At 68.2% G+C, this 55,628-nt stretch carries 55 protein-coding genes (2 of these 55 running past the window's edge); 23 read left to right on the top strand and 32 right to left on the bottom strand.

What is annotated here, in order from left to right:
* From ABIE41_RS18460 to ABIE41_RS18450, 3 genes are all read right to left on the bottom strand, one after another.
* A protein-coding gene (locus ABIE41_RS18460; protein ID WP_192641723.1) for a branched-chain amino acid ABC transporter ATP-binding protein/permease crosses the window boundary here: on the bottom strand, nt 1–2,010 show its 5' portion. The gene continues 516 nt to the left of window position 1, outside the view; the window shows 2,010 of its 2,526 coding nt (coding positions 1–2,010); its start codon is at nt 2,008–2,010; its stop codon lies beyond the left edge, outside the window.
* A gap of 7 nt (nt 2,011–2,017) precedes the next feature.
* On the bottom strand, nt 2,018–2,893 hold the full coding sequence (locus tag ABIE41_RS18455; protein ID WP_192641722.1) for a branched-chain amino acid ABC transporter permease: 876 nt from the start codon (nt 2,891–2,893) through the stop codon (nt 2,018–2,020).
* Nucleotides 2,894–3,048: 155 nt separating this feature from the next.
* Complete coding sequence (locus ABIE41_RS18450) at nt 3,049–4,311, bottom strand: ABC transporter substrate-binding protein (protein ID WP_192641721.1); 1,263 nt, start codon at nt 4,309–4,311, stop codon at nt 3,049–3,051.
* A 107-nt stretch (nt 4,312–4,418) separates the two neighbouring features.
* Between ABIE41_RS18450 and ABIE41_RS18445 the strand changes: the two genes are divergently transcribed.
* Both ABIE41_RS18445 and ABIE41_RS18440 read left to right on the top strand, forming a co-directional pair.
* Nucleotides 4,419–5,174 carry a GntR family transcriptional regulator gene (locus ABIE41_RS18445; RefSeq protein ID WP_192641720.1) on the top strand — a complete coding sequence of 252 codons (756 nt, stop codon included), beginning with the start codon at nt 4,419–4,421 and terminating at the stop codon, nt 5,172–5,174.
* 14 nt (nt 5,175–5,188) lie between these two features.
* Complete coding sequence (locus tag ABIE41_RS18440) at nt 5,189–5,965, top strand: SDR family oxidoreductase (RefSeq protein WP_192641719.1); 777 nt, start codon at nt 5,189–5,191, stop codon at nt 5,963–5,965.
* A gap of 59 nt (nt 5,966–6,024) precedes the next feature.
* Here ABIE41_RS18440 and ABIE41_RS18435 read toward each other — a convergent pair whose 3' ends face one another.
* From ABIE41_RS18435 to ABIE41_RS18380, 12 genes are all read right to left on the bottom strand, one after another.
* Nucleotides 6,025–7,899 (bottom strand): dipeptide ABC transporter ATP-binding protein, encoded by a 1,875-nt coding sequence (locus tag ABIE41_RS18435; protein WP_192641718.1) that lies wholly within the window; start codon nt 7,897–7,899, stop codon nt 6,025–6,027.
* Nucleotides 7,899–8,768, bottom strand: coding sequence for an ABC transporter permease (locus ABIE41_RS18430; protein ID WP_210320831.1), 870 nt, complete (start codon nt 8,766–8,768; stop codon nt 7,899–7,901). Before ABIE41_RS18430 ends, ABIE41_RS18435 begins: the two co-directional genes overlap by 1 nt.
* Nucleotides 8,758–9,714, bottom strand: coding sequence for an ABC transporter permease (locus ABIE41_RS18425; RefSeq protein WP_192641717.1), 957 nt, complete (start codon nt 9,712–9,714; stop codon nt 8,758–8,760). The genes ABIE41_RS18430 and ABIE41_RS18425 overlap by 11 nt, the downstream gene beginning before the upstream one ends.
* Nucleotides 9,715–9,790: 76 nt before the next feature.
* Nucleotides 9,791–11,293: an ABC transporter substrate-binding protein gene (locus ABIE41_RS18420; protein ID WP_192641716.1), complete on the bottom strand. Its 1,503-nt coding sequence runs from the start codon at nt 11,291–11,293 to the stop codon at nt 9,791–9,793.
* Between the two features lie 23 nt (nt 11,294–11,316).
* Complete coding sequence (locus ABIE41_RS18415) at nt 11,317–11,985, bottom strand: DUF1028 domain-containing protein (RefSeq protein WP_192641715.1); 669 nt, start codon at nt 11,983–11,985, stop codon at nt 11,317–11,319.
* Nucleotides 11,982–13,217, bottom strand: coding sequence for a RidA family protein (locus ABIE41_RS18410; protein WP_192641714.1), 1,236 nt, complete (start codon nt 13,215–13,217; stop codon nt 11,982–11,984). The genes ABIE41_RS18415 and ABIE41_RS18410 overlap by 4 nt, the downstream gene beginning before the upstream one ends.
* Nucleotides 13,218–13,426: 209 nt before the next feature.
* Nucleotides 13,427–14,707: a Zn-dependent hydrolase gene (locus ABIE41_RS18405; protein ID WP_354192750.1), complete on the bottom strand. Its 1,281-nt coding sequence runs from the start codon at nt 14,705–14,707 to the stop codon at nt 13,427–13,429.
* Complete coding sequence (locus ABIE41_RS18400) at nt 14,704–15,663, bottom strand: agmatinase (protein ID WP_192641713.1); 960 nt, start codon at nt 15,661–15,663, stop codon at nt 14,704–14,706. The genes ABIE41_RS18405 and ABIE41_RS18400 overlap by 4 nt, the downstream gene beginning before the upstream one ends.
* A gap of 155 nt (nt 15,664–15,818) precedes the next feature.
* Complete coding sequence (locus ABIE41_RS18395) at nt 15,819–16,712, bottom strand: LysR family transcriptional regulator (RefSeq protein WP_192641712.1); 894 nt, start codon at nt 16,710–16,712, stop codon at nt 15,819–15,821.
* An 86-nt stretch (nt 16,713–16,798) separates the two neighbouring features.
* Nucleotides 16,799–18,193 (bottom strand): amidohydrolase family protein, encoded by a 1,395-nt coding sequence (locus tag ABIE41_RS18390; RefSeq protein ID WP_192641711.1) that lies wholly within the window; start codon nt 18,191–18,193, stop codon nt 16,799–16,801.
* Nucleotides 18,190–19,092 (bottom strand): polysaccharide deacetylase family protein, encoded by a 903-nt coding sequence (locus ABIE41_RS18385; RefSeq protein WP_192641710.1) that lies wholly within the window; start codon nt 19,090–19,092, stop codon nt 18,190–18,192. The genes ABIE41_RS18390 and ABIE41_RS18385 overlap by 4 nt, the downstream gene beginning before the upstream one ends.
* 157 nt (nt 19,093–19,249) lie before the next feature.
* The gene (locus ABIE41_RS18380) at nt 19,250–20,281 is read right to left on the bottom strand and encodes an LLM class flavin-dependent oxidoreductase (RefSeq protein WP_192641709.1); all 1,032 of its coding nucleotides are present in this window, start codon (nt 20,279–20,281) and stop codon (nt 19,250–19,252) included.
* 246 nt (nt 20,282–20,527) lie between these two features.
* On the opposite strand from ABIE41_RS18380, the gene ABIE41_RS18375 reads away from it, so the two are divergent.
* From ABIE41_RS18375 to ABIE41_RS18345, 7 genes are all read left to right on the top strand, one after another.
* The gene (locus ABIE41_RS18375) at nt 20,528–21,637 is read left to right on the top strand and encodes an ABC transporter ATP-binding protein (RefSeq protein ID WP_192641708.1); all 1,110 of its coding nucleotides are present in this window, start codon (nt 20,528–20,530) and stop codon (nt 21,635–21,637) included.
* 16 nt (nt 21,638–21,653) lie between these two features.
* The gene (locus tag ABIE41_RS18370; RefSeq protein WP_192641707.1) at nt 21,654–22,682 is read left to right on the top strand and encodes an extracellular solute-binding protein; all 1,029 of its coding nucleotides are present in this window, start codon (nt 21,654–21,656) and stop codon (nt 22,680–22,682) included.
* 19 nt (nt 22,683–22,701) lie between these two features.
* Complete coding sequence (locus ABIE41_RS18365) at nt 22,702–23,565, top strand: ABC transporter permease (protein WP_192641706.1); 864 nt, start codon at nt 22,702–22,704, stop codon at nt 23,563–23,565.
* 10 nt (nt 23,566–23,575) lie between these two features.
* Nucleotides 23,576–24,394: an ABC transporter permease gene (locus ABIE41_RS18360; protein ID WP_192641705.1), complete on the top strand. Its 819-nt coding sequence runs from the start codon at nt 23,576–23,578 to the stop codon at nt 24,392–24,394.
* Between the two features lie 133 nt (nt 24,395–24,527).
* Complete coding sequence (locus ABIE41_RS18355; protein WP_192641704.1) at nt 24,528–25,436, top strand: allantoinase PuuE; 909 nt, start codon at nt 24,528–24,530, stop codon at nt 25,434–25,436.
* 114 nt (nt 25,437–25,550) lie between these two features.
* Nucleotides 25,551–26,402, top strand: a complete 852-nt coding sequence (locus tag ABIE41_RS18350; RefSeq protein WP_192641703.1) for an NHL repeat-containing protein — start codon at nt 25,551–25,553, stop codon at nt 26,400–26,402.
* Nucleotides 26,403–26,564: 162 nt separating this feature from the next.
* Nucleotides 26,565–28,103: an amidohydrolase family protein gene (locus ABIE41_RS18345; RefSeq protein ID WP_192641702.1), complete on the top strand. Its 1,539-nt coding sequence runs from the start codon at nt 26,565–26,567 to the stop codon at nt 28,101–28,103.
* A 169-nt stretch (nt 28,104–28,272) separates the two neighbouring features.
* On the opposite strand, the gene ABIE41_RS18340 is transcribed toward ABIE41_RS18345, so the two are convergent.
* The 7 genes from ABIE41_RS18340 to ABIE41_RS18310 all read right to left on the bottom strand — a co-directional run bounded on the left by ABIE41_RS18340 (nt 28,273) and on the right by ABIE41_RS18310 (nt 34,688).
* Nucleotides 28,273–28,929, bottom strand: a complete 657-nt coding sequence (locus ABIE41_RS18340; RefSeq protein ID WP_192641701.1) for an aspartate/glutamate racemase family protein — start codon at nt 28,927–28,929, stop codon at nt 28,273–28,275.
* Entirely contained in the window at nt 28,929–29,837 is a 909-nt protein-coding gene (locus ABIE41_RS18335; RefSeq protein WP_192641700.1) for a polysaccharide deacetylase family protein, read from the bottom strand. Before ABIE41_RS18335 ends, ABIE41_RS18340 begins: the two co-directional genes overlap by 1 nt.
* Before the next feature lie 193 nt (nt 29,838–30,030).
* On the bottom strand, nt 30,031–30,924 hold the full coding sequence (locus ABIE41_RS18330; RefSeq protein WP_354192741.1) for a polysaccharide deacetylase family protein: 894 nt from the start codon (nt 30,922–30,924) through the stop codon (nt 30,031–30,033).
* An 11-nt stretch (nt 30,925–30,935) separates the two neighbouring features.
* Nucleotides 30,936–31,736 (bottom strand): ABC transporter permease, encoded by an 801-nt coding sequence (locus tag ABIE41_RS18325; RefSeq protein WP_192641698.1) that lies wholly within the window; start codon nt 31,734–31,736, stop codon nt 30,936–30,938.
* Complete coding sequence (locus ABIE41_RS18320; protein WP_192641697.1) at nt 31,733–32,569, bottom strand: ABC transporter permease; 837 nt, start codon at nt 32,567–32,569, stop codon at nt 31,733–31,735. The genes ABIE41_RS18325 and ABIE41_RS18320 overlap by 4 nt, the downstream gene beginning before the upstream one ends.
* Entirely contained in the window at nt 32,566–33,636 is a 1,071-nt protein-coding gene (locus tag ABIE41_RS18315; protein WP_192641696.1) for an ABC transporter ATP-binding protein, read from the bottom strand. Before ABIE41_RS18315 ends, ABIE41_RS18320 begins: the two co-directional genes overlap by 4 nt.
* Nucleotides 33,637–33,638: 2 nt before the next feature.
* Nucleotides 33,639–34,688 (bottom strand): ABC transporter substrate-binding protein, encoded by a 1,050-nt coding sequence (locus ABIE41_RS18310; RefSeq protein WP_354192737.1) that lies wholly within the window; start codon nt 34,686–34,688, stop codon nt 33,639–33,641.
* A gap of 302 nt (nt 34,689–34,990) precedes the next feature.
* On the opposite strand from ABIE41_RS18310, the gene ABIE41_RS18305 reads away from it, so the two are divergent.
* The 5 genes from ABIE41_RS18305 (at nt 34,991) to ABIE41_RS18285 (ending at nt 38,941) form a co-directional block, all read left to right on the top strand.
* A complete protein-coding gene (locus ABIE41_RS18305; protein ID WP_192641695.1) occupies nt 34,991–35,737 on the top strand; it encodes a GntR family transcriptional regulator in 747 nt (248 codons plus the stop codon).
* Between the two features lie 117 nt (nt 35,738–35,854).
* Entirely contained in the window at nt 35,855–36,562 is a 708-nt protein-coding gene (locus ABIE41_RS18300; RefSeq protein WP_192641694.1) for a glutathione S-transferase N-terminal domain-containing protein, read from the top strand.
* A gap of 11 nt (nt 36,563–36,573) precedes the next feature.
* Nucleotides 36,574–36,927, top strand: coding sequence for an ArsC family reductase (locus tag ABIE41_RS18295; protein WP_192641693.1), 354 nt, complete (start codon nt 36,574–36,576; stop codon nt 36,925–36,927).
* Nucleotides 36,928–36,986: 59 nt separating this feature from the next.
* Nucleotides 36,987–38,159: a tRNA guanosine(34) transglycosylase Tgt gene (gene tgt / locus ABIE41_RS18290; RefSeq protein WP_192642864.1), complete on the top strand. Its 1,173-nt coding sequence runs from the start codon at nt 36,987–36,989 to the stop codon at nt 38,157–38,159.
* Nucleotides 38,156–38,941 (top strand): hypothetical protein, encoded by a 786-nt coding sequence (locus ABIE41_RS18285; RefSeq protein WP_354192733.1) that lies wholly within the window; start codon nt 38,156–38,158, stop codon nt 38,939–38,941. Before tgt ends, ABIE41_RS18285 begins: the two co-directional genes overlap by 4 nt.
* Here ABIE41_RS18285 and ABIE41_RS18280 read toward each other — a convergent pair.
* The gene (locus ABIE41_RS18280) at nt 38,921–39,853 is read right to left on the bottom strand and encodes a DMT family transporter (RefSeq protein ID WP_192641692.1); all 933 of its coding nucleotides are present in this window, start codon (nt 39,851–39,853) and stop codon (nt 38,921–38,923) included. The two genes, ABIE41_RS18285 and ABIE41_RS18280, sit on opposite strands and share 21 nt — an antisense overlap.
* Nucleotides 39,854–40,052: 199 nt before the next feature.
* On the opposite strand from ABIE41_RS18280, the gene ABIE41_RS18275 reads away from it, so the two are divergent.
* Complete coding sequence (locus tag ABIE41_RS18275; RefSeq protein ID WP_192641691.1) at nt 40,053–40,745, top strand: hypothetical protein; 693 nt, start codon at nt 40,053–40,055, stop codon at nt 40,743–40,745.
* 4 nt (nt 40,746–40,749) lie between these two features.
* Here ABIE41_RS18275 and eno read toward each other — a convergent pair whose 3' ends face one another.
* Complete coding sequence (gene eno / locus ABIE41_RS18270; protein WP_192641690.1) at nt 40,750–42,033, bottom strand: phosphopyruvate hydratase; 1,284 nt, start codon at nt 42,031–42,033, stop codon at nt 40,750–40,752.
* Nucleotides 42,034–42,219: 186 nt separating this feature from the next.
* On the opposite strand from eno, the gene ABIE41_RS18265 reads away from it, so the two are divergent.
* Nucleotides 42,220–42,345 carry a hypothetical protein gene (locus ABIE41_RS18265; RefSeq protein ID WP_354192729.1) on the top strand — a complete coding sequence of 42 codons (126 nt, stop codon included), beginning with the start codon at nt 42,220–42,222 and terminating at the stop codon, nt 42,343–42,345.
* 84 nt (nt 42,346–42,429) lie between these two features.
* Complete coding sequence (gene queF / locus ABIE41_RS18260) at nt 42,430–42,885, top strand: preQ(1) synthase (RefSeq protein ID WP_192641689.1); 456 nt, start codon at nt 42,430–42,432, stop codon at nt 42,883–42,885.
* Nucleotides 42,886–42,916: 31 nt separating this feature from the next.
* Here queF and ABIE41_RS18255 read toward each other — a convergent pair whose 3' ends face one another.
* The 3 genes from ABIE41_RS18255 to kdsA all read right to left on the bottom strand — a co-directional run bounded on the left by ABIE41_RS18255 (nt 42,917) and on the right by kdsA (nt 46,671).
* Nucleotides 42,917–44,428, bottom strand: coding sequence for a vWA domain-containing protein (locus ABIE41_RS18255; RefSeq protein WP_192641688.1), 1,512 nt, complete (start codon nt 44,426–44,428; stop codon nt 42,917–42,919).
* Nucleotides 44,429–44,591: 163 nt separating this feature from the next.
* On the bottom strand, nt 44,592–45,806 hold the full coding sequence (locus ABIE41_RS18250; protein WP_192641687.1) for an MFS transporter: 1,215 nt from the start codon (nt 45,804–45,806) through the stop codon (nt 44,592–44,594).
* The gene (kdsA, locus tag ABIE41_RS18245) at nt 45,799–46,671 is read right to left on the bottom strand and encodes a 3-deoxy-8-phosphooctulonate synthase (RefSeq protein WP_192641686.1); all 873 of its coding nucleotides are present in this window, start codon (nt 46,669–46,671) and stop codon (nt 45,799–45,801) included. The genes ABIE41_RS18250 and kdsA overlap by 8 nt, the downstream gene beginning before the upstream one ends.
* 278 nt (nt 46,672–46,949) lie before the next feature.
* Between kdsA and clpS the strand changes: the two genes are divergently transcribed.
* The 5 genes from clpS to ABIE41_RS18220 all read left to right on the top strand — a co-directional run bounded on the left by clpS (nt 46,950) and on the right by ABIE41_RS18220 (nt 51,422).
* Nucleotides 46,950–47,291, top strand: coding sequence for an ATP-dependent Clp protease adapter ClpS (gene clpS / locus ABIE41_RS18240; protein ID WP_066716606.1), 342 nt, complete (start codon nt 46,950–46,952; stop codon nt 47,289–47,291).
* 48 nt (nt 47,292–47,339) lie between these two features.
* Nucleotides 47,340–49,892 carry an ATP-dependent Clp protease ATP-binding subunit ClpA gene (gene clpA, locus ABIE41_RS18235; protein ID WP_192641685.1) on the top strand — a complete coding sequence of 851 codons (2,553 nt, stop codon included), beginning with the start codon at nt 47,340–47,342 and terminating at the stop codon, nt 49,890–49,892.
* Between the two features lie 4 nt (nt 49,893–49,896).
* Complete coding sequence (locus tag ABIE41_RS18230; protein WP_192641684.1) at nt 49,897–50,175, top strand: hypothetical protein; 279 nt, start codon at nt 49,897–49,899, stop codon at nt 50,173–50,175.
* 153 nt (nt 50,176–50,328) lie between these two features.
* Nucleotides 50,329–51,051: an AzlC family ABC transporter permease gene (locus tag ABIE41_RS18225; protein WP_192641683.1), complete on the top strand. Its 723-nt coding sequence runs from the start codon at nt 50,329–50,331 to the stop codon at nt 51,049–51,051.
* Complete coding sequence (locus tag ABIE41_RS18220; RefSeq protein ID WP_192641682.1) at nt 51,048–51,422, top strand: AzlD domain-containing protein; 375 nt, start codon at nt 51,048–51,050, stop codon at nt 51,420–51,422. Before ABIE41_RS18225 ends, ABIE41_RS18220 begins: the two co-directional genes overlap by 4 nt.
* A 9-nt stretch (nt 51,423–51,431) precedes the next feature.
* Here the strand turns inward: ABIE41_RS18220 and ABIE41_RS18215 are convergent, their stop codons facing one another.
* The 5 genes from ABIE41_RS18215 to ABIE41_RS18195 form a co-directional block, all read right to left on the bottom strand.
* Nucleotides 51,432–51,860: an HIT family protein gene (locus ABIE41_RS18215; RefSeq protein ID WP_192641681.1), complete on the bottom strand. Its 429-nt coding sequence runs from the start codon at nt 51,858–51,860 to the stop codon at nt 51,432–51,434.
* Nucleotides 51,861–51,921: 61 nt separating this feature from the next.
* A complete protein-coding gene (locus tag ABIE41_RS18210) occupies nt 51,922–52,731 on the bottom strand; it encodes a 2'-5' RNA ligase family protein (RefSeq protein WP_192641680.1) in 810 nt (269 codons plus the stop codon).
* Entirely contained in the window at nt 52,724–53,935 is a 1,212-nt protein-coding gene (locus ABIE41_RS18205; protein ID WP_192641679.1) for a GNAT family N-acetyltransferase, read from the bottom strand. Before ABIE41_RS18205 ends, ABIE41_RS18210 begins: the two co-directional genes overlap by 8 nt.
* Nucleotides 53,932–54,711, bottom strand: a complete 780-nt coding sequence (locus tag ABIE41_RS18200; protein ID WP_192641678.1) for a glycerophosphodiester phosphodiesterase family protein — start codon at nt 54,709–54,711, stop codon at nt 53,932–53,934. Before ABIE41_RS18200 ends, ABIE41_RS18205 begins: the two co-directional genes overlap by 4 nt.
* On the bottom strand, nt 54,711–55,184 hold the full coding sequence (locus tag ABIE41_RS18195) for a RidA family protein (RefSeq protein WP_192641677.1): 474 nt from the start codon (nt 55,182–55,184) through the stop codon (nt 54,711–54,713). Before ABIE41_RS18195 ends, ABIE41_RS18200 begins: the two co-directional genes overlap by 1 nt.
* A 247-nt stretch (nt 55,185–55,431) precedes the next feature.
* Here ABIE41_RS18195 and ABIE41_RS18190 point away from each other — a divergent pair, with 247 nt between their 5' ends.
* Nucleotides 55,432–55,628: the start of a cell envelope integrity EipB family protein gene (locus tag ABIE41_RS18190; RefSeq protein ID WP_354192721.1), read on the top strand. The gene runs 640 nt beyond the window's last position; only the first 197 of its 837 coding nucleotides appear in the window; it begins with the start codon at nt 55,432–55,434; its stop codon lies off the right edge, out of view.

The raw sequence follows: 55,628 nt of genomic DNA, 5'->3' as shown, positions 1-55,628 counted from the left end.
GCCCGCCAGCGTGATCGTGCCGCTCGCGGGCGGGGCGATGCCGGTGATGGTCTTCAGCAAGGTCGACTTGCCGGCGCCGTTGCGGCCGAGCAGCGCGACGATCTCGTTCTCATGCACGTCGAGCGAGACCTGCCGCAGGATGTGGCTCTTGCCGTAGAAGGTGTCGACCTTGTCGAGGCCGAGCAGGACGCCCGATCGCGCTGCGCTCTGGCGCGGCTTCTCGGCCAGCGCATGCGCGCCTGAGCCGATATAGATCTCCTGCACGCGCGGCGAGGAGCGCGCATCCTCGACCGTGCCGTCGACCAGCACCGAGCCCTCGTTCATCACGGTGACATGGTCGGCGATGGCGAAGACGCGATCGATGTCGTGCTCGACCAAGAGCACCGGCAGGTCGGTCGAGATCGACTTGATCAGATTGCCGACGCGCTCGCGCTCAGCCGCCGCCAGGCCCGCCAGCGGCTCGTCGAGCAGCAGCACGCGCGGCTTCGTGGCGAGCGCCAGACTCATGTCGAGCAGGCGCTGGCCGCCATAGCTCAGCGATCCGGCCTCCGCCGTCTCGATGCCGCGCAGGCCCATCGTGTCGATCACGGTGGTCGTCTGGGCGTTGACCTCGTCGAGCGCGCCGGCCGGCCGCCAGAAGCCGAAGCGAGCGCTGGCGCGGGCCTGAACGGCGAGCCGCACATTCTCCTCGACCGACAGCGTCGGGAACAGGTTGGTGATCTGGAAGGCGCGCCCGATGCCGGCCTGCGTGATCGCCTCGGGCGACATCCCGCCGATCGAGCGCTCGCGCAGCTTCACCTCGCCGCGATCGGGCGGAAACAAGCCGGAGATCAGGTTGAAGGCCGTGGTCTTGCCGGCGCCGTTGGGGCCGATCAGCGCATGCAGCCGCCGGTCGGCCATGGTGATGTCGACGCCTTCGACCGCCTTGATGCCGCCGAAGCTCTTGGCGAGCCCCCGCGCGGTCAGGATCGGCCCGTCGATCGGATCGCTGGGTTTCATGAAGGCCGGCAGCGTCACCGAGCCGGCCTTGCGCTCCGACATCGCCGCATCGCCCACGACCGACTTGCGGAAGGGCCGCAGGAGGCGCTCGCCAAAGCCGACGATGCCGGTCGGCGAGAACACGATGAAGCCGACAAAGAGCAGGCCGAACCAGAACAGCCAATTCGGCGTGATGCTGGAGAGGTAGTCGCGGAAGATCACGAAGAACAGCGCGCCGAGCGCCGGCCCCAGGAAGGAGCGCATGCCGCCGATCACGACCATCGCCAGCAATTCGCCGGAGAAAGCGACCGAGATCGGCTCGGCCGAGGTCATGCGGTTGTTGAACAGCAGGAGCGAGCCGGCCAGCCCGGTCAGCGCCGCCGACAGCGTGAACGCGATCAGCTTGTAGCGGTCGGTGGCATAGCCGAGGAAACGAGCCCGCTGCTCGTTCTCGCGGATCGCCACCAGCACGGTGCCGACGGGCGAGCGATGGAAGCGCCAGAGCCCATAGACCACCGCCATGCCGATCAGCGCGACGAGGATGTAAAAGCGCGAGGCATCCTCGAAGTCGATGCCGAGGAAGAGCGGCCGCTTGATGCCGCCGAGCCCGTCCTCGCCGCCGGTCACCGCCGTCCAGCGGAAGGCGACCGAATAGGTCATCGCCGCCAGCGCCAGCGTCAGCAGGGAGAAATAGACGCCCTTGCGCCGCAGAATCAGCGCCCCGAAGGCAAAGGCGATCAGCCCGACGAAGACGACGGACAGAAGAATGGGCAGGGCAAACTGCCCCGGCAGCCAGTTGCGCTGGATCAGTCCGGCGGCATAGGCGGCGAGCCCGAACCAGGCGCCATGGCCGAAGGAGACCAGGCCTGTGGTGCCGACGAGGATGTTCAGTGCCATGCAGGCGATGGCGAAGACGACGATCTCGGTCGCCGACGTCGTGCCGAGCCCAATGACCTGCATCAGGAAGGGCAAAGCGAGGAGGCCGGCGGCGGCGATGAAGAGCGGCGCGTGATCGCGCTGGAGGGGAGTCATCGCGGCCTCACTCGAAACGCTGGATGCGTTCGCCGAACAGGCCGCGGGGCCGGAACAGCAGGACGAGCAGCATCATCAGGTAGATCACGGCGGTGGACCATTGCGTGTAGCCCAGCCCGATCGTGATGCCCTTCACCAGCCCGACCATCAGCGCGGCCACCACCACGCCCCAGAACGAGCCCAGGCCGCCGATGACGACGACGACGAAGGCCGGCGTGATGATCTCCTGCCCCATGGCGGGATGGATCGAATAGATCGGCGCCAGCAGCACGCCGGCCAGCCCAGCCAGCCCGATGCCGATCCCGGCGACCGCGACCATGTAGGGCTGCAGCGAGATGCCAAGCGCGCCGACCATGTCGGGATTCTGCACGCCGGCACGCACGACGCGGCCAAACGCGGTGCGCTGCAGCAGGAACCAGAGGCCCAGCACGCAGCCGGCCGCGATCAGGAGGAGCATCGCCCGGTAGCGCGAGTAGATGAAGTCGCCGATGAAGATCTGACCGCGCAGCGCCGGCGGGATCGAGAAGGACAGCGGGGGCGCGCCGAAGATCATGCGCAGCGACTGCTCGGCCACCATGGCGAGCCCGAAGGTCAGCAGCAGCGAGAGGATCGGGTCGGATCGATAGAAGCGCTGGAACAGCCCGCGCTCGACGACGATGCCGATCAGCGCCACCAGCACGGGCGAGGCGACCATGGCGCCGCCGAAGCCGATATGCGGCGCGAGCACGATCGTGAGATAGGCGCCGATCGCATAGAAGGCGCCATGCGCCAGATTGACGATGCCGCCCAGCGAAAAGATCAGCGACAAGCCGAGCGCGATCAGGAGGTAATAGACCCCGTCGAGCAGCCCGTTCAGCACCTGCTGGATGAAGAGGGTGAGCAAGGATTGGCCTTTATCGGAAAGCGCGCTGCAGGGAAGGGCCTTCAGCGTGGCGCGTCATGGTCGGGCCTGACCCGACCATCTGGGAAACCAGAAGTCTCCCGTCATGAGATTCCCGGGTCGGCGCTGCGCGCCGCCCGAGAATGACGAACGAGCCCTCAGCTCATCTTGCAGACGGCCTCGTCGCCGCTGGTGGCGATGACCTCCATGTCCTCGTTGGGGCCGGGCACGGCCGGGGACGAGGTGAAGAGATCCCACGGGTTCTTGACCTGCGCGGCCGGCAGCGCCGTGATCGTGTACATCTCGCTGATGAGCTGATGGTCAGAGGCGCGGAAGTAGCCCGGCCGGCCCTTGAGCACGTCGAACTTCGCGCCCTTCTCCCAATGCTCCAGGATCTTGGCCGTCTCGGTCGATTTCAGCTCGTTCATCGACTGCGCCATGATCTTCACGGCCATGTAGTCGCCCCAGGCCTGGTTCTCCGGCGGCTTGCCGTACTTCTTGGTGAAGGCGGCGACAAAGGCCTTGGTGCCGGGGGTGTCGATCAGGTGGTGCCAGACGCAGGGCCAGATGCCGGCGAAATTGTCCTTGCCGGCGGCCCAGGCCAGAGCCGTATCGAAGCCGAAGCCGGCGACCGGGAAGGTCAGGCCGAACTCCGAATACTGCTTCAGGAAGTTGGTGATCTGGTTGCCGGCGAGGTTCGAGATCACGAGGTCGGGCTTGGCGGCGCGGATTTCGAGCAGCAGCGCGGAGAAGTCGGTCGCGTCGGTCGGCACCAGCTTGTCGGCGGCGAACTGGCCGCCATTGGCCTCCATGAAGCGCTTGGCGACCTTGAGCAGGTCATGGCCGAAGGCGTAGTCGGCGGTGAGCGAGAACCACTTCTTACCCTTCACCAGCCCCTGCGCCATCAGCGAGCGGCCGCAGCTTTTCACATACATCGAGTTCTGGTGCTCGACATGGAACATGTAGCGGTTGCAGCTCTCGCCGCGCAGCGCGTCGGAGTTGCCGCCGGTGTTGACGAAGAGCGTCTTGTTGCGCGCCGCGACCTGCGAGATCGTCAGGCAGGAGGCCGAGGAGATCTCGCCGAGAATGCAGGTGACCTTGTCGCGCTCGATCATGCGCTCGGCCTTGGTCGAAGCCGTCTGCGGATTGACCGAATCCTCCTTCAGCGCCTCGAGCTTGCGGCCGTTGACGCCGCCCGCCGCGTTGATCTCCTCGACCGCGAGATCGACCGCCATCACGCCGTATTCGCCGAGCGGGCCGAGAAAGCCCGTGCGCGGCGTCAGATGGCCGAAGCGGATCGCGTCGGGCGTCTGCGCCAGAATGATCGAGGGGCTGGCGATCAGGCCGACGGCGGTGCCGGCACCGAGCCCGGCCAGCGCCTGCCGGCGCGAGAGTCGGGTCGTCTTCAACAGGTCTGACATGGACGTTCCTCCCAGAACGGACGCCGCACCGTTGTGGCGTCGGCGGATGTTGATCAGCGGTCTGACGCCGCTTGTCGTGATCTGTGATCACAGTTAGGTTGGCAGACATGACCGCTGCTGTCCAGCCCTCGCGAACCGCCTCCGAGCGGCCGGCTCCCCCGGGGGAGGCCGACGCCTCGGCGCTCGACGCCATCGGCGCCCTGCCGCGCGAGACGCTGGGCGAGCGCGTCACGGGCGAGCTGCGCGCGCTGCTGGTCGCGGGCCGTCTGGCGCCCGGCGAGAAGCTGTCGCTGCGCCGCGTCGCCGAAGCGCTCGGCGTTTCGATGATGCCGGTGCGCGAGGCGGTCAGCAGGCTTGCGGCCGATGGCGCGCTCGAGGTACTGCCCGGCCGGGCGGTGCGCGTGCCCGTGCTCTCGCTGGCGCAGTTTCGCGAGCTCACCCGGCTGCGGCTCGTGGTCGAGGGCTTCGCGGCGGAGGAGGCGGCGCGGCAGGCGGCGCCGGCCGACATCGACCGGATCATGGCCTTCGACGCCGCTTTCCGCCAGGCGGCGAGCGCCGATCCGCCCGACAGTGCCGCGGCCGTCGCGGCCAATCGAGACCTGCATTTCGCGCTCTACGAGGCGGCCGCTATGCCGAGCCTGATCGAGATGATCGAGCGGCTCTGGCTCAAGGCGGGGCCGATCCTCAATCTCGACATGCGCCACGAGCCGCGCCGGCTTGAAGGCGGCAGCGCCATGCAGGCCCATGCCCGCCTGCTGGAGGCCGTGCGCCGACGGGACGCGCCGGCCGCCCGCGCGGCGCTGGAAGACGACATCGCGGCCGCGGCCGCCCATATCGAAGAAACGGGCCAGCTTCGGGCCTGACGGGGAGAGACGGAATGGACCTGCAGATCAAGGGGCTGCGCGTGCTGGTGACGGCCGGCGCCAATGGCATCGGCCGCGCCACGGCGCGCGCCTTCGCGGCCGAGGGCGCGAAGGTCCATATCTGCGATGTGGATCGCGGCGCGCTTGCCGACATGGCCAAGAGCGACCCGGCGATGACGCAGTCGGTCTGCGACGTCTCGGACCGGGCGGCCGTCGCGCGGCTGATGGAGGAGGCACTGGCAGCGCTGGGCGGGCTCGACTGCCTGGTCAACAATGCCGGCATCGCGGGCCCGACCGGACGCGTCGACGAGATCGCGCCCGAGGACTGGGATTCCTGCGTCGCCATCGACCTGACCGGGCAGTTCAACTGCACGCGGCTGGCGGTCCCGCATCTCAAGCAGTCGACGAACGCCTCGATCGTCAATCTCTCCAGCCAGGCCGGCAAGCACGGCTTCCCGCTGCGCTCGCCCTATGCCGCGGCGAAATGGGGCGTCATCGGCTTCACCAAGGCGCTCTCCGCCGAGCTCGGCGAATTCGGCATCCGCGCCAATGCGATCTGCCCCGGCCTGGTCGAGGGGCCGCGGATCCAGAGCGTCATCGCCAACAAGGCGCGCAGCTTCAACGTCTCGCATGACGAGATGACGCAGCGCCTCTTTGCCGGCGTCTCGATCAAGCAGTTCGTCGACCCCGCCGACATCGCCAAACAGATCGTCTTCCTCGCCTCGCCCTTCGCGAAGACGATCTCGGGGCAGGAGATCTCGGTCTGCGGCGATACGCGCATGCTCGCCTGAGCGCGCACAGCGCTTATGCGCCGCGAGAGCAAACGCCCCCAAGTGATTCGCGCAGCAGTCTATTCCGCGACGACCGCCTCGCGGCGCGCATGCGCCGGACCATCGACGCGCGGCACGGCTGACAGCAGCCTGATCGTGTAGGGGTGGCTCGGCGCGTTCATGATCGCGTCCGCCGGACCGACCTCGACGATCTTGCCGTGATGCATCACCGCCACCCGGTCGGCGAGATGGGCGACGACCGAGATGTCATGCGAGATGAAGAGATAGGCGACGCCGAGCCGGTCCTTGAGATCCGCCAGCAGGTTGACGATCGCCGCCTGCACGGAGACGTCCAGCGCCGAGACCGGCTCGTCGCAGACGATGAAGCGCGGCTGCGTCGCCAGCGCCCGCGCAATGCCGACGCGCTGCTTCTCGCCGCCGCTCATCTGGTGCGGGTAGCGGTCGGCGTAATGGACAGGCAGGCGCACCAGATCGAGCAGTTCGTCAACGCGCCTGGGGATATCGGCCGCCGGCGCAAGGCCGAAGCGGGCGATCGGCCGGCCCAGCAGCTCGCGGATCGTCTTGCGCGGGTTGAGCGAGGAATCCGGGTTCTGGAAGACGATCTGCGCGGTGCGCCGCATCGCCTCGAGCGCGCTCTGCGGCTTGCCGGAGACGGTCTCGCCGCCAATCCGGATGACGCCGGAATCCGCCTCGACCAGCCGCAGGATCGTGCGCCCCAGCGTCGTCTTGCCGGAACCGGATTCGCCGACGAGGCCGACGACCTCGCCGGGCGCGATCGTCAGCGAGATGTCGTCGACCGGCCGGATGCGGATGGCGTCGCGAACCGGGCGCCAGCCCTCGAAGCGCAGCTTGCCGCGGCCGAGAACGAAGCTCTTGGTGAGATGCTCGACGGCGACGACCGGCTCGGCCGTGACCGCCTGGGTGGCGGGTGAGGGGGATCCGACGGCGTCGGCCTCCGCCTGGACCGGCCAGGGCGTTTCGCGCAGCGTCTCAGCGGAACTGCAGCGCGCGAGCCGGCCGCCGATGTCGCGCAGGCTCTGCGGAGCCTGGCTGTCGGGCGTTGCGAAGGGGCAGCGCGGCGCGAAGCGGCAGCCCGTCGGCGGCTGGCGCAGATCGGGCAGGCGGCCGGGAATGGCGGCGAGCCGCGCCGTCTTGCGGCCGATGCGCGGGATCGCGGCGAGCAGCCCCTTGCTGTAGGGATGGGCCGGTCGCTGCAGCACATCCTCGGTCGCGCCCTGCTCGACGATCTGCCCGGCATAGAGCACGGCGACCTCGTCGGCGATCCGGCGGACGACGCCGAGATTGTGGCTGATGAAGAGCATCGTCAGGCCGCGCCGGGCCCGCAGATCTTCGAGCAGGTCGAGGATCTGCGCCTCGATGGTGACGTCCAGCGCCGTGGTCGGCTCGTCCAGGATCAGCAGCTCGGGCTCCGAGGCGAGCGCCCCCGCGATCAGCGCGCGTTGCCGCATGCCGCCCGAGAGCTCGTGCGGATAGGCCTTCGCGACGGCGTCCGGCTTGACGATACCGACCTCGTCGAGCAGCGCGATGGCCCGTTCGAAGGCGGCCTCCGGCGTGAAGCCGCGGTGATGCACGAGGCCTTCGCCGACCTGGTCGCCGATCCGCAAGCTGGGATTCAGCACCGAGAACGGGTCCTGGAAGACGAGGCCGATGCGCGAGCCGCGCAATTGCCGGCGCGCCTCGTCCCCCATGGTCAGGATGTCGGCGCCGTCGAAGAGGATGCGGCCCGAGGGTACGGAGGCCTCCGCCGGCAAAAGCCCCATGGCGGCCAGCGCGATCGTGCTCTTGCCGGAGCCGGATTCGCCGACGAGTGCCAGCGTCGAGCCCCTGCGGGCCTGGAGGCTGACCGAGGACAGCGCCTCGATCTCGCCGCCGGCGGTGCGGTAGCGGACGGTCAGGTCGTCGATGATCAGCATCAGGCCTTCCCCAGCCGCGCCTTGAGGCGCGGATCGAGGCGCTCGCGGGCGCCGTCGCCGAGCAGGTTGATGCCGATCACCAGCAGGCACATGGCCAGCCCCGGAGCCAGCGCGATCCAGGGCGCACGGTCGAGGAAGGAGCGCGCCTCCGAAATCATCAGCCCCCAGTCGGAACTGGGCGGCTGGGCGCCGAGCCCGAGGAAGGACAGCGCCGAGCCGAGCAGGATCGCATAGGTCACGCGCAGGCTAGCCTCGACGATTAGTGGCGGCCAGGCATTGGGCAGGATCTCGCGGAACAGGATGTAGGACGTGCTCTCGGCCCGCGCCTTGGCGGCCTGCACGAACTCCTCATTGGCCAGCGTCAGCGTCACGCTGCGCGCCAGCCGCGCGATCGGCGGGATGTAGACGAAGCCGACGGCGAGCGCGGTCTTCCACAGGGCGGGCGGCGTCACCGCCAGCACGAGCAGGCCGAGCATGATCGGCGGGATCGCCATCAGCACATCGGCCAGCCGCATCAGCGCCTCATCGACCCAGCCGCGGAAATAGCCGGCCGCCAACCCCATCGGCACGCCGATGGCGAGGCTGAACAGGGTCGCCGCGACACCCATGCCGATCGAGAGCCTGGCCCCCATCAGGAGGCGGCTCAGCACGTCGCGGCCATATTCGTCGGTGCCGAGCCAATAGGTCGCGTTCGGCGCCAGGAAGCGCGTGCGCATCGAGATCGTGTCCCAGGGGTGGGGCGCGATCCAGGGCGCGAGCAGCCCGAGCAGCAGGATGGTGCCGGTGATGGCAAGCCCGGCCTTGAGCTGCAGCGGCATCGGCTTGCGCGGCGGCTTTGCCGGCGTGGCGAGGGCTGGCTCAGGCGACATGGCGGCCGAACCGGATTTTTGGGTTGAGGCGGGCATAGAGCAGGTCGGCCAGGAGGTTGGCGAGCGCGTAGATCGCGGCGACCACCAGGATCGCGGCCTGCAGCGTCGGCAGATCGCGGTTCTGGATCGAGAAGACGACGAGCCGGCCGAGGCCGGGATAGGCGAAGACGGTCTCGATCACGACGATGCCGCCCATCAGCCGGCCGAAATCCAGCGCCAGCACCGTGATCGTCGGCAAAAGAGCGTTGCGCAGCGCATGGTGCAGCACGATCACCCGCTCGGGCAGGCCCTTGGCGCGGGCGGCGGTGATATAGGGGCTCTGCATCACCTCGATCATGCTGGAGCGCGTCAGCCGCGAGACATGGGCGAGATGCCCGAAGACGAGCGTGATGGTGGGCGCGATCAGGTGCTTGGCCCATTCCCAGACGCCGGCCGAGATCGGCTCGTAGCCCGAGGCCGGCAGCCAGCCGAGCCAGGCGGCGAAGACGATGATGACCACGATCGCCCAGAAGAACTCGGGCACAGCGATGCCGAGATAGGTCGCGACCGAGACGCCGTGGTCGAGCGGGCGGCCATGGCGCAGCGCGGCGGCGACGCCGAGGCCCACACCGATGACGGCGATCAGCACGAAGGAGAGGCCCGTCAGCATGAGCGAGTGCTGCAGCGCTTCCAGCAGCATCGGCCCGACCGGCCGGTTCATCAGTGTCGAAACGCCGAGATCGCCCATGACGAAGCCGCCGGCCCAGCGCAGATATTGCTGCCAGACCGGGTCGGTGAGGCCAAGCTTGAGCTCGAGCGCGCGGACCTGCTCGGGCGTCGCGAAGGCGCCGAGGATCAGATAGGCGACATTGGCCGGCAGCAGCGTGGTGACGCCGAAGACGAGCATCGACACCGCCACGAGGACGAGGACCACGAAGGCCAGGCGTCGGGTGATGTAGGCTGCCATTGGAGACGGGTTCCAGTGAGCCGGGGCTGCGCCCGCCCGCGCCGCATCGCGGGGAGGGCGGGCGCAGAGGCTTGGATCAGGGCTTGATCGAGACGCTCTTGAGCTCGAGCCACTGCATCGGGGTCGATTTGAAGCCGTCGACCTTCTTGCTGACGCCGTTCACATGCGCCGCCGAGTAGGCGATGATGCCGGGCACGGTCTCCTCGACGAGCTCCTGGAACTTGCCGAAGATCACCTTGCGGGCTGCCTCGTCATTGGTCTTGCGGGCGTCGTCCAGAAGCTGATCGACGCGCACGTCCTTGTAGAGCCAGAGCTGCTTGTTCCAGCTTCCGGACGAATGGTAGAACGGATAGATCGCCGTATCGATCGTCGGCCGGGCGAAGTACCCGTCGACATACATCTGCGCCTTGCCAGCAACATTGGCGGTGTAGGAGGCGAAGGGCACCCGCTCGACATTGATGCGGATACCGGCGGCCTTGGCCATGTCGCGCACGGCGACGCCGACGCGCACGCGCTGCTCGCGCTCCTGCGGCACCTGCATCGGCACGTCGAAGCCGTTGGGGAAGCCGGCCTCTGCCAGCAGCTTCTTGGCCTGCGCGATGTCCGGCGGGGCGAACTTCATCGCCTTGTTGAAATAGGGGTGGCTGGGCGGGATCGGACTGAAGGTCGGGTTACCCTGACCGAACAGGGCGAGTTCGACGATCGCCTCCTTGTCGATGGTTAGCGCCAGAGCCTTGCGGACGCGCACATCGTTGAAGGGCGGGCGGTCGTTGTTCAGGATCACGCCATCCCAGGTCGGCGTCGAAACGCTGTCGGCCCGTGCAGTCGCACTGGTCTTCAGCTTGTCGACCGCCTCATAGGGCATGCTCCAGACGATATCGATCGCCCCCGATTCCAGCGCCGCCATGCGCGCCGCGGACTCCGGAATGATGCGCAGCGTCGCGCCGTCGACCTTCGGCAGGCCGGCTTCAAAGTAGCTGGGGTTCTTGACCAGCTCGAGCCGGTCGCCGGGCGACCAGGACTTGAACATGAACGGCCCCGTGCCGATCGGCTGCGTCGAGAGCTCGGCGAGCTTGTCCTTGGGGACGATGCGCAGGTTGCGGTCGGCGAAGATGTCGGCGAAGCCGGCATAGGGGATGTTGAGCTTGAACTCGACCGTCATCGGGTCGGTGGCGGAGATGCCATCGACCATCGACAGGCCGGTGCGGGCGCGCGAGCCCGTCGCCGGGTCGAGGATGCGATTCATCGTCGCGACCACGTCCTCGGCGTCCATCACCCGGCCATGGTGGAACTTGACGCCTTGGCGCAGCTTGAAGGTCCAGGTCTTGAGATCGTCGGACGCCGTCCAGCTCTCGGCGAGATCGGGCTTCACCGTCATGTCGGGATCGATGCGCGACAGCCCGTTGAACAGCAGGTGGACGTAGACATACTCGTCGCCGATCGTTGTCTTGGCCGGGTCGAGCTGGCTCAGCGTCGTCCCGAGCGCGACGCGCACGGTGCCCTGGGCGGCGGCGGGCAGCGCCGTCAGCGCCGTCGAAAGGCCGATCGTGACGGCCAATGTCGATAGAAGTCGTCGCATGGTGATCCCCTCGTTGTCGTTGGTCAGCTCTTCGGCCGGTTCGCGATGGCGGTGTCCGGATCGACCGCCCGCGTCACGTAGAGATCGGCGACCGGCTCGTATTCGCGCCAGAGGCGCTCGAGCGTCGCGATCGGGTCTGCATCGCCGTCGACGCGCAGGTCGACATAGGGAAAGGCCTGCTCATGCGCGACGATCAGCGCCGTCGAGACCAGCGGCTTGAACTCGCCACCGGCCTCGTCGCCGGCTTTCAGCGCCGCGATTAGCCGGGCGGCGAGCGGCAACGCCGGATCGGCCTCGAAGGCGCGCACCATGGCGGCTGGCACCTCCTTCGAGCGCACGATGTTACCGAGCGCCACGCAGTCGCGCCCATGCACTTCGGCCAGTTCGGGCTGGACGTTTCCGCCGCTGAAGCTCGCGGTGCGCCCCGTGACGTCGATGACGGCGAGCTGGCGCCAGTCGCTGCGCGGCGTGGCGGCGGCCGCGGCATCGACCGCCTGCTGCGCGGAGTAGCCGCGCTTGAGCAGATCCAGCATCAGCGGGCCGAGCCGCGGATCGGTCATGTGCTGCGTCAGCGCCGCGCCCACGCCGGCAGAGGCATGCTGGCAGCGCGAGCCCACCGCGATGGAGGAGGTGGTGACCACCGCCCCGAGCATGCCCGTGCGGGCACAGCGACCGGCGAGCGAATAGGTCATCGTGCGCCCTTCCGGATGGCGACGATATCGACCTCCATCAGCAGCTCGGGGCTGGCGAGCCCCTTGACGATGACGCTGGTGAAGGCGCTGGCATTGTCCCCCAGGCGCTCCCGGACGACCGCGTTGACCTCGGCGAGGAAGGCCCGGTCGGTGACGTAGACGGTCGCCTTGGCGACGTCGTCGAGGCCGGCTCCCGCCTCCGACAGCAGCGTCGCGACATTGTCCATCGCGACCTGCGCTTGCACCTTCGCGGCGCCGGCGCCGTAGAGCACCTCGTCGAGCCCCATCCCGGTCTGGCCGCGCAGCGTGACGCGGTCGCCCGACACCACCGCCATGCAGAACTCGCAGTTGAGCGGCTGCTGCTCGGTGCCGTAACGCGCTGCGCTGGAGTGGTAGGTGCGTAGCCGCTCATGCGGCTTTCCGCCCTGCTTGCGGACGACCGTCACGTCGATCTCGAACAGGATGTCGGGCCGGGCGAAGCCGGTGGTAACGATGCCGGTCGAGACCGGTCGCACCCCGGCGAGATGCTTGCCGATCATCGGGTAGACGCCGGCGCGATAGGCGCGGTCCGAGATGTAGACGGTGATCTTGCAGATGTCCTCGACCGAGGCGCCGGCCTCGTCGAGCAGCATCTTGAGGTTCGCCATGGCGAGGTCCGCCTGGGCGGCGGAATCCGCGATGCCGCGGCCCTTGGCCTTGACGCCGCTATGGTCGAGCCCCGCGCCGGTCTGGCCGCGCAGGAAGAACTCCTCGTCGGTGGCGAGCACCATCGAACCCTGCCAGGGGAAGCCCTGGCCGTGCCAGCTTTCGAAGGTGTAGGGCCGGGTGTGGCGCGGCGGCGAGGACGGGATCGCGGCTTCCGCGTCGATCTGGACGATCAGCTCCGGCAGCGCCAGCCCGGCGACCACCAGCCCTGTGCTGACGGCGCGGACCTCGGGAAGACGCTCCGCGATCACCGCATAGACCTCGGCGCGATAGCCGCGGTCGACGATGCAGGTGGTGAGCTTGGTCAGGCTGGAGAGTGAGCCGCCGGCCTCCTTCAGCGCCGCCTCGAGCCGGTCGAGCGCGGCATGGGTCTGGGCTGTCGGGTCGCCGATGCCGGCGATGCTGCCATCGGGGTTGAGCGCACTCGCACCGCTAAGGAAAACACGCTCGCCGGCGCGCACGGCCCCGGCGACGGGAAGATGGGCGATGCCGGGAAGGGCGGCGGGCGCGATGGCGTGGCGTTGCATGGGGTCTCCGCGGCGCGCACCGGGCCTCGCGGCGGCGGCGCGTCTCAGGCCGTGCCGGCGATGCAAGAACGGAGCCCGCGGCGGCGGACCCTGCACTTGCATCCCGGCACGCCGCAGAGGCTAGGCCGGAACCGCCGCCGGGATCGAATTAAAAACCGGCCCACATTATTCGCCGCGATTATAGGCCCCTTGCGTCGTCGTCAGCCTGGTCAGGCGGCGTTGTCGGCGACCCATTGCGCGAGCACGGTGGCGGCCGCCATGAAGTCGTCGATCTCCATCGCCTCGCGCGGGTTGTGGCTGCCATGCTCGTTGCGCACGAACAGCATCGCCACGGGCACACCCGCGGCGGCAAAGGCGGCGGAATCATGCGAGGCCGGGCTGCCGAGCGGCATGGCGGGCATGCCGAGCCGCTCCGCCGCAGCCGTCAGCGCCGCCCGGATGCCGGGATCGACCGGCCCGACGGCGGCCGAGGCGCGCGTTCCCAGTTCGAAGACGACACTGCGTTCGGCCTCGATCCGCGCGATTGCCTGATGCATCCGCGCCTCGACACCGGCGAGCACCGCCTCGTCATAGGCGCGCACATCCAGGCTGAAACGGAACTCGCCCGGCACAGTGGTCATGCCATGCTTTTCGGCATCGGTGTGGAAGCGCCCGAAGGTCACGGCCATGCCATCGCCCAGCGCCTCATGCTCCGCCCAGATCGCGTCCAGTTCGGCGGCCAGCGCCATGCCCGCCATGGCGGCGTCGCGGCGGAAGCGTCGTGGCGTTCCGACATGGTCGTAGCGACCGAGAATGCGCGCTGCCGGATAGCGGAAATTGCCGGGAATGCCGGTGCAGACGGCGATCGGGAAACCGGCTTCCACCAGGCTCGGCGCCTGCTCGATATGAACCTCGAGGAAGGCGCGGATACGCTTGGGGTCCAGGCTCCGTTCGCGCCGCCGCAGCGCCTCGGCGTCGCCGCCGCAGTCGCGGATATGGTCGGCGAGCGACCGGCCCGTGTCGATGCGCTTGGCCTCCAGCGCGCCCTCGGGCAGCGTCCCCAGCGCGCCGCGGCTGCCGATATAGGAGACCTGGAACCAGACGCTCTCCTCGGCCCTGACACCCATCACGGTCAGGTCGCAGCGCGGCGCGACCCCGAGGTCGCGCAAAGCGGCGAGGGTGACGAGGCCCGCGATCACGCCGGCCGCGCCATCGAAATTGCCGCCATGGGGGACGCTGTCGAGATGCGAGCCCATCAGGATCGCCGGCGCAGCCGGATCGCTGCCGTGCCAGGTCGCATAGGTGTTGAGCGAGGCGTCGGTGGTGACCGTAAGGCCGGCCGCCGCGGCGGCCTCCGCGAAGACGCGATGGCCGAAATCCTCACCCGCGCCATAGGTGTCGCGCATGATGCCGGGATGGCCCTGGCTGCCCTCGGCCAGGGTTCCGAACAGCCGCTCGGCCAGGCCGCGCTTGGCCGCGACCGCCGCCGCCAACCGCTCCGGGGCGATCACGAGGCGGCCTTGTCGAAATAGCCCGCGCGGACGGCGGCGCCGATCATGTTGACGACGAAGCGCCCGGCCGTAATGCAGGTGATCTGGTTGACGTCGCTGCGCGGGGTGATCTCGACAACGTCCATGCCGACGACGCGGCCCTTGCCGACGAGGCCGTGGATCAGCGTCCGCACCTGCGGGAAGGTCAGCCCGCCCGGACAGGGGCCGGCGACGCCCGGCGCGATCGCGGGATCGATGCCGTCGAGATCGATCGTCAGGTAGTAGCGTCCGCCCGCGGGAATCCGGTCGAGCACCGCCTGCATGCCGCGCTCATGGACGTCGTAGGAGGTCACCAGATGGGCGCCATAGGCCCGCGCCGCCTCGACCTCCTCGGTCCGGGCGCTGCCGGTGCCGTGCAGGCCGATCTGGAAGATCTCGCCGACATGGGCCATCTCGGAAGCGCGCCGGATCGGGCTGGAATAGCCGGTCGTGACGCCGTTCACCTCTTGGCGCCAGTCGAGATGCTGGTCGATCTGGATCAGCGTGATCGGCCCGTCGCCGTCGAGCGCGCGCAGCACGGGGATCGGCACACCATGGTCGCCGCCGAGCACGATCGGCATGGCGCCCGCCGCCCGGATTTTGCGGATTGCGGCTTCCGCCTTGATGGAATGGGCGGAGAGGTCGCGGAAATCGCCGACGATGTCGCCGCAATCGACGGTGCGGATCGGCCTTCCGTCATAGAGCGGGCCGCCGAGATCGAAATCATAGCGCTCGATCGAGCGGACGATCCGGTCCGTGGCGCGGCGCATCGCGGCGGGCATGTTGGTCTGGTCGTTGACGATCTCGGCGAAGCTGTAGGCATCGCCATAGGGGATGCCGAGAAAGGCGATGTCGGCCTGAAGATGGTCGAGATCGGTCGCCAGCTCCGAATACAGAAAGGTCGCGTGGCCCGTCTTCGGGGCGGTCGTCAACGACATGGGGCTGTCCTCGCCGGCTGTTCGCCGGTTCTCCGCCCTCGCCGAGAGAGGGGTCGCCGACTTTCGCCCGACACTGCTGGAGGGGGGCAGCACAGGCAATGGAGGCGCTTATCAGGAATCCGCGGGTGGCATTCGTCCGGCGAATACTCAGGCCGTCAGGAGAGGCGCGGCGCCGTCTCGCCCGCCACGACGCGCACCTCCCGCAGGAAGGCTTGCGCGGCCCGCGACAGCGGCCGCTTGCGCGAATACACGACGGAGGCCGACACCGGCGAGGCTGGCTCGAAGCGCCGCACCGCGAGGTTGCGGGAGGAGAGCGGCGAGAGCGGATCGACCACCGCAACGCCGATGCCGGTCTCGGCGAGGATGCAGGCGGTGTTGCAGTAGCGGACCTCGACGGAGGAGCGGAACGGCACGCCGACCTCCGCGAAAGCTTGGCGCACGATCGTCCCCATCCGCGTGCCGCGTTCCAGCGCGATGAAGGCGGTGGCGCGCAGATCGTCGGGCGTGATCGTCTCTTTCGCGGCGAGCGGATGATCGGGCCGCATCACGCAGACCATGCGCTCGGAGAAGAAGCACTCACTCTCGACGCCGCGATAATCGTTCAGCCCCAGCACGAAGCCGAGTTCCGCCAGCCCGTTATCAACGCTCTCGACCACGTTCTCGAAGCGGCGGATGTCGAAGGAAACGCGGGTATTGGGGCGCTTTTCCAGGAGGTTGCGCAGCGCGATCGGGATCACGCTGTAGCCCAGAGGTGGCGTCGCCAGGATGCGGATATGCCCGGTGCGGTTCTCCTTCAGATCCTGCACCTTCGCCTCGAAAGCGGCGTGCATGCTGAAGATCGGATCGGAATCGAGGCACAGTTCACGCGCCTCCGCCGTCGGGAACAGCCGGTTGTTGACGCGCTCGAACAGCGGAAAGCCGATCTGGCTCTCCAGATGCTTGATCGCGTTGCTGACGGCGGGCTGCGACAGGCCGAGTTCATGCGCCGCGCGCACCGTGGTCTCGCAGCGGACAACCGCTCGAAGCAGTTCGATCTGGCGCAGGTTCATATCACGCCTCCGAATAGGGTGGGCTGCTCCCTATTTCGTCAGCAAATCATGTGCCACTGCGTGGCTCGCCGCAAGCGGCGTCTCGTTCACGCGTCTAGGAAGGGCATCTCGCCCCGCGGCGGCGCGATGTCGGCATTTGCCTCGACCATCCGTCGCCAGACCGCTTCCGTCACCGCCTGCGCCTCCGCCAGCAGCGCCGGCTCGTCCACGGTCAGCACCTTGCGGTCGCGCATGACGAAGGCGCCATCGACCATCACCGAATGGACGACGCCGGGATGGGCGTAGTTCACGATGTTGGAGGTCAGCCGCAGGATGGGCCGCAGCGCCGGCTGGTCGAGGTCGAGCAGGGTGATGTCCGCCTTCTTGCCGACGTCGAGCGAGCCGATCCGGTCGAGCGCCCCCAGCGTGCGGGCGCCGTTGCGCGTGGCCATGTCGAGCACGGCTTGAGGCTGCGGATCGACGCCGCCCTCCTGCGCGCGGCCGAAGCCGGCGCGGTGGACGATCATGCCGATCTTCATCGCCTGGAACATGTCCTCGGTCATGTTGTCGGTGCCGAGCGCGATGTTGACCCCGGCGTCGTGGATCGGCCCGATCAGAACGCGATGTGGCCCCTTGCGGGAGGAGGGCGCCGGATTGTGCGCCATGTGGACGCCGCGCTGCGCCAGCAATTCGATGTCCTCGCGCGTGCAGAAGGTCCAGTGCGCGCAGGTCAGGTCCGGCCCGAGGAAACCCTCGCGCTCCAGATAGCCGGCCGGCGTTAGTCCGTGCGCCGCCTTCACCGCCGCGACCTCGCCGGGGCTCTGGGCGAGGTGGCAGGTGCGCGTCAGCCCGTGGCGGGCGGCGAGGTCCATGATCTCCGCCAGCATGGTGGGCGAGCAGTTGTCGGGGGCATGCGCAGCGACCTGGCAGCTCACCCGGCCGTCGCGCGCGCCGTGCCAGGTCTCGATCAGCTCCTGCGTGCGTTCCAGGAACTGCCGCCCGAAGGCCTCGTCGATCCCGTATTCGCCAAAGCGGATCTTGCGCGTGTCGATGTCGGCGCAGCTTTCCGAAAGCCAGAGCCGCAGGCCGGTATCGGCCATCGCGCCGGCATAGGAGGGGACATGGCGGAACGGGTCGACCAGCGTGGTCGTGCCGCTGCGGATCGCCTCAAGGCAGCCGAGCGCGGCCATCACCGCCCGCTCATGGTCGCTCATCGTGTAGGAGATCGGCGACATGTAGCGGTAGATGATCTCGCCGTCCCAGTCCTCGACCGTGCCGCGCAGCGCCGTCAGCACCGTGTGCGTATGCGCGTTGACGAAGCCGGGCAGAACGGCGAGGCCGCGCCCCGCCATCCGCTCATGCGCCGGAAACTCGCGCTCCAGCGTGGCGGTCTCGCCGATGGCGGCGATCCGGTCGCCGGTGATCGCGATCGCAGCGTCCTGCAGGATGCGCCGCTCCTCGTTGCAGGTGACGATCGTGGCGCCGGTGATGAGCAGTTTCATGGCTGCGTCCGCTGGTTGGAGAGGCCGGCCGTTGCCGCCTTTTCCTGCGCTACGAAATGCTCGGCGATCTCGCGCCCCGTCGCGATCCAGACATCGCCGAAGCCGCGTGCCCGCGCCAGGAAATCGCGCATGATGCCGAAGCGCATCGGCCTCCCCGAGACCTGCGGATGCATGACCATGCTGACCAGCCCGCCCCATTCGCGCGTCTGGTCGAGTTCGCCGTTCCAGATCGAGAGCACATGCTCGCTGGGAAACATCGGGCGCGGGCTGAAGCGCTGCGACAGCCCGTAGAGCCAGTCGTCGAAGGAGGCGTTGATCGGCAGTTCCACCACCCCGGCCGAGCCGTCGCGCTGCCGGTGCCGGTAGGGCCGGATATCGTCGCGAAACGAGGAGGAGTAGAGGATGCCGCGCTCGCGCAGATAGGCCAGGAGTTCGTCGTAGTTCTCGCCGCCGGCCGCCCGGTAGCCGACCGGGATCACGCCGAGCACACGCTTCAGCGCCTCCATGCCCTTCTCGAACTCCTCGACGTCCTCGTCGAAATCGGCCGGGTCGGGGCGCTTGTGGAGATAGCCGTGATGGCCGATCTCATGCCCGTCGCGGACGATCGCCTCGCACGTCGCCGGATGGACCTCGACGATCCAGCCTGGAATGAAGAACGTCGCCTTGATCTCGACCGATCGCAGATGGCCGAGGATCTTCGGCACGCCGACGCGCTCCTCGTAGCCGCCGAAGGAGAGCGTCACCAGCCGGTCGGTGTTGGCGGCGTCGTGCTGCAGCCAGGCGGTCTCGCCATCGACATCGAAGGCCGGAAACAGCGCGCAGCTCCTGCCGGCGGGCCAGGGATAATCCGGCGCCGGGTCGGCGGGATTGGCGATCCGCATCGGGAAGACGGGCGTCATCGGAACCTCTCGTGGCGCGAGGCGAACCGCGCCTCACGGAACGAGGATAGCAAGGCGCATGCGCCCGGCGATGCCGTCCGGCTCCTCGCCGCTATGATTTATGGCGCCGCTCTATTCGCCCCGGTGATAGCGCCGCGCCCCGTGGCCCCTCAGCCCGTCAGCTCAGCATGTCGCGCACCAGCGGCGCGACCTTCTCCCCGTACAGCCCGATGCAGCCCAGGGCCGCCTCATGCGGGAGCGAGCCGGCGCTGTATTTGAGCTGGAAGCGCGAGAGACCCAGCGTCGCCACGGTCGCGGCGATCTTGCGCGCCACGGTCTCGGGCGAGCCGACATAGAGCGAGCCCTGCGCGATCTCGCGCTCGAATTCGTCGCGTCCCATTGGCGGCCAGCCGCGCTCGCCGCCGATACGGTCGCGCATGCGCTTGTAGTGCGGGAAGAACAGGTCGCGCGCCGCCTCGTCCGTCTCGCCGACGAAGCCCGGCGAATGCACGCCGATCGGCAGCACGGGTTCGCCCAGCTGCGCGAAGGCGCGGCGGTAGAGATCGACATAGGGTTTGAAGCGGGCCGGATCGCCACCGATGATCGCCAGCATCAGCGGCAGCGAATAGCGCGAGGCGCGCACGACCGATTCCGGGCTGCCGCCGACGCCGATCCAGGTCTTGAGGCGCCCGCTCTCGATCGGCGGGAAGACGCGCTGGTTCGTCAGCGGCGGCCGGAACGTACCTTGCCAGGTTACGGCGCGCTGCCGGATCAGCGCGACGAAAAGGTCAAGCTTTTCGGAAAACAGCGTCTCGTATTGGCTGAGATCAAAGCCGAAGAGCGGGAAGGATTCGGTGAAGGAGCCGCGCCCGAGGATGACCTCGGCACGCCCGTTCGAAATCGCGTCCACCGTCGAGAAGCGCTGGAAGACACGGATCGGATCGTCCGAGCTCAGCACCGTCACCGCCGACCCCAGCCGGATGCGGCTCGTGCTGGCCGCGATCGCCGCCAGCACCGTCTCGGGCGAGGACACCGCGAAATCGTCGCGGTGATGCTCGCCGACACCGAAGAAATCGATGCCGACGCGGTCGGCCAGCACCGCTTCCGCGACGAGGTTGCGGATGACCTGGGCGTGGGGCAGGGCCGTCCCGTCCGGCGCCGCCGTCACGTCACCGAAGGTGTCGAGGCCGAATTCGAGATCATCGGACATGGCGTCCCTCCGGTGAGCGAGCAGGATGCGAGAGGGGGTAAACACCCGTGACTGCCGCATAAACGGGCAAATGACGCGCAAGCGGGCGATGGCGCCGCGCCTCGTCGCCTGCAAACGCGAAGCCCTGCGCCTTAACAGGCGCGGACGGGTCCGTCAGCCCGCCGTCGCCCTGCATGACGCGGGACACGGTTGGCACGGCAGTTGCTGGCCTTTGGCGCCCACCGGCCGAGGATTGACGTCATTCAGATGGCTGCGCCTGCCCCTCACGCTCCCATGGCGGCACAGCCGCTGACGCTCGACGGCATCACGCACAGCTATGGCGGCGGGCTGGCGGTCGACAACGTCACGCTCGAGGTGAAGGGCGGCGAACTCGTCGCGCTGCTCGGCCCCTCCGGTTGCGGCAAGACCACGCTTCTGCGGATCGTCGCCGGCTTCATCCAGCAGGGCAACGGCAAGGTCCTGATCGACGGCCGCCCGATCGACACCCTGCCGCCCAACCGCCGCGAGATCGGCATCGTCTTCCAGAACTACGCGCTGTTCCCGCACATGACGGTCGCGGAGAACATCGCCTATGGGCTGGCCGCCCGCGGCGAGAGCCGCAGCGTTCAGGCCCAGCGCGTCGAGGAGATGCTCGCCACCGTCCAGATGGCGGGCTTCGCCGACCGCAAGCCCAAGCAGCTCTCCGGCGGGCAGCAGCAGCGGGTCGCACTGGCGCGGGCGTTGGCCATGCGGCCGCGCATCCTCCTGCTCGACGAGCCCTTCGCGGCGCTCGACAAGAACCTTCGGCTCGACATGCAGATCGAGATCAAGCGGCTGCAGCGCCAGTTCGCCCTGACCGCGATCATGGTCACGCACGACCAGGACGAGGCGATGGCGATCGCCGACCGCATCGCCGTGATGAGCCATGGCAGGATCGAGCAGCTCGGCACGCCGGTGCAGGTCTATGACGAGCCCGCCACGCTCTTCGTCAACAGCTTCATCGGCTCCAGAAATCTCCTGAGCGGGCAGATCACGGCGCCTGTCGAGGGCGGCTACGCGGTCGCGCTGGGCAATGGCGCTGCCTGGACGGTGCCGTCCGCAGCCCGCTTCGCCCCGGGCCAGCCCGTCCTCGTCTCGGTCCGTCCTGAGCAGATGCGGCTCGCCGACGAAGCCGGCGAGGGCCGTTTCCCGGTCGAGCTCAAGCTCAGCCTGCCGATTGGTGGCGAACTGATCCACGACGTTACCGGTACCGATGGCAGCTCGCTGAAGATCGCGATGTCGCGCCGCCCCGGCATGGCCTCGGGCCGCTCGGGCACTGCCTTTTGCGGCCTCGCCGACCACGCCCGCCCCGTTCTCTTTCCCGCCTCTCAACCCTGACCCGGAGCCCATGCCGATGACACAGATCAACCGTCGAGATCTCCTGGCCGGCGCAGGCGCGCTCGGCCTGGCGTCGCTCCTGCCGATGCGCGCCAGCGCCGCCGGCAGCCTCACTGCCGCGATCTATCCCGGCACCTGGGAAGAGGCCTATCGCGGCGTCGTCGCGCCCGCGCTGAAGAAGAGCGCCGGCATCGACGTCGCCTTCGACTCGCTGTTTGCCGTTGACCAGGTCGCCAAGGTGCGTGCCGCGCGCGGCGTGCCGCCCTTCGACTGCTTCGTGCTCGATCCCGGCCCCGCTGCGGCCGCGATGGCCGCCGGCCTGTTCGAGCCGATCGACGCCTCCAAGCTCGCCAATGGCCCGAAGGTGCCGGCCGGGCTGATCACGTCGCATGGCGTAACCTGCAACGCACAGGTCGTCGGCATCGCCTACAACCCGAAGAAGTTCGCGACCCCGCCCAAGGGCTGGGCCGACCTGTTCAAGAGCCCCTATGTCGAGCGGCTGGGCCTTACCGGCTTCCAGACCACCTTCGGCACGGTCTCGATCATCGAGATGGCGAAGGTGTTCGGCGGCTCCGCCACCAATGTCGAGCCGGTCTTCGCCGAGCTGAAGAAGGCTGTGTCGAAGGCGGCTGCGGTCGCCGCGCCCGCCGCCATGCCCGGGCTGTTCCAGCAGGGGCAGATCGACATCATGTACACCAACACCAACACGGTCGCGACGCTGAAGGGTCGTGGCGTTGATATCGAGTTCATCAAGCCCGAGACCGGCGCGATCACCTTCCAGACCACGCTGCACATCGTTAAGGGCGCCGACAACGTCGCCAGCGCCTACAAGTATATCGATGCCGCGATCTCGTCCGAGGTCCAGGCCGAGCTGCAGAAGCAGCCCTACAACATGGTCCCGATCAACAAGGACGTGAAGCTGGTCGAGACGCTCGACATCAAGTCGCTCGACGAACTCGCGACGATGGTCACGCATGACTGGACGGTGATCAACCCGCAGCGCGCCGCCTGGATCGAGCGCTTCAACAAGGAAATCACCAAGTAGGTCTCAGCCGATGGCAGGCATGGCTGCAGCGGCCGCCGCGAGCGGTGGCGTTCCGGGGGCCAGGGTCGACTGGCGCCTCGCGGCGCCGCTCGGCCTGACCTATCTCGCCTTCTTCGCCGCTCCCTTCGCGATCCTGCTCGGCATCAGCTTCTATGCCGATGCCGAGCAGACGCGGCTGGGGCTCGATTCCTGGACCAAGTTCTACGGCGATGCCTTCTACCGGAAGGTGATTTTCGACACGCTCAAGCTCGGCGTCTTCGCCGTGCTGGCCACCACGCTGCTGGCCTATCCGCTCGCGCTGGTCTTCCGGGCGTCGGGCCCGCGCGTGCAGCGGCTGCTGATCTTCATCATCCTGATGCCGCTCCTGACCTCGGTCGTGATCCGCACCTTCGCCTGGATCGTCATCCTGGCGCGCGAGGGCGTGCTCAACCAGACGCTGATGGGGCTCGGCCTGACGGCGACGCCGCTCAACCTGCTGCAGACCGAACTCGGCCTCGTCATCGCGCTGACGCAGATCGAGATGCCGCTGATGCTGCTGCCGCTTCTGACCATCATGAACCAGATGGACCAGAACCTGGTCGATGCCTCGCGCGCGCTCGGCGCCTCGAAATGGCGGACCTTCTTCCGGGTCATCCTGCCGCTGACGCTGCCGGGCTGGATCGCCGGCGCGACGCTGGTCTTCGCCTCGGCGACGACCGCCTTCATCTCGCAATCCGTCATCGGCGGAGCGCGACTGGTCTATCTGCCCTCGCTGATCTGGCAGCAGTCGATGGTGGTCTACAACTGGCCCTTCGCGGCGGTCGCCTCGCTGACGCTGCTGTTCACGGTGCTCGCCGGCATCATGGCGCTCGGTTGGCTCGGCCGCTTCGCCCGGACGAGCTGAGGAACAGGCCATGCAGCGCTCCACCCCCGGCGACGTCGCCTACACCTGGATCATCGGCCTGCTCGCAGGGCTCGGCATTCTCATCCTGATCGGGCCGGTGCTGGTCGTGATCGCGACCTCCTTCACGACGTCGCAGACGCTGAAATTCCCGCCGCCCGGCCTGTCGCTGCGCTGGTATGGCGAATTGTTCAACCCGGCCCGCTCGGCCCAGATTCACACCGCCGCGCTGAACAGCCTCTGGGTCGCCGGCCTCGCCACCGCCATCGGCGGCGTGCTCGCCGTGCTCGCGGCGCTGGCGATCTCACGGGTCGCGCGGCCCTCGGCGCGCGTGCTGGAGGCGAGCTTCCTGTCGCCGCTGGTGCTGCCGACCCTGTCCTACGGCCTCGCGGCGCTGATGTTCTTCTCGGTGCTCGGCATCAGGCCCTCGCTCAACCTGCTGATCGCGGGCCATCTCGTGGTGATCGCGCCCTTCGTCTTCCGCACCACGTTGGCGAGCCTGTCGCAGCTCGATCCGGCGCTGCTCGAGGCCTCCGCCAATCTGGGTGCGAGCCGCCTCTACGGCTTCCGCCGGATCACCCTGCCGCTGATCGCGCCGGGCATCGCGGCAGGCTGCTTCCTCGCCTTCATCTCCTCGATGGACAATGTCCCGGTCTCGCTCTTCCTCTCGACCGCGCGCACGGCCATGCTGCCGATCCGGATGTGGGGGATGATGGAGACGACGCTGGACGTCCGCATCGCCGCCATCGCCGGCGTGCTGATCCTGGCGACGCTGATCCTGATGATCGTGATGGACCGCCTGACCGGCCTGACGCGGCGGATGAGCGGGTGAGGCTTGGCACGGCGGTATGGCGCGTCATGCTCGGGCTCGACCCAAGCATCTCTTGCCGGAGATTCTCGGGTCTGCGCTTCGCTCCGCCCGAGAATGACGTGTTCGGCAGAATGCCTGCGGGATGGAGACTGAAATGACCTACGACCGCGACCTGATCGGCTACGGCGCCAACCCGCCCAACCCGCAATGGCCGGGCGGCGCCCGCATCGCGATCAACTTCGTGATGAACTACGAGGAAGGCTCCGAGCCCTCCATCCAGGACGGCGAGGGCTACACCGAGCTCGGCCTGACCGAGGCGAACGGCCTGCCGACCGGGGTCAAGGGCCGCGATCTCGCCGGCGAGGGCATGTTCGCCTATGGCAGCCGGGTCGGCTTCTGGCGGCTGATGCGGCTGTTCCAGGAGCGGGGACTGCCGATGACGGTGTTCGGCTGCGCGCTCGCCATCGAGCGCAACCCCGACGCCGCGGCCGCGATCCGTGCTTCCGGTTTCGACGTCTGCTGCCATGGCTGGCGCTGGATCAAGCATTACGACCTGACGGAGGCCGAGGAGCGCGAGCATATCGCCAAGGCGATCAAGTCCCTCGAAGCCACGGTCGGCGAGCGTCCGCTGGGCTGGTACTGCCGCTATGGGCCGAGCGTGAACACGCGTCGGCTCGTCGTGGAGGAGGGCGGTTTCCTCTACGATTCCGACGCCTATGACGACGAATTGCCCTACTGGAAGGTGGTCGACGGCAAGCCGCACCTCGTCGTGCCCTACTCGCTCGTCAACAATGACGGCAAGTTCGGCTCGGGCTTCTTCGGAACCTCGAACGACTATTTCGACTGGCACAAGGACGCCTTCGACATGCTCTATGCCGAGGGCGCGACGCAGCCCAAGATGATGTCGGTCGGCCTGCATATGCGCCTGATCGGCCACCCTGCCCGCGCGGCGGGCCTCGCGCGCTTCCTCGACTATGTCCAGAAGCATGAGAATGTCTGGGTGACCGGCCGGCTCGACATTGCGAAGCACTGGGCGAAGACGCATCCTTTCCAGCCGGCCTGACGCGCGTCATGCTCGGGCTTGACCCGAGCATCTCCTGACGGAGATTCTCGGCTCTCCGCTGCGCTCCGGCCGAGAATGACGCCGGGCGCAGCCCTTTCACGATAGGATGCCCCCTTGCCCAAGCCCGATTTGATCGTCGCCCTCGGCGATGCCCGCTACCTGATCGAGCGGCCCTTCGGCTGCTGGCCGCAGAATGCCGGCTTCGTCACCGATGTGACGGTCGATGCCCGGGGGCATGTCTTCGTCATGTTGCGGCACGACCCGCTGACTCAACCTGACGATCCGCGCGTCATCGAGTTGTCGCCGGAGGGGGAGTATCTCGGCGGCTGGGGCGGCGACCTGATCGCCGATTCCCACATGCTCACCGTCGATGCGCAGGGGCGTCTCCTCTGCGTCGATCGCGACATGCACGAGATCGTCATCTGTTCGGTGACCGGCGAGCGCCTCGGCGGCCTCGGTCAGCGCGGCGAACCGCTCTCGCCCTTCAATCACCCGACCGACGTGCATGTCTCGGCCTGGGGCGACATCTATGTCGCCGATGGCTATGCCGCGAGCCGCATCCACCGCTTCTCGGCCTACGGCGTCCATCTCCAGAGCTGGGGCGAGCACGGCTCGGGCGAGGGCCAGTTCGGCTGGCCGCACGCGCTCTGGACCCATGCCGATGGCCGCGTCGTCGTCGTCGACCGCACACATAACCGCGTCCAGGTCTTCGACCGCAACGGCCAGCACCTCGCGACCTGGAGCCATTTCCGCGATCCCGTCGCGATCTGGGGTGACGAGGACGGCAACACCTATGTCACCGACACGCAGCCGACCCTGCAGAAGATCGGCCCCCATGGCGAGCGGCTCGGCCGCTGCCGGCCGTTCCTCAATGGCGCGCACGGTATCTACGGCATGCCGGGCGGCGACATCCTCCTGGCCGAAAGCAATCCCAGCCGCCTGACGCGACTGCGGCTGCTGGATTGATGACCAACCTCAGCCCTCATCCTGAGGAGCCCGCGCAAGCGGGCGTCTCGAAGGATGGTCCAGAGCGCGCTGGAGCATCCTTCGAGACGCGGGCTACGCCCGCTCCTCAGGATGAGGCTGAGCGTGGCGTCTACCAATTGCGATAACCGCCCAGGGAACGCCATGACCACGCGGATCATCTGGGGCGGGACGCTCCTGACCGGCTTCGACGCGGCGGGTGAGCCGGTCCTGCTGCAGGACGCTGGTGTCGCCTGCAAGGCGGGGACGATCCTTGCGACCGGGCCGCTCGCCGATCTCAAGGCGGCCTATCCCGACGCCCCCATCACGGGCGGGCGCGACTTCGCGATCACACCCGGCTTCGTCAACGCGCATCACCATGTCGGCCTGACGCCGCTGCAGCTCGGTTCGCCCGACCACCCGCTGGAGCTCTGGTTCGCCAGCCGCATCGCGCTGCGCGATGTCGATCTCTATGCCGACACGCTGTTCTCCGCCTTCGAGATGATCGAGAGCGGCGTCACCACCGTGCAGCACCTCCACAGCCGCGCGCCGGGAACGCCGGCCGATATTCTCGCCGCCGCCGAGAAGGTCATCAGTGCCTATCGCGACATCGGCATGCGCGCGTCATATTCGATGGCGCTGCGCGACCAGAACCGGCTCGTCTACGAGGCCGACCAGGATTTCGTCGCAGGCCTGCCCGAAGAACTGCGCCCGGCCGCGAGCGCCTTCTTCCAGCGCTTCACCGTTCCGCTTTCCGACCAGGTCGCGGTCTTCGAGGAATTGCTGGCGCGCCATGGCAACGGTGACCGCATCCGCATCCAGATCGCGCCCGCCAACCTGCACTGGCTCTCGGAGGAGGCGCTCGACGTCACCGGAGAGTTGCAGCGCCGCACCGGGCTGCCGGTCCATATGCATGTGCTGGAGACGCCCTATCAGAAGGCCTATGCCCGCAAGCGCACGGGCGGCTCGGCGCTCGCCCATCTCGACCGGCTCGGCCTGCTTGGCCCGCATTTCACCATCGGCCACGGCGTCTGGATGAGCGAGGCCGATATCGAGCTCGCCGCCGATCGCGGGGTCTGCATCTGCCACAATTGCAGTTCGAATTTCCGGCTGAAGAGCGGCGTCGCGCCGGTGAACCGCTTCCTCGCCCGCGGCATTCCCGTCGCCATCGGCATCGATGAGGCCGGCATCAATGACGACCGCGACATGCTGCAGGAGATGCGGCTCGTTCTGCGCGCCCATCGTGAGCCGGGCATCGACGCTCCCCACCCGTCGGCGGCGCAGGTGCTGCGCATGGCGACCGAAGGCGGCGCGCGCACGACTCCTCTCGCCGGCCGCATCGGGCGTCTGGAGCCCGGCATGGCGGCGGACCTCGTGATGTTCGACTGGCCGGCGGTGACCTATCCCTATCAGGACGACGGCCTCGGCTTCGTCGAGGTGCTGGTCCAGCGCGCCAAGACGAAGGCCGTCCACAGCGTCATGATCGCCGGCGAATTCGTCTATCGCGAGCGCCGCTTCACGAGGCTCGACCGCGACGCCGTTCTGGCCGGCCTGGCCGAGGCGCTGGCGAAGCCGAAGACGCCGGCCGAGCGGGACCGCATAGCCCTCTCGCAGGCGCTGCTGCCGCATGTCCGCCGCTTCTATGACGGCTATCTCGACGGGCAGGGCGACGAGCCCTTCTACCGCCCGAGCGGGCGGTTTTGACGGGCCACGGCTTGCTGCCTTCGATGGTTTGCCTCCGGCCCACCACCGTCATCCCGGGCTTGCCCCGGGATCCATCGGAAGGCTCCGGAGCTCTCCGGTGGATCCCGGAGTTCCGCTTCGCTCCTTCCGGGATGACGCGGAGGTTGGCGCGCCTTTCGAGGCTGGCCGCTCAATGCCCCCGCGAAACCCGCTTCTGCGCCAGCCGCACCGCCGCGGGGATCGGAGCGATCACCGGCACCGAAAACCGCAGATTGAGTGATTGCGCCGCCTGGCCGAGCGGGCCGCCGCCGATCAGCAACGCCTGCGCGCCCATGGTCTCGATCGCCTCCGCGCAGGCCTCGGCCAGTGCCTCCACCAGCGTGGCGTGATCGGCCATGATCGCGTGGACATCGCCCTTGGTCAGCGCGACGCCCCGGAAGGTCTTCTCATGGCCATAGGCCTGCGCCAGCCCGGTGATCGAGGCGACGAGATCGGGCGTCGTCGTCACCACCGCGAAGGGCCGCCGGCCCGTCCCGGCCTCGGCCATGCCGGCCTCGGCGATGCCGGTGACCGGGCAGGAGAGGCGAAGCCGCAGCGCCGCCAGGCCGGGATCGCCGAAAGCGGCAATGATGACACCGTCCGGCGGGGTGGTGGTGATCGTTCCCGTCAGCGCCTGCACCGCCTTGGCCGACTGGGCCAGCGCCTCCTCATTGGTGATGAGCGGCACGCCATAGGGCGCGCTCATCGCGTCGATCATGGTACCGGCCGGCGCCGCCGCCTGGGCAATGGCGCGCATCATGCTGGTGGTGCCGGCATTGGTGTTGGGGTTGATCAGCAGCAGGCGCATCAGGGGCTCTCCGGCACGGCGGCGATGAAGGCGCGCGCAATCTCGGCACGGCCCGCGATCCAGAGTCGGTCGCGCCGGGCCGCCAGCAGGCACATGATGTCGCGAAAGGCGGCGAACCGCGCCGGGCGCCCGACGATCCTCAGGTGGAAGCCGAGATTGAGCAGCCGCGGCAGGCCGCGCGCGGCCTCCGCCTCCAGCACGTCCAGCGCGTCGGTGACGTACTCGACCATCTCGCGGGATCGGACGAAGCCGTTCGGATGGAAGAACTTCATGTCGTTGCTGTCGAGCGCATAGGGCACGACGAGCAAGGGCGGGCGCCCAGGCGCGCGATCCCAATAGGGCAGGTCGTCGTCGAAGCCGTTGGAGGTGTAGAGAAAGCCGCGTTGCGCCAGAAGCTCCCGCGTCCAGGGGCTCTCTCCGCCGCGGCAGAAGAAGCCGACGGGCGTGACGCCGGTCGCGGCTGTGATGGTGGCGACGCAGGCGTCGATGTCGGCAGCCTCCGCCTCTGCCGTCTCGTAATCGGCATGGGGGCGCCAGCGCCAGCCATGCACCGCCGGCTCATGGCCGCGCGCCACCACCGCCTTCGCCAGCGCTGGCGAGCGTTCGACGGCGCGGCCGCAGAAGAAGATCGTCGAGCGGATGGCGCTGTCGTCGAGCGCGTCGAGCATGCGCCAGAGCCCGGCGCGCGTGCCGTAGCCGAAGATCTGCTCCTGACCCTGGTCGCGCTTGCCGGCGGGCACGATGCTCATCACCTCGCCCATGCTCTCCGAGCGCGCATCGCCATCGCCGACCTGAAGCTCCGCACCCTCCTCGAAATTGATCACGACGGAGATGGCGAGCCGCCGGCCATTGGGCCAGGTGAAGTCCGGCCAGGCGCCGGCATAGCCTTCGAGGTCGCGGTGGGTCATCACTCAAAGTCCCCGATGCCTGCATCACCTAGCAAGCCCTCATCCTGAGGAGCCGCGGCACGCGGCGTCTCGAAGGATGTGCCAGCTGTCTCCTGAACCTCCTGGAGCATCCTTCGAGACGCGCTCCCGCGGAGCGCTCCTCAGGATGAGAGCTCGTCCTCTGCCCGCCTATGACGGTGGCGGGCTCGAATATTCACCCTCTACCCCACTCCGCCAGCCAGTGCCGCGCGATCGCGTCGCGCCGCGCGAACCAGACGCCGGGCTTCGACGCCGCATGCGCCAGAAAGCGCTCGAGCCCGCCGATCCGTCCGGGCCGGCCGATGATGCGCAGATGCAGGCCCACCGACATCATGCGCGGCGCCGTGCCGCCCTCTTCGTAGAGCCGGTCGAAGGCGTCGATGCAGTAACGGGCGAAATCGTCACCGAAGACGAAGCCGCCGCCCCGTTGGAAGCGCATGTCGTTGGTGTCGAAGGCATAGGGCAGCACCAGATGCTCAGCGCCCTCGACATCGACCAGGAAGGGAAGGTCGTCATTGTAGGCGTTGGAATCATAGAGAAAGCCGCCATGCTCGCGCAGCAGCCGGCGGGTGTTGAGCGAGGTCGCCGAGCGCGTGTGCCAGCCGACCGGCGGCGTGCCGGCAGCGTCCGTGATCGCCGCCACGGCGCGCGCGATCGCCTCGCGCTCCTGCGCCTCGTCCATATGGGCGTGGCGCTCCCAGCGCCAGCCATGGGCGGCGACCTCGTGCCCGTCGGCCACCGCCTCCTGCACCAGCCAGGGTGAGAGCGCGACGGCGCGGCCATTGGCGTTCAGCGTCGCCGCCACGCCGTACTGCTTCAGCAGCGCGCGGATGCGCGGCCAGCCGGCGCGCGGGCCATATTCGAAATGCGACTCCATGCAGAGATCGCGCACGCCGGTGATCTCCTCGACCACCTCGTAGACGCTCTCGTTGCGCTCGTCGCCCTGGCCGATCGAGAGCTCCGCGCCCTCCTCGACATTGACCACGACGGAGACGGCGAGCCGCGCGTCGCTCGGCCAGCGGATCGTGGGCGGGGTGTCGCCATAGCCGCGGAAGTCGCGGTCGCTCACGGGAGAAGCCATTAGAGATCGGCCATCCGGCGCAGGCCCACCAGCCGGTCGCCGACGACGAGCACGGCGGCGGCGAGCAGGATCAAGAGCGCGGAGATCGCCGCGATCGTCGGATCAGGGCTTTCCTCGACATATTGCAGCATCTGGATGGGCAAGGTCTTGGTCCAGGCGTCGGTGAAGAAGATCGAGATCGGATAATTGTCCATCGACGCCAGGAAAGCGAACATTCCCGAAGTCAAGAAGGCCGGCGCCAGCGAGGGCACCAGCACCTTCAGCACGGCCTTCGGATAGGACAGCCCGAGCGTGCGGGCGGCGTCGATCAGCGTGAAGTCGAACAGCGACAGCGCCGCATAGACGGTGCGCACCACGTAAGGCAGCGTGATCACGACATGGGCCAGGATCAGGCTCAGCCAAACGTCGCGCAGGCCCGCCGCCCGGAAGCTCTCCAGCATCGCGATGCCGATAACGAGGCCCGGCAGCATCAGCGGCGAGACCAGGAAGGTGACGATGCCGTCGCGCCCGCGGAACTGGCCGCGCAGCAGGCCGATGGCGCAGAGCGTGCCGAGCCCGAGCGCGATCGCGGTGGACAGCGCCGCGAGTTGCACCGAGGTCGCGACCACCGGCCAGAGCTCGCGCGAACGGCCTAGCGCCTGGTACCAGCGCAGCGACCAGCTCGGCGCCGGCAGCGTGAAGACGGCGCTCGATCCGAACGACACCAGCACGGTGACGACGAGTGGCGTCAGCAGGAAGACCACCGTGAAGGCGGCCAGCGTCCAGACGACGGCCGAGGCGATGCGCTCGATGGCCGTCACGACGCGCCTCCCAGCCGTTTCGAGAGCGCGGCGCTGCCGACCACGACCGCGACCGTCAGCACGAGCAGGACAACCGCCGTTGTCGATCCCAGCTGCTCGTTGCGCATGAACAGGAAGGAGCGTCCCGTCAGCGTCGCCAGCGTCTGGAAACGGTCGCCGATCAGCAGGTTGGGAATGACATACATAGAGGCCGCCATCGAGAAGACGAAGGCGATCCCGGTGACGATGCCCGGCAGCGAGAGGGGCAGCGCGACCTTGAAGAAGCGGTAGAGCGGCGAAGCGCCGAGCGTCGCCGCTGCCTCGCCGAGCCGCGGATCGACCAGCTTCAGGACCGAATAGATCGGCAGGATCATGAAGGGCACGAAGACATTCGCCGCACCGATCACGAGGCCGGCTTCGGTGAAGAGCAGGCGCTGCGGCTCGCTCCACAGGCCCAGGCCCGTCATCAGTTGCGAGACCACGCCGTCGCGCCGCAGCACGATCTGCCAGGCGAAGGCCTTGACCACGACGCCGACCGAGAGCGGCAGGATGATCGCCACCAGAATCAGCGCCTGCGCCAGCCCGCTCGCCCGCGCCAGAGCGAGAGCCGTCGGGTAACCGATCAGCAGGCAGACCAGCGTGACGAGAACGGCGATGCGCAGCGTGTTGCCGATCACCGTCCAGCTGAAGGGATCGGACAGAAACCCGATGAACGGCGCCAGCGAGGGCACGCCGCCGACCAAAATGCTGCGGCCGAGCAGCATCATCAGCGGCACGCCATAGACGATGGCGAGATAGAGCACCGCCGGCAGGGCCAGCAGCAGCACGGGATCGAGGCGTCGCGACGCGTTCATGCCGCTTCTGCCGGCGCCGGGTAGACCAGCGTGTCGTCGATCGCCCAGGACATCTTCAGCGACGTCCCGGGGCCCGCCGCAGCCGGAAGGGCCGGCGTCTCGACCAGGATCTGCCCGTCGGGCGGGGCCTGGAAATGCAACTGGACCCGCGCGCCCTGGAAGGCGGCGTCCGCGAGTGGCGCCTCGATCCGGTTGGCGCCGCCATGGTCGAGCGCGATGCGCTCCGGCCTAACCCCGAGCAGGACCGGACTGCCAGGCAGGAAGTTGCCCGGGCCGCGCAGCGGGCCGGCCTGCGTCGCGATGGTGACGATGCCGTCGGTGGAGTCGGTCACCGTGCCGGGCAGCCGTGTCGACAGCCCGACGAAGCCCAGCGCGAACGGCGTCGCCGGCTTGGCATAGATCGCGGCCGGCGTATCGAGCTGCTCGATCCGGCCGCGATGCATCACCGCGATCCGGTCCGACATCGTCAGCGCCTCGTCCTGATCATGCGTGACGAAGATCGCGGTGGTGCCGACCTCGCGCAGCAGGCGCTTCAGGTCGATCTGCATGGTCTCGCGCAGCTTGCGGTCGAGCGCCGAGAAGGGCTCGTCGAGCAGCAAAAGCTTCGGCCCGACGACGAGCGCGCGCGCCACCGCCACGCGCTGCTGCTGGCCGCCCGACAACGCCTTGATCGAGCGGTCGGCATAGGCGCCCATCTGGACGAGGTCGAGAAACCGCGCCACCGCGGGCGCGATCTCGGCCGATGGCGCACCGCGCGCCTTCAGGCCGAAGGCGACGTTTTCCGCCACGCTCAGATGCGGAAACAGCGCATAGCTCTGGAACACGACGCTGACGTCGCGCCGGTGTGGCGGCAGCCGGGTGATGTCCTGCCCGTCGAGCGCGACGCGGCCCTGGTCGGGCCGCATCAGCCCGGCCACGATCCGCAGCAGCGTAGTCTTGCCGCAGCCCGAGGGGCCCAGCAGCGAGACAAACTCGCCGCGGGCCATCGACAGGTCGACTCCATCGAGCACGGTGGCGGCGCCGAAGGTCTTGGCCGCTCCCGCGACGGACAGGAAACCCTGGCTCATGCTCAGATCGCCATCTCGCGATCCCAGCGCTTGATCCAGTCGCCGCGCTGCGCCGCGACATTGGCCCAGTCGATCTGGTGGATCTTCACGTCGGCGCCGAGGCCTTCGGGCTTCGGCACGGCCTTGTTGGTGCCGATCGAGAAGGTCGGCCCGGCCAGCTTGTTCTGCAGTTCGGCGCCCAAGAGCTCGTTGACATAGGCGAAGGCGAGCTCCTGCTGCGGCGAGCCCTTCACGACCGCGATGCCAGACGGCATGGCGAAGACGCCTTCCTTGGGCGCGGAGAGATCGATCGGCGCCCCGGCCGCCTTGCGCTCCAGCGCATAGGAGGACATCGCCGGCCCGATCATCCAGGCCTCGCCCTGCTCGAGCAGATTGAAGGCCTGCGGCTGCTGCGTGTAGATCGTCAGCAGGTTGGGCTTCAGCGAAGCGAGCTTCTTGAAGCCGGCGTCGGTGTCCTTCTGGACGCTCTCCATCGTGCCGCCGGCGAGCAGGCCGGCGACGAAGAGCGAGGGCAGGCCTTCGGTGTTCTGCAGCGAGGGGATGACGATGCGGCCCTTGTATTTCGGCTCGAACATCTCGGCCCAGGAGGAGGGCGCGGTCTTCATCGCGGTCTTGCTGTAGGCGACGCCGAGCCAGGGCTGCAGATAATTGGCCCACATGCCGTCCATATGGGTCGAGCCCGGCAGGAGGTCGGCCATATTCGGCGCCTTGGCCGGGGTCAGCGGCTCCAGCAGGCCCTCCTTGACCGCCAGGATCATGACCGGATCGTCCATCTGGACGACGGACATGTAGGGCTTGTCCTTGTTCTTCTGCATCTTCTCGAGGTTCACCAGCGAGCGGGTGCCCTCGAAGATCACCTTGCAGTTGTACTTCTTCTCGAACATGGGCACGACGGTCTGCTCGACCCAGGGCTTGTGCCCGGCGGCGCCGCCGACCACGAGTTCCTTCGTCTGGGCCCGCAGCACGGACGGGGCGGCGATCAGCGCCGTGGCGCCGAGGCCCGCCCTGAGGAGTGCGCGGCGGTTCGGCTTGCCTGCGGACAGCATATCCATGGTCGGACCTCTCGAATGCGGCGCGCTCCCGACGGCGCGAACGAGAGGACAGGTCAGCAACCGTCGTGCCAAGTGCGGGATACAGTGGAGGGGCGCGAATAAAAGCAATGATATCAGTATTGTAGGCGCGGCAGCGGAATCGATCTCTGTGCCCCGGTTGAGCACGTTGCGAGCGGCATCGGCGTGATTTTTGTGCACAATCGCTATTCGAATGTGCATAAAAATCGGCCCGGTCGATGCTAGGATGGACCGATGGCGGGCGGTAGGTTCGCGGGCGGAGCAATGATGTCGAGACGGGCGGCATGAACGAGGCGGCGGTTCACGCGATCCTCTCGCGCCTGCTCCTGGCGGGTGGCCTGCCGGGCGGCACCAAGCTGGGCGAGCATCGTCTCGCCGAGCTCTTCGGCGTCAGCCGCGAGCGCATCCGCAAGGTGCTGCACCGGCTGGGTCACGAGCGGCTGCTGGAGATCGTCAGGAATCGCGGCGCCTTCACCATCGAGCCGGATCTGCGCGAGGGCCGGGTTGTCTACGAGGCCCGCCGCATCCTCGAGAGCGGCATGGTCGCCCATCTCGCCGACCATCTGACAGAGGCGCAGATCGAGCGGCTGCGCGAGCATGTCGATGCGGAGGCCGACGCCCTGCGCCGCGGCGACCAGGCAACATGGCAGAAGCTCTCGGCCGAATTCCATTTCCTGCTGGCGGAGATGATCCGCAACCCCATCGTCCAGCGCCAGGCCCATGAGCTGATCGGCCGGACGATCATGCTGGTGAAGCGCTACGAGACGACGCTGGGCTCGGCCTGCGGCTGCGAGGAGCACCGGCTGATCTTCAAGGCGCTGGCGGGCCGCGAGCGTGGCAGGGCGGTCAAGGCGATGAGCAGCCATCTCTCGCTGGTCGAGACGCGGCTGCGCCCGATCGCCTGTGACGATGCCGGCCCCTCGCTGGAGACGCTTCTGGAAGAGGCCATCGCCGTCTTCCGCTCCGAGCAGGGGCAGGGCGAGGGCGCGAGCCCCCGCTTTGAGGCGCCCGCGGCGCCGGCCCCGCGCTGAGCGCGCGGTCACGATGCGCTCCGTGCGACGCTCACGTGATTGCGCAGCCGGGCGGCGCGCCTATCTCCCATCCACCCGGCGCCCATGAGCGGCACCGGCTCAGCACCGGAGCCCGCCATGGCAGACCTCTCCGCCTTCCCGATCACGCAGCGCTGGCCGGCCCAGCACCCCGACCGCATCCAGCTCTATTCGCTGCCGACCCCCAACGGCGTGAAGGTCTCGATCGCGCTGGAGGAACTCGGCCTTCCCTATGAGCCGCACACCATCAATATCGGCCAGAACGAGACCTGGGGGCCGGAGTTCCTGTCGCTCAATCCCAACGGCAAGATCCCCGCGATCATCGATCCGGACGGTCCGGGCGGAAAGCCCTTCGCTCTGTGGGAATCGGGCGCGATCCTGATTTATCTCGCCGAGAAGACCGGCAAGCTGCTGCCCACCGATCCCGCCGCCCGCTACGAGACGATCCAGTGGGTGATGTTCCAGATGGCCGCCGTCGGCCCGATGTTCGGCCAGCTCGGCTTCTTCCACAAATTCGCCGGCAAGGACTACGAGGACAAGCGTCCCCGCGACCGCTACGCCGCCGAGAGCAAGCGTTTGCTCGGCGTGCTGGAGACAAGGCTGACCGGCCGTAACTGGATCATGGGCGACGACTACACCATCGCCGACATCGCCCTGCTCGGCTGGGTGCGAAACCTCGTCGGCTTCTATGGCGCGGGCGAACTGGTGGACTATGCGAGCCTGAAGGCCGTGCCGGCCTGGCTCGAGCGCGGCCTCGCGCGGCCGGCGGTCCAGCGTGGGCTCGAAATCCCCAAGCGGCCGGCGTAAGGGCGAGCGGCATGGCCATCACCATCTACGGGATCAAGAACTGCGACACGATGAAGAAGGCGCGCGCCTGGCTCGACGGGAAGGGCGTCGCGCATGCCTTTCACGACTACAAGGCGAGCGGCATCGACCGCGACTCGCTCGCCCGCTGGGTTGGCGAGCATGGCTGGGAAACGGTGCTGAACCGCGCCGGCACGACCTTCCGCGCGCTGCCGGAGGTCGACAGGCAGGGCCTCGACGCCGACAGGGCGATCGCGCTGATGCTGGCCCAGCCGTCGATGATCAAGCGCCCGGTTCTCGACCTGGGCGACCGCACGATCGTTGGCTTCAAGCCAGAGATCTATGAGGCGGCGCTGGCGAAGGCCTGATGCCGCTCCGGCGCGGGCCGCTCTTCCCTAATGGCCCGCGCTCCTCTACCTCGCTGCGCATGAGCGACAAGCACCCCATCCTGCCGGCCGCTGCGCCTGCGGCGACAGAATTCGGTTTCCATCTCCAAGCCCGCGACGGCGCCGCCCGCACCGGCGAGATCCGCATGCCGCGCGGCATCATCCGCACGCCAGCTTTCATGCCGGTGGGGACGGCCGCGACCGTCAAGGGGATGTATCCTGACCAGGTCAGGGCTCTGGGCGCCGATGTCGTGCTCGGCAATACCTATCACCTGATGCTGCGGCCCGGCGCCGAGCGCATCGCCGGGCTCGGCGGCCTGCACCGCTTCATGAACTGGCCACACCCAATCCTGACCGATTCCGGCGGCTTTCAGGTGATGTCGCTCGCCAATCTGCGCAAGCTGACCGAGGAGGGCGTCGCCTTCCGCTCCCATATCGACGGCTCGAAGCACATGCTCTCGCCGGAGCGTTCGGTCGAGATCCAGAACCTGCTCGGCTCCGACATCGTGATGCAACTCGACGAATGCGTCTCGCTGCCCTGCGAGGATGCCGTGGCCGAGAAGGCGATGCGCCTGTCGCTGCGCTGGGCGCAGCGCTGCAAGGATGCTTTCGGCCATCATCCCGGCCGGGCGCTCTTCGGCATTGTCCAGGGCGGGGCGGTGCCGCATCTTCGCGTCGAAAGCGCGCGCGAACTCGCGGCGATGGACCTGAAAGGCTATGCCGTCGGCGGTCTGGCGGTCGGCGAGCCGCAGGAGATCATGCTGGCGATGATCGAGACGGTCGAGCCGCATCTGCCGGTCGAGAAGCCGCGCTATCTGATGGGCGTCGGTACGCCCGACGACATCGTCGAGGCGGTGCGCCGCGGCATCGACATGTTCGACTGCGTGATGCCGACGCGGGCCGGCCGCCACGGCCAGATCTTCACCCGCTTCGGACGGATGAACCTGAAGAACGCCAAGCACGCCGACGATCCGCGTCCCGTCGACGAGGGCTCCTCCTGCCCGGCCGCGAACGGCTGGTCGCGCGCCTATCTCCACCACCTCGTCAAGGCGGAGGAGATGCTCGGCAAGATGCTGCTGACCTGGATCAACCTGGCCTATTACCAGGAGCTGATGGCCGGCCTTCGTGCCGCCATCTCCGAAGGGCGGCTGGAGGACTTCGTCGCGCAGACCAAGGAAGGCTGGGCGAGGGGCGACATCCCCGCCGCGCCGTGATCGACCCCTGGTTCCTGATGCTGGCGGCGAAGATGGCGACCGCCGCCGCCATCGTCGTCGGCTGCTCGCTTCTGGCCGAGCGCAGCGGACCCTTGATCGCAGCCCTGATCGCGACACTGCCAATCTCGGCCGGGCCGGTCCTGGTCTTCCTCGCGCTCGAGCACGACGCGGCCTTCATCGGCGAGAGCGCGCTCGGGGCCATGACCTCCAACATCGCCAATGCCGGGCTGAGCTGCGCTTATGTGCTGCTGGCACAGCGCTTCGGCACGGTGCTCAGCCTGGCCGCCGCGCTGGCGGCCTGGGTCGCGACGCTGCTGCTGATGCGCGGGCTCGATCTCTCGTTCCCGGTGATGACGGTCGCCACCATCGTCATCTATGGCGGGCTCCACCGGTTATTCCGGCCCTACCTCGCCGCGCGCCCTGACCGGCCGCCCGGCCGGCCGTGGTATCTGATCCCGATGCGGGCCGGCTTCGTCGCCGTTCTCGCCGGCACGGTGACGACGGTCAGCGCCCATGTCGGACCAGACTGGTCGGGTTCTCTCGCGGCCCTGCCGGTGGTTCTCAGCAGCATGATCGCGATGCTGCAGCCCCGTATCGGCGGCCCCGCCACGGCCGCCGTCCTCGCCAATGGCGCGCTCCCGCTGATCGGCTTTGGCCTCGCGCTGGCGGCGCTGCATCTGGCGGCCGTCCCGCTCGGGTCAGCCGCCGCGCTCAGCCTCGCGCTGGCCATTGCCGTCGGCTGGAATCTCGGCGTGATGCAGCTAAGCCGCCGGGCGGGGTGAGCGCCGCCAGGAGGCCACGAACAGGCCCGCGATGATCAGGCCGATGCCGGCAACCTGCAGCCCGCTCGGGATCTCGCCCAGCACGGGGATGGCGAGCAGCGTGCCGATGATCGGGATTGTCGGCGGGAAGCGCCCAGCCGCCGCCGGACCCATGCGCCGGGCCGCGACGCTCCAGAGCCACAGGCCAAGAATGACGTTCAGCACGCCCTGATTGATCCCGTGCAGGACGATGACCCACCACGGCGCCACGTCAAAGCCGCGGAAGAAGAACAGCGCGTAGAACGGCAGATAGGCCATCGACAGCACCGCGACGACGCTGGTCGCCTTCAGCGGGTCGAGCCGCCAGAGCTGGACCAAGAGCGGATACATCCCCCAGATCAGCCCGACGCCGACGAAGCAGAGATCGCCGAACAGGATCGACGGGTTGGTATGCGTCGTGCCGGCGACGCCGAGGCAGGCCAGCCCGAGCAGCACCGCCACGATACCGAGGACGAGCTGGCGCGTGATGATCGCACCGAACAGCGCGACGCTGCCGATGATCGAGATCACCGTCACGAGACCGGGCCCGATCGTCGCGCCATGAGCGGCCGGCGCATAGGTCACGCCGGTCAGCAGCAGATAGCTCATCGGGAAGCCGCTCATCACCGCGAGCAGCACGCCGCGCCCCCAGCCGATTCCGTTGCAGCTCTTCACGCCGCCGGCGAGGAAACCCGGCAGCAGCAGCAGGCCCGCGATGCCGAAGCGCAGGGCGAGGAGATCATGCGAGGTCAGGCCGTTGAGCACGGCATGCCGGCTGATCACGAAATTCGAACCGAAGATCAGCATGGCCAGCACCATGCCGGCAAAGGCCAGCCGCCACAGGCGCCGGTCGCGCATCCGGGCGGCTTCCGACAGGGGCGCAGTCTGGTGCATCAGCCGGTATCGCCCGTTTCGGGCCAACCGCGATAGCGCTTGGGCCGCATGGCCCCCGCGCGAAATCCGCGCTGCTGCGTCCCCGGCGCATGGGTCGGGAAACAATCGGAGACGAAACGCCGCAATTGCTCCCCGCTTCGGCCCCGCGGGTGCCGGGCGTCGGAGGTCTTGTGGATGCGTTCACGGAGGAAAGTCGGACATGACGGGTTCTGTCTTCACGGCCACGGCCAAATTTCTGCGTGGTGTCGGCACCCAGGCGACTGTCTCGGTCGCTGCCTCGGCGCTGGCGGCGGCCGTGCTCGCTTTGCCGTCAGGCATGCCACTGCCCTTCTTCGGCGCCTCCGCCCAGACGGAGACGGCGGCTGCGCGGCAGGAGCGCTGGGTCTCGCCCGTGGCGTCCGATGGCAAGATCCGCGAGCGCCACCAGGATGCGGCGGGAAGCGAGCCGCCGCTGCGGGCGTCGCAGGGGCTGATCAGCCCGGCGGCCATCGTGATGCCGATGTCGCTCGACTGGAAGCTGCCCGCGACCGAAATCGCCGTCTTGCGGCAGGAGCGGCAGGAGCGGCAGGAGCGGTCGGTGGCTGCCGAGCCGCGGGCCCATCTCGTGCAGGCGCAGGCCGCGGCGACGGTCCAGCCGTCTCCGCCGCGTCGCCCCGTCATCGAGCGGGCGGTGGTGACCGCGGAGGCCATTCCGCTCCAGATCGCGCCGGCCGTTCAGGCGGCTGCTGTCGAAGGCGGCACGCCGTCCCCGTCGCAATTGCGGGTTCTCGGCGTGGCGATGCCCACCCCGGTCGCCCGCGTCGGCGACGCGATGTCCGGGGCGGTCGGTGTCGTCGGCGCGGCGGGCATCTGGACGCTGTCGCGCGCCTCCAGCCTGCTGCCGCGCCTGTGAGGGCTCAGGCCAGGGCCTTCAGCGCGCTGCGGCCGGCATAGATCGCCTGGGCGCCGAGCTCCTCCTCGATCCGGAGCAGCTGGTTGTACTTGGCGGTCCGGTCGGATCGGGCCAGCGAGCCGGTCTTGATCTGCCCGCAATTCGTCGCGACCGAGAGGTCGGCGATGGTCGAATCCTCGGTCTCGCCCGAGCGGTGGGACATCACGGCGGTGTAGCCGGCGCGCTGCGCCATCTCGACGGCCGCCAGCGTCTCGGTCAGCGAGCCGATCTGGTTGACCTTGACCAGGATCGAGTTGGCCGTCTTGCCCTTGATGCCCTGCGACAGGCGCGTGACGTTGGTGACGAAGAGATCGTCGCCGACGAGCTGGCACTTCGCGCCGACGAGATCGGTCAGCGCCTTCCAGCCCTCCCAGTCGTCCTCCGACATGCCGTCCTCGATCGAGACGATCGGATAGCTGCCGACGAGCTTGGCGAGATACTTCGCCTGCGCCTTGGGATCACGCGTCTTGCGCTCGCCCTCATAGACGTAAGAGCCGTCCTTGAAGAACTCGGTCGCGGCGCAGTCGAGCGCCAGCGCGATGTCCTCGCCGGGCTTGTAGCCGGCGGCCTCGATCGCGGACATGACGAAGTCGAGCGCGGCTTCCGCCGACTTGATGTTGGGGGCGAAGCCGCCCTCGTCGCCGACATTGGTGTTGTGGCCGGCGTCGTGCAGCTTCTTCTTCAGCGTGTGGAAGATCTCCGAACCCATCCGAAGCCCCTCCGAGAAGGAGGGCGCGCCGATCGGCATGATCATGAATTCCTGGAAGTCGATCGGGTTGTCGGCATGGGCGCCGCCATTGACGATGTTCATCATCGGCACGGGCAGGACGCGGGCCGAGGTGCCGCCGACATAGCGGTAGAGCGGCAGGCCGGCCGCCTCGGCCGCGGCCTTGGCGACGGCCAGCGAGACGCCGAGGATGGCGTTGGCGCCGAGCTTGCTCTTGTTGGGCGTGCCGTCGAGCGCGATCATCGCCTCGTCGATGGCGACCTGGTCTTCAGCGTCCATGGCGACGAGCTGCTCGGCGATGGCGACGTTGACCGCCTCGACCGCCTTGAGCACGCCCTTGCCGAGATAGCGGCTCTTGTCGCCGTCGCGCAGTTCGACAGCCTCGTGCTTGCCGGTCGATGCGCCTGACGGCACCGCGGCACGGCCCATCGAGCCGTCTTCCAGCACGACATCGACCTCGACCGTCGGGTTGCCGCGGGAATCGAGGATCTGGCGGCCGATGATGTCGATGATTGCTGTCATGGAAGGGCTCCGTGGCGGGCACTGGAAAGGGCGTCGGCCGTGCTTCTAGCCAAGCGGCAGCCCTGCGGGAAGCCCCGACAGCCCAGCTGCGCGTCGCGCGACCCCCTGACTGTCCCAGCCATGAGCGGTCCGCCGCTTGCGGTCCTGGCGATGCCGACAGCGGCGCTGTTCCATCGGGAGACGACAATGTTCCAGATCTGGTCCGACAACCAAAGGCCCTCGCGAGTCACCGTCCTGGCCTGCGTCGCCGTCACGGTCCTCTACTGGGCCGGCCTGTGCCTCGTCGCCGGCCGTCCGATCTGGTTCTGGTGAGGGCTGCGGCACCGGCGCCCGCGAAAACCGGTTCCCACCCGGCCTGACCTTGCTCTAGAAGGCGGCCAACCTCAGGAGCCTTCCATGTCCCTCGATGCCGCGACCCTGCAACTCGGGCAGCAGACCGGTCTGCCCGCCTCGCCGGAGGAGGCACGCCTCGACCGCGTGCCCAATCCCCATGCCGGGACCTCCTATCTGGCGCGCTTCACCTGCCCGGAATTCACCTCGATCTGCCCGGTCACCGGCCAGCCCGATTTCGGCATCCTGGTGATCGACTATCTGCCGGGGAAATGGCTCGTCGAGTCGAAGTCGCTGAAGCTTTATCTCGGCGCCTTCCGCAATCACGGCGCCTTCCATGAGGATTGCACCGTCGGCATCGGCAAGACGCTGGTCGAGCTGCTGGAGCCGGAATGGTTCCGTATCGGTGGCTATTGGTATCCCCGCGGCGGCATCCCGATCGACGTCTTCTGGCAGACCGGCGAGCCGCCCAAGGGCCTCTGGCTGCCTGACCAGGGCGTCGCGCCCTATCGCGGGCGCTGATAGCCCGGCCGGGCGGCCGGGCTATCAGGTCTCACTGCGACAGGCGCAGGCTGGTCAGCGACTGGCCGATCGACTGGAAGGCGGCGGAGAGCGCAGCCGAGTCCGTCGCGTCATAGTAGTTGGCCGAGTTGCTGGCGCAGCCCTGCAGCATGGTCTTGGCCGCCACGTCGGTCACCGCGAAGGCGACGGTGAACACCTCGATCTTCTTCGACTTGGCGTATTCGCAGATCTTCGACGTATCGAGATTGGTGGTCGTGACGTCGCCATTGTTGCGCACGGCCTGGTGGGTGCCGTCCGAATTGCGGAAATAGAGCGTGTTGGCACCGTCCGTCATCAACACCAGCGCCTTGCGCGGCATCTTGTTGGCCGGGTCGTAGGTCTTGCCCTCGGCGAAGGGGGCCGTCGGCGAGAGCACGTTGACACCCCAGATCAGGCCCCCGGGGATGTAGGTCGAGGGCTTGTAGCCGCCGATATTGATGATCAGGTTGTCGATCGCGCTCGTCAGCACGGTCTTGTCCGAGGTCAGCGGCACGATCGGGTTCAGGCACTGCTGGCTGGTGCCGAGGAAGCCCGGATAGGGCGAGGTCGGCTCGCTGTCGTTCAGGCGCAGCTCGCCGGTCTTCCGCGAGCGGACGCAGCCATACCATTTGTAGTTGGTCACCGTCGTCGTCGTCTTCTCGGGCGTCCCGCCGCTGCAGGACTGATAGGGCGTGACCGGGACGGTCGTGCAGGTCTGCGGCGTGCAGTCATAGGTCGTGACGACGCCGTCGGTGGTCGAGGTGCAGGTCTTGGGGGCTCCCTTGGTGCAGACCTGCTTCGTCGAGACGGTCGTGCAGGTGTAGGGCACGGCGGGCGTCGTGGTCGTCTTCGTCGTCGAATAGTCGTCCGGGACCGACACCCACGATTCCTTGCGGTTGCCCACGCCGACATTGACGTAGTCGGCGAAGGGCACGATGCCGATCTTCACATTGGTGCCGCCCTGGGTGAGGATCGTGTTGATCAGGTTCTTGGCAGCCGATTTCAGCACCGTGATCTTGGAGCCGCCGGCACCGGCGCTCTCCGACATCGACCAGGTGTTGTCGAGCACGAGCGCCATCTCGACCGTGCCGGTGACCTCCTTCACCGCCGCCGAGCGCGAGGTGTAGGCCATCGTCTTGATGCCGGCGATTGACATCAGGGAGGTGTCGAGCGCTCCGCTCGCCTCGACCGAGACGGTGCCCGTCGATTCCTCGAAGCCGAACTTGGTGATCTGGATGTTGTGGCCGTTCAGACCGGCGACGTTGGCATTGAAGAATTTGTTCGCCGCCGCCTGCATGGTGGCAGAGTCCTTGCTGGGCAAGCGGGCGGCTGCGAGCGCGGCCGAGTCCGTCGCCGCCTGGAGCGAGGTATGCTCCTTGGCCAGCCGGCCGTAGTCGATCACGGCGCCGGCCAGACAGACCAGGGCGACGCCGGCAAAGGCGAACAGGGCGAGGGTGGCGCCCGATTCTTGGCGCCCGAAGCGGCGGGCGAGCCGCAGAAACGTATCCTTCGAGAACTGGCTCATCGCGACATCTCTGTCGGTGCCGGCTCTTGCCCCATCACGGGGTGTCGCAGGCACACGGTTGCTCATCTGAGCCTTACCCTGCTTGCGAGATGTTGAAATTCCGTTCCGTGAACCTCAGAAACCCGGCCATGTCTGGACGTTTTTCGTCCGTCCTGGCCGTGGTTTACGTCCGGCTGCTGGGCACCGGCAGGATCCGCGGCGTCATGTAGCCGAACAGCGCGATGGCCACCGCGAAGAGCAGGATCGCCGCGGGGGCCCCCAGCGCATGCATCGCCGCCCCCATCACGAGGGGGCCCGTCGCCTGCCCGAGGAAGAAGCAGCAGGCGAACAGCGCCATGGCCGAGCCGCGTGCGCTGGGGGCCAGTTCCGTGGCCTGAGCCTGGAAGGTGCCGTGCAGCAGGAAGAAGCCGAAGCCCTGCAGCGCGAAGAGCGGGATCGCGCTCCACCAGGGCCAGTCGATGGCGAAGAGGGCGAGGCCGATCGCGCAGATCACACCGCCGGTCCGCGTCATCAGCGTCGGGCCGAGGCGCTCGACGAGTATGCGCGTCATCAGCCCGTAGACCAGGCAGCCGAACCCCATCCCCGCGATGGCGAGCCCGGCTTCACCCGGGCCGACGCCCGAGCGCGTGAACAGGATCGCGGCGACATAGGCCGGGATGCCGAAAAGCAGGATGCCCTCGATCACGACCAGGCCGTAGAGCAGCCTGGTGCGCGGATTGGCGAAGACGATGCGGTAGTTCGCCAGCGCGCCGGCGACGCTTAGCGTCTGGCGCGTAACGTTGCGGCGCGGCTTCAGCACGATCGCCACCAGCACCGCGGCCAGTGCCGCGACGCCCGCCGCGGACAGGAAGGCCGCGCGCCAGCCGGCATGGGTCGCGATCAGCCCCGAACAGGCGGAGCCCGACATCTGCCCGATGATCATCAAGACGAGGAAGCGGCCCAGCGCCACCTGGCGCTCCTGCATCGGCGCGCGGTCGCCGATGGCGGCCATCGCGATCGGGATGATCCCGCCGGAGGCGATGCCGGTCACGCCGCGCACCACCGCCATGATCTCGTAGGATTGCGACAGGGCCGCCACCGTCGAGAACAGGGCGAGCGCCAGCAGGCAGGTCAGGATCGTCCGGATCTTGCCGACCGCATCGGCGACAGGCCCCAGAAAGGGCTGGCCCAGCGCATAGGCGAGCGAAAACCCCGTCACCATCATCACGATCTGCGGCACGCTGCGGCCGAACTCGCCCGCCAGCGTCGGGATCAGCGGATCGATGATCCGCATGGTGAAGGTCGAGGCGAAGCCGCAGGCGCCGAGGACGAGGATCAGCGGGCGAAGCGCGACGGGCGCCGGCGCAGCGGCCGGCGCCGGTGGAGGCGTGTCAGACATAAGCCAGCGTAGGCCTGGCCCGCGCCTTGGCAAGTCGATCGAAGCTTTGCAGCTCTGCGATCAGCGCAGGGAAGGCCGACAGCGGCACCATGTTGGGGCCGTCGCTGGGGGCGCTGTCGGGGTCCTCATGGGTCTCGATGAAGACGCCGGCGACGCCGACAGCGACCGCAGCGCGTGCCAGCACGGGCACGAATTCGCGCTGGCCGCCGGACGACGAGCCCTTGCCGCCGGGCTGCTGCACCGAATGGGTGGCATCGAAGATCACCGGTGCACCGATGGTCTGCGCCATGATCGGCAGCGCGCGCATGTCCGAGATCAGGGTGTTGTAGCCGAAGGAGGCGCCCCGCTCGGTCACCATGACGTTGGGATTGCCGCTCTCGGTGACCTTCGCAGCGACATTGACCATGTCCCAGGGCGCCAGGAACTGCCCCTTCTTGACGTTGACGACGCGCCCCGTGCGGGCCGCAGCGACCAGCAGGTCCGTCTGACGGCACAGGAAGGCGGGGATCTGCAGCACGTCGACGCACTCCGCGACGGCCGCGCACTGGCTCGCCTCGTGGACGTCGGTCAGCACCGGCAGGCCCGTCTGCTCCCGGATCTCGGCGAAGACGGACAGCGCCGCCTCCAGCCCCATCCCGCGCGCGGCCTTGACGCTGGTCCGGTTCGCCTTGTCGAAGGAGGTCTTGAAGATCAGGCCGATCCCGAGCTCCTCGGCGATCTCCTTCAGTGCGAAGGCCATTTCCAGTGCGTGATCGCGGCTTTCCATCTGGCAGGGACCGGCGATCACGGCCAGCGGCAGGGCATTGCCGAAGCGGACGGGCGAGGCCAGGTCGGCTCCCACGGTCACGATGGCGTTGGCGGTCATGATCGGCGTCTCCCGTCCTGTCAGGCGCCGGGCTTATGTCCGTCCGCCCCGGCGGGTCAACCCGCCGCGCCGAGACGCCGCAGTCGCGCGTCTTCCGCTCGAACGCACTGGCGAAGCAGCCGCGAGGTCTGTAAATTCGTTTACGACGCATTATGTCGGGCAGGGCAGGACAGGGATCCATCTTGAGAACGACGGTTGCGAGCACGATGCGGGGGAGGGCTGCCAACGGCGCCGGACACGGTCCCGCTCGGGCTGTCTCCGCCATTCCTGCTGTTTCGATGGCCGACCGGCCGCGCCGCGCGGGCCCCCCCGCCGATGGCGGCCGCGAGGGTGCCGGCACCGCGGTCCTGACCCGGACGCGGACCCGCAAACCCAATCTCTACCGTGTCCTGCTCCTGAACGACGACTACACCCCCATGGAGTTCGTCGTTCACGTCCTCGAACGTTTTTTCCAGAAGGACCGCGCCGCGGCGACGCAGATCATGATGCATGTGCATCAGAACGGCGTCGGCGAGTGTGGTGTCTTCACCTATGAGGTCGCCGAAACCAAGGTGACCCTCGTGATGGACCTTGCGCGCAAGCACATGCATCCGCTCCAATGCGTGATGGAGAAGAAGTAGCGTCTTGAGTCCGCTCGCACCCCTGACATCGGAATAGGAGCGCAATCCGTGCCGAGTTTCTCGCGCAGTCTCGAACAGGCGCTTCACCGGGCTCTGGCGCTCGCAAACGAGCGCCACCATGAATACGCCACCCTGGAACATCTGCTGCTGGCCCTGGTCGACGACCAGGACGCGGCGGCAGTGATGCGCGCCTGCAGCGTCGATCTCGACACGCTGCGGCGCAGCCTCGTCGACTATATCGACGCCGAACTCGCCAATCTGGTGACCGACGGGCGCGACGACTCGAAGCCGACGGCCGGGTTCCAGCGCGTCATCCAGCGCGCCGTCATCCATGTCCAGTCGTCGGGGCGCGAGGAGGTCACCGGCGCCAACGTGCTCGTCGCCATGTTCGCCGAGCGCGAGAGCCACGCCGCCTATTTCCTGCAGGAGCAGGACATGACGCGCTACGACGCGGTCAACTACATCAGCCACGGCATCGCCAAGCGCCCCGGCGCGAGCGAGGCGAGGCCGGTCCGCGGCGTCGAGGAGGAGCCCGAGCAGCAGCGCGATTCGCGCGCCGCCGACCCCGGCAACGACGCCGACAAGGACAAGAAGAAGAAGGAAAGCGCGCTCGACGCCTATTGCGTCAATCTCAACCGCAAGGCCCGCGATGGCCGCATCGATCCGCTGATCGGCCGCGAGGCCGAGGTCCAGCGCACGATCCAGATCCTCTGCCGCCGGCAGAAGAACAACCCGCTGCTGGTTGGCGACCCCGGCGTCGGCAAGACCGCCATCGCCGAGGGGCTCGCACTCAAGATCACCCGCGGCCAGGTGCCCGAGGTGCTGGAGGACGCGACTGTCTTCTCGCTCGACATGGGCACGCTGCTGGCCGGCACCCGCTATCGCGGCGATTTCGAGGAACGCCTCAAGCAGGTGATGAAGGAGATCGAGGCCCACCCCAAGGCGATCATGTTCATCGACGAGATCCACACGGTGATCGGCGCCGGTGCGACCTCGGGCGGCGCCATGGACGCCTCCAACCTGCTCAAGCCGGCACTCGCCTCGGGCAGCCTGCGCTGCATCGGCTCGACCACCTACAAGGAGTACCGCCAGTACTTCGAGAAGGACCGGGCGCTGGTGCGCCGCTTCCAGAAGATAGACGTCAGCGAGCCCTCGATCCCGGACGCCGTCGAGATCCTGAAGGGGCTGAAGCCCTATTTCGAGGAGTTCCACAAGCTCCGCTACACCAACGACGCCATCAAGGCGGCGGTGGAACTGTCTGCGCGCTACATCCATGACCGCAAGCTGCCGGACAAGGCCATCGACGTCATCGACGAGACGGGCGCCTCGCAGATGCTGGTCGCTGAGAACAAGCGCAAGAAGACGATCGGCGTGAAGGAGATCGAGGCGGCCATCGCTACCATGGCCCGCATCCCGGCCAAGACCGTCTCCAAGGACGATGCCGAGGTGCTGCGCAATCTCGAGACCACGCTCAAGCGCACCGTCTATGGCCAGGAGAAGGCGATCGAGGCACTGTCGTCGTCGATCAAGCTGGCCCGTGCCGGCCTGCGCGATGGCGAGAAGCCGATCGGCTGCTATCTGTTCGCCGGCCCCACCGGCGTCGGAAAGACCGAGGTCGCACGCCAGCTCGCGACCTCGCTCGGCGTCGAGCTGATCCGCTTCGACATGTCGGAATACATGGAGCGCCACACCGTCTCGCGGCTGATCGGCGCGCCTCCGGGCTATGTCGGCTTCGACCAGGGCGGGCTCCTGACCGACCAGATCGACCAGCATCCGCACAGCGTGCTGCTGCTCGACGAGATCGAGAAGGCCCATCCCGACCTGTTCAACATCCTTCTGCAGGTGATGGACCACGGCAAGCTGACCGACAACAACGGCAAGCAGGTCGATTTCAGGAACGTCATCCTGATCATGACGACCAATGCCGGCGCCGCCGACATGGCTCGCAACGCCTATGGCTTCACCCGCCAGAAGCGCGAAGGCGACGACACGGAGGCAATCAACAAGCTGTTCGCGCCCGAATTCCGCAACCGGCTCGATTCGGTGGTGTCCTTCGGCCATCTGCCCAAGACGGTCGTCGCGCGCGTCGTCGACAAGTTCGTGCTGCAGCTCGAGGCGCAGCTCGCCGACCGCAACGTCACGATCGAGCTCTCCGACGAGGCCCGCGAATGGCTGGTCGAGAACGGCTATGACGAGGCCATGGGCGCCCGCCCGATGGCCCGCCTGATCCAGCAGACGATCAAGACGCCGCTCGCCGACGAGGTGCTGTTCGGGCGGCTGAAGAACGGCGGCGCAGTCCGCGTCGTCGTCGTGCAGTCGGAGACGGGCATCAAGGTGCTGGGGCTCGAATTCCCCGACGGGCCGGTCAAGCCCAAGCCCGAGAAGGACGTCGCCGCCGCGGCCGAGAAGCGCGAGCGCAAGCCGCGCGCCAAGGCTGCCGCGGCCAAGCCGGCTCCTGCTGCGCCACGCCGCAGCGGGCCCGCCGGCAAGGCGGGCAAGGGTGACGGTGGCGGCAAGGGCGATGGCGGCAAGGGGCCGGAGGCTCCCAAGGCCCAGCGCTCCGTCCGCACCGTCCCGAAGGTCCCGCTGACGAAGGCTTGAGACCGTGTTCTTTAGGCGCAAGACCGATACGCTGCTGGCCCATGCGGCCGAGCCAGCGCCGGAGCAGGCCGCTCCGGCGCGCAAGGAAAAGCTGAGCTGGTTCGAGAAGCGCGACCGGCGTCGCCGCCGTCGCAAGGTGTTCGAGGAGATCCTGGGCTGGATCCTCGTCCCGGCCTTCATCTACCTGATCTATCTCGGGGTTAAGGCGGTCGGCGGTATCCCCAAGGAGATCGTCGACTTCGGCAATGAGCTGCTGGGCATGGTCATGAAGGGCGGCCGCTGAAAGCGCCTGCTCTGTTGCAGCCGGCGCAGGGCTGACTGTCCATCATGAAGGCTCGGTTCGCTCCGCCAGGGACGCTAGAAGAGGTGCCGCGGCACCTCGATCTCGCTTGTGCTCGCTTTTCACTGACCGAACGGGCCGCGAGCTGATCCCACGATGACCGTATCCGCCGAGTGGAGCTGGTGGCGCGTCGCGCTGGCCGGCATGCGCGATGCGCTGTCGCTCCCGGCCTGGGTCGTCGGCTTCGGGCTGATCGGCGTCGGCTCGCTGGCGCGAGATGTCGGCTACCCCGTCGAGGTCGCTGTTCTCTCGACCATGCTGGTCTGGGCCGGCCCCTCGCAGGTCATCTTCTTCGCCTCGATCGCGGCCGGCGCGGCGTGGAGCGCGATCGCGATCGCGGTCGGCTTCGCCTCGCTGCGCTTCCTGCCGATGACGGTCGCCATCCTGCCGCTGCTGCGCCGGCCCGGGCAGGGGGTGGGCATGCAGCTCCTGCTCGCGCATTACGTGGCGGTGACCGCCTGGACGGAAGGGCTGCGCCGGCTGCCGCATGTGCCGCCGCCCCAGCGCGTCGCCTATTTCCTCGGCTTCGCCAACACCTGCATGGCGACGAGCTCGGTCGGCACCTTCCTCGGCTATTATCTGATCGGCGCCCTGCCGATTCCCTTCGCTGCGGGGTTGCTCTGCCTGACGCCGATCTTCTTCCTCGCCTCGCTCACGGCGGGCCTGCGCCATCGGGGTGATGGTGCGGCCATCGTACTCGGCCTCGCGCTCGCGCCGATCTGCGACCGCTTCATCGGCGGTGGCTTCGACCTGATCGTCGCAGGGCTGATCGCGGGCTCGATCGCCTTCGCGCTGCGGCCGAAGAAGGCCGCGCCATGACAGCGACGATCACGCAGCCCATTCCGTGGCTCGACGGCCCGCTCTGGCCCTATCTCGCGCTGGTGCTGTTTGCCGTGCTGCCGACCGAGATCTGGCGCTGGCTCGCGGTGGCCTTCTCGCGACGGATCGACGCCGACTCGCCGGCACTGGAATGGGTGCGGGCGGTGGCGACGGCCCTGCTCGCCGGCATCGTCGCCAAGCTGATCGTGGCGCCGCCCGGCGCGCTGGCCGCTGTGCCGCTCGCCCTTCGGGTTGCGGCGCTGACGGTCACGCTCGCGATCATGCTGTTCGACCGCCGGCGTGTGCTGCTGGCGGTGCTGGCCGGGGAGGCGACGCTGATCGGCGGCGCCTATTGGCTGTTGGCCCCCTGAGCCGGCCGGTCAGAACGCCGTCAGCGCCGACCGGATCTTTTCGGCATTCGCCTTGAGCACATCGGCATCGGCCATGGCGCCGGTATGCGGGCGCATTGCCACGCCGTCATGACGGGGGATGACATGGACATGAAGGTGGAAGACGACCTGACCGCCGGCCGCCTCGTTGAACTGCTGGATCGTCACGCCATCGGCCGCGAAGGCGGCTTTCACCGCGCGCGCCAGCCGCTGCGTCGTCAAAGCCACGGCCTGCAGCGCCTCGGGCGGCGCGTCCAGCACATTGCGGCAGGCGACCTTGGGCAGCACCAGCACATGGCCGTCGGCGCGCGGCATGATGTCCATGATCGCGACCGTCGCCTCGTCCTCATAGACAGTATGGGAAGGCAGTTCGCCGCGCAGGATCCGGGCAAAAACGTTGTCGGTGTCGTAGGCGCTCATGCGGTTTCCGGATCAGGCGAGGAACAGGGGACGCCAACCTGTCGCGGGCGGGCGGTCAGCGTCAAGGCTGGAGCGCCTCGGGAGAGCAGCGCTCGTCAGCGCGCAACGACAATGTTTCGGTGATCTGCGAATCCAGCACCAGATCGTCGCGGGCGCCGAGCAGCCAGAGATCCGTCACCATGAAGCGCAGCAGCGACACATCCCACCAGCGCGCGATGATCTCCGCGAGCGCTGCGGTCTCGCTGGCGTCGAGATCGTCGGTCAAATTGTAGAGCCCGACGAGATAGAGATCACCGGGCGGTCGCCCGAAGGCAGCCTGGACGTCATGGATCGGGTTCAGCCCGTCCCGCTTCTCTGGATAGACCCGCAGATAAATCCGCCCGCGGTTGACGTTGCCCGAGAAGGGGCCGCGCAGATCGACGGCGAAGGGCTCGATGCGGGCGAGGGCCCGACGGGCGTCGTCCGAGATCACCGGCGCGTCGCCGGTCGAGAGCGTGCCGCACAGGGTCGCATGCAGCCGATCGGACCGTCGCGGCGGGATATCCCAGGCGATCCTGGGCGCGAACGGTGCTGCACGCATCTCGGCGTCGAGCTGTTGGAAGGGCTCCGACGCTGCCAGCCGGGCTCCATCGATAGGCAGGACCAACGAGAAGACGGGCGGATGGACGCCCATCTCGTAGGCTCGCCCTTCCTGCCGCGCGATCACGCGGGGATGGTTGGGCGCCACCAGTGGCAGATGCGCCAGCCGGTAGGGCTCGTCCAGTATCAGCGGCGCTTGCGCGAAGTCGGTCAGGCTGCGCCGATAGCCCAGTTCGCCATCCGCGCAGAAGGTCAGCCCGATAGATGCTGCGGAGGCCTCCGGATCAGACATCGCCGTCTCCGGATTTGCGGAAGGGGCTCTCGTCTGCCAGCGCCGCCTGGCCCTCGGCGATCTGCGCCCGCTCACGCGTCAGGTAATGGGCCACTGCGCGCTTCAAGCCGGGATCGGCCAGATGGTGCAAAGAGCGCGTCACCACGGGGCGGTAGCCGCGCGCGAGCTTGTGCTCGCCCTGCGCGCCGGCCTCGACGCGGGCGAGCCCCTGCGCAATCGCATAGTCGATCGCCTGATGGTAGCAGACCTCGAAATGCAGGAAGGGGTGGTCCTCGATGCAGCCCCAGTTGCGGCCGTAGAGCGTGTCGGCGCCGCGGAAATTGATCGCGCCCGCGATGTAGCGCCCTTCGCGCTTCGCCATCACCAGCACGATGCGCTCGCCCATCGCCGCGCCGACGCAGGAGAAAAAGGCCCGGTTCAGATAGGGGCGGCCCCATTTGCGCGAGCCGGTGTCCTCGTAGAAGGCATGGAAATCGTCCCAGACCGCCTCGGTCAGGTCGCTGCCGCTGAGCACCTCGATGGTGATCCCGGCGGCCAGCGCCTCGCGACGCTCCCGCTTCAGCGCCTTGCGCTTGCGCGAGGCCAAGGTCGCGAGGAAGTCGTCATAAGTCGCGAAACCCTCATTGAACCAGTGGAACTGGAGGTCGTGCCGCTCCAGATAGCCCGCCTCGCTCAGCGCCGCGACATCGGGTTCCTGCGCGAAGGTGACATGGATGGAGGATGCTTCCGTCTGGTCGCACAGCGCCTCCAGCCCGGCGATCAGGCCGGCACGGGCCTCTGCCGCCCGTGGGCCCGGCGCGACCAGCAGGCGCGGACCGGTGGCGGGGGTGAAGGGTGCCGCGACCTGGATCTTGGGGTAGTAGCGCCCGCCTGCGCGCTGATAAGCGTCGGCCCAACTGTGGTCGAAGACATATTCGCCCTGGCTGTGGCTCTTGAGGAAGCTCGGCGCGGCGGCCAGCAGCCGGTCCTCGCCATCCTCGACCAGCAGATAGGCCGGGGACCAGCCCGAGCGCCCACCGACGCAGCCGCTCTCCTCGAGCGCGCGCAGGAAGGCATGGGACACGAACGGATTTTCCCGGTCGAGCCCGGCCGGCATCGCGTCCTGCGCCTGTGGATGGGCGCAGGCATCCCAGGCCGCGGCCGGAACCGCCTTCAGCGAGGTCGCGACGCGCACCCTGAGGTCGCCGGCCCCGCTTTCGCTCAAGGCGTGAAGCCTTCGAACACCATCTGGTCGGCGAGGCGCCCGGCCTTTTCCCGATCCTCCGGCGTGCGCACCGTCCAGCTCATCAGCGGCATGCCGACGACATTGCGGCAGAGATAGGGGGCCGCGCTGTCGAGATCGGCCACCTTCCAGGAGAGGAAGTCCGGCCGGCTCTGCTCGAAATGCAGCAGATTGGCCATGGCGCGGCGCTGGCCGGCATCGAGATGGGCGTAGTCGGGATAGGAATAGTCGTTCATTGCGACGATCCCGCGCGGCACGCCCGGCGCGATCTCGCGCAGCGCCGCGACGATCTCGGGATCGAAGGACTTGAACACGATCGGCTGGCCGGCGCGGCCGGCGACGATCTCGGCGGCGCGCTGCGTCAGCCGGAGATCGCCGTCGAAACGACTCTTGATCTCGATCACCAGCGGCACGCGCCCGCCGATCAGGTCGAGGAAGCCCGACAGTGTCGGGATCAGCGCCTGGCTGCCGCGCAGCGGAATCGCGGCGAGCGCCTCCGCCGTCTGCGCCGAGACGGCGCCTTGGCGCTCGGTCAACCGGTCCAGCACGAAGTCATGGAACACCATCGCCTCGCCATCGGCGCTGAGCTGGATGTCGCATTCGATGCCGAAGCCGTGGGCGATGGCTGCCTCGGCCGCCGGACCGCTGTTCTCGATCACGCCGGCGACGGCATCATGCAGTCCGCGATGGGCGATCGGGCGGGCGACCAGCCAGCCGAGATCGGGCCGTGCGCCGTTATTCAGGAGAGGGCCGCGCATCAGGCGATCTCGAACATCGCCTCGACCTCGACCGCCGCATCGGCGGGCAGCTGCGCCACGCCGATCGTCGAGCGGGCATGGCGCCCCTTGTCGCCGAGCACCTCGACCATCAGGTCCGACGCGCCATTCATGATCGCGGGCAGGGCGGCGAAATGCGGGGCAGTGTTGATGAACCCGCCGAGGCGAACGCAGCGCGTGATCCGGCTCAGATCGCCGTCGAGCGCCGCCTTGGCCTGGGCCAGCACGTTGATGGCGCAAAGCCGCGCGGCCTCGAGCCCAGCTTCATTGAAGATCTCGGCGCCGAGCTTGCCCTTGTGGGCATCGGAGAGCTTGCCGTCGAGGCCGAAGCAGATCTGCCCCGAGATCACCAGGAGATTGCCGGTGATGACATAGGGCACGTAGTTCGCGATCGGCGCGGCCGGCGTGGGCAGGGTGATGCCGAGTTCGGCGAGCTTGGTATCGACGGCGTTCATCGGGAAAACTCCACCGGAGCGGCTGGCGTGATGCGGGCCCGGCAAGAGGCGGCGCGGTGAAGCACGAGCCGGTTGCGGGACCCCTCCTTCATGGCCGATGCCCGCCCCGCCCGCAAGCGCGCGGCCATGCGCCATCCCGCCGCCCGCTGCGCGCGAGCGGCACCGCGGCGGCCGGCGACCGCCTTGTTTGCGCCATTGCGGCAATGCACCTAGATTCGGAGTGTTCAGCAACGGAAACGGCGCGCCCATGACGACGAACGCAGCAGGCCTCACCGGATGTCTCGCGGTGGTGACGCTCTGGACCGGCGCGGCGATGGCCCAGCCCCAGCCTGTCGAACGCATCGTGCTGGCGCCGCACCGGGCCGTCTATGATCTGGTGCTCGATGCCGGGAAGGCGGCCAAGAACGTCGACTCGGCCCGCGGCCGGATCGCCTTCGATTTCAC

It is taken from the genome of Bosea sp. OAE506, assembly GCF_040546595.1.
Lineage (GTDB): Bacteria > Pseudomonadota > Alphaproteobacteria > Rhizobiales > Beijerinckiaceae > Allobosea.
Note: the sequence above shows the minus strand (reverse complement) of the source record. Positions and strands in the feature narration are given on the sequence as shown.

Excerpts from the sequence above, each read along its gene's own strand:
- ABIE41_RS18450 (WP_192641721.1), bottom strand. The coding sequence starts at position 4,311 with ATGTCAGACCTGTTGAAGACGACCCGACTCTCGCGCCGGCAGGCGCTG.
- ABIE41_RS18445 (WP_192641720.1), top strand. The coding sequence starts at position 4,419 with ATGACCGCTGCTGTCCAGCCCTCGCGAACCGCCTCCGAGCGGCCGGCT.
- ABIE41_RS18440 (WP_192641719.1), top strand. The coding sequence starts at position 5,189 with ATGGACCTGCAGATCAAGGGGCTGCGCGTGCTGGTGACGGCCGGCGCC.
- ABIE41_RS18435 (WP_192641718.1), bottom strand. The coding sequence starts at position 7,899 with ATGCTGATCATCGACGACCTGACCGTCCGCTACCGCACCGCCGGCGGC.
- ABIE41_RS18430 (WP_210320831.1), bottom strand. The coding sequence starts at position 8,768 with ATGTCGCCTGAGCCAGCCCTCGCCACGCCGGCAAAGCCGCCGCGCAAG.
- ABIE41_RS18425 (WP_192641717.1), bottom strand. The coding sequence starts at position 9,714 with ATGGCAGCCTACATCACCCGACGCCTGGCCTTCGTGGTCCTCGTCCTC.
- ABIE41_RS18420 (WP_192641716.1), bottom strand. The coding sequence starts at position 11,293 with ATGCGACGACTTCTATCGACATTGGCCGTCACGATCGGCCTTTCGACG.
- ABIE41_RS18415 (WP_192641715.1), bottom strand. The coding sequence starts at position 11,985 with ATGACCTATTCGCTCGCCGGTCGCTGTGCCCGCACGGGCATGCTCGGG.
- ABIE41_RS18410 (WP_192641714.1), bottom strand. The coding sequence starts at position 13,217 with ATGCAACGCCACGCCATCGCGCCCGCCGCCCTTCCCGGCATCGCCCAT.
- ABIE41_RS18400 (WP_192641713.1), bottom strand. The coding sequence starts at position 15,663 with ATGTCGTTGACGACCGCCCCGAAGACGGGCCACGCGACCTTTCTGTAT.
- ABIE41_RS18395 (WP_192641712.1), bottom strand. The coding sequence starts at position 16,712 with ATGAACCTGCGCCAGATCGAACTGCTTCGAGCGGTTGTCCGCTGCGAG.
- ABIE41_RS18390 (WP_192641711.1), bottom strand. The coding sequence starts at position 18,193 with ATGAAACTGCTCATCACCGGCGCCACGATCGTCACCTGCAACGAGGAG.
- ABIE41_RS18385 (WP_192641710.1), bottom strand. The coding sequence starts at position 19,092 with ATGACGCCCGTCTTCCCGATGCGGATCGCCAATCCCGCCGACCCGGCG.
- ABIE41_RS18380 (WP_192641709.1), bottom strand. The coding sequence starts at position 20,281 with ATGTCCGATGATCTCGAATTCGGCCTCGACACCTTCGGTGACGTGACG.
- ABIE41_RS18375 (WP_192641708.1), top strand. The coding sequence starts at position 20,528 with ATGGCTGCGCCTGCCCCTCACGCTCCCATGGCGGCACAGCCGCTGACG.
- ABIE41_RS18370 (WP_192641707.1), top strand. The coding sequence starts at position 21,654 with ATGACACAGATCAACCGTCGAGATCTCCTGGCCGGCGCAGGCGCGCTC.
- ABIE41_RS18365 (WP_192641706.1), top strand. The coding sequence starts at position 22,702 with ATGGCTGCAGCGGCCGCCGCGAGCGGTGGCGTTCCGGGGGCCAGGGTC.
- ABIE41_RS18360 (WP_192641705.1), top strand. The coding sequence starts at position 23,576 with ATGCAGCGCTCCACCCCCGGCGACGTCGCCTACACCTGGATCATCGGC.
- ABIE41_RS18355 (WP_192641704.1), top strand. The coding sequence starts at position 24,528 with ATGACCTACGACCGCGACCTGATCGGCTACGGCGCCAACCCGCCCAAC.
- ABIE41_RS18345 (WP_192641702.1), top strand. The coding sequence starts at position 26,565 with ATGACCACGCGGATCATCTGGGGCGGGACGCTCCTGACCGGCTTCGAC.
- ABIE41_RS18340 (WP_192641701.1), bottom strand. The coding sequence starts at position 28,929 with ATGCGCCTGCTGCTGATCAACCCCAACACCAATGCCGGCACCACCAGC.
- ABIE41_RS18335 (WP_192641700.1), bottom strand. The coding sequence starts at position 29,837 with ATGACCCACCGCGACCTCGAAGGCTATGCCGGCGCCTGGCCGGACTTC.
- ABIE41_RS18320 (WP_192641697.1), bottom strand. The coding sequence starts at position 32,569 with ATGAACGCGTCGCGACGCCTCGATCCCGTGCTGCTGCTGGCCCTGCCG.
- ABIE41_RS18315 (WP_192641696.1), bottom strand. The coding sequence starts at position 33,636 with ATGAGCCAGGGTTTCCTGTCCGTCGCGGGAGCGGCCAAGACCTTCGGC.
- ABIE41_RS18310 (WP_354192737.1), bottom strand. The coding sequence starts at position 34,688 with ATGGATATGCTGTCCGCAGGCAAGCCGAACCGCCGCGCACTCCTCAGG.
- ABIE41_RS18305 (WP_192641695.1), top strand. The coding sequence starts at position 34,991 with ATGAACGAGGCGGCGGTTCACGCGATCCTCTCGCGCCTGCTCCTGGCG.
- ABIE41_RS18300 (WP_192641694.1), top strand. The coding sequence starts at position 35,855 with ATGGCAGACCTCTCCGCCTTCCCGATCACGCAGCGCTGGCCGGCCCAG.
- ABIE41_RS18295 (WP_192641693.1), top strand. The coding sequence starts at position 36,574 with ATGGCCATCACCATCTACGGGATCAAGAACTGCGACACGATGAAGAAG.
- tgt (WP_192642864.1), top strand. The coding sequence starts at position 36,987 with ATGAGCGACAAGCACCCCATCCTGCCGGCCGCTGCGCCTGCGGCGACA.
- ABIE41_RS18280 (WP_192641692.1), bottom strand. The coding sequence starts at position 39,853 with ATGCACCAGACTGCGCCCCTGTCGGAAGCCGCCCGGATGCGCGACCGG.
- ABIE41_RS18275 (WP_192641691.1), top strand. The coding sequence starts at position 40,053 with ATGACGGGTTCTGTCTTCACGGCCACGGCCAAATTTCTGCGTGGTGTC.
- eno (WP_192641690.1), bottom strand. The coding sequence starts at position 42,033 with ATGACAGCAATCATCGACATCATCGGCCGCCAGATCCTCGATTCCCGC.
- ABIE41_RS18265 (WP_354192729.1), top strand. The coding sequence starts at position 42,220 with ATGTTCCAGATCTGGTCCGACAACCAAAGGCCCTCGCGAGTCACCGTC.
- queF (WP_192641689.1), top strand. The coding sequence starts at position 42,430 with ATGTCCCTCGATGCCGCGACCCTGCAACTCGGGCAGCAGACCGGTCTG.
- ABIE41_RS18255 (WP_192641688.1), bottom strand. The coding sequence starts at position 44,428 with ATGAGCCAGTTCTCGAAGGATACGTTTCTGCGGCTCGCCCGCCGCTTC.
- ABIE41_RS18250 (WP_192641687.1), bottom strand. The coding sequence starts at position 45,806 with ATGTCTGACACGCCTCCACCGGCGCCGGCCGCTGCGCCGGCGCCCGTC.
- kdsA (WP_192641686.1), bottom strand. The coding sequence starts at position 46,671 with ATGACCGCCAACGCCATCGTGACCGTGGGAGCCGACCTGGCCTCGCCC.
- clpS (WP_066716606.1), top strand. The coding sequence starts at position 46,950 with ATGGCCGACCGGCCGCGCCGCGCGGGCCCCCCCGCCGATGGCGGCCGC.
- ABIE41_RS18225 (WP_192641683.1), top strand. The coding sequence starts at position 50,329 with ATGACCGTATCCGCCGAGTGGAGCTGGTGGCGCGTCGCGCTGGCCGGC.
- ABIE41_RS18220 (WP_192641682.1), top strand. The coding sequence starts at position 51,048 with ATGACAGCGACGATCACGCAGCCCATTCCGTGGCTCGACGGCCCGCTC.
- ABIE41_RS18215 (WP_192641681.1), bottom strand. The coding sequence starts at position 51,860 with ATGAGCGCCTACGACACCGACAACGTTTTTGCCCGGATCCTGCGCGGC.
- ABIE41_RS18210 (WP_192641680.1), bottom strand. The coding sequence starts at position 52,731 with ATGTCTGATCCGGAGGCCTCCGCAGCATCTATCGGGCTGACCTTCTGC.
- ABIE41_RS18200 (WP_192641678.1), bottom strand. The coding sequence starts at position 54,711 with ATGCGCGGCCCTCTCCTGAATAACGGCGCACGGCCCGATCTCGGCTGG.
- ABIE41_RS18195 (WP_192641677.1), bottom strand. The coding sequence starts at position 55,184 with ATGAACGCCGTCGATACCAAGCTCGCCGAACTCGGCATCACCCTGCCC.